Source organism: Sphingobacterium arenae (assembly GCF_014692505.1).
Taxonomy (GTDB): Bacteria; Bacteroidota; Bacteroidia; order Sphingobacteriales; family Sphingobacteriaceae; genus Sphingobacterium; species Sphingobacterium arenae.
Genome location: NZ_JACNYK010000008.1, coordinates 57,672 through 109,397, shown reverse-complemented (window position 1 = coordinate 109,397; position 51,726 = coordinate 57,672). Strand labels below are relative to the sequence as shown.

43 protein-coding genes and 1 rRNA gene (1 of these 44 cut by a window edge) are annotated in these 51,726 nt (G+C 44.1%); 25 read left to right on the top strand and 19 right to left on the bottom strand.

Annotated elements, in window-relative coordinates; translation table 11 throughout:
- Positions 1 to 83 (top strand): 5S ribosomal RNA (gene rrf / locus H8B17_RS20930); the annotation flags it as partial.
- A gap of 45 nt (positions 84 to 128) precedes the next feature.
- Here rrf and H8B17_RS19775 read toward each other — a convergent pair.
- Positions 129 to 512, bottom strand: a complete 384-nt coding sequence (locus tag H8B17_RS19775) for an SRPBCC domain-containing protein (protein ID WP_190310966.1) — start codon at positions 510 to 512, stop codon at positions 129 to 131.
- Between the two features lie 166 nt (positions 513 to 678).
- Here H8B17_RS19775 and H8B17_RS19770 point away from each other — a divergent pair, with 166 nt between their 5' ends.
- Positions 679 to 2,046, top strand: a complete 1,368-nt coding sequence (locus H8B17_RS19770) for a methyltransferase RsmF C-terminal domain-like protein (RefSeq protein WP_190310965.1) — start codon at positions 679 to 681, stop codon at positions 2,044 to 2,046.
- Here H8B17_RS19770 and coaBC read toward each other — a convergent pair.
- The 3 genes from coaBC to H8B17_RS19755 form a co-directional block, all read right to left on the bottom strand.
- Complete coding sequence (coaBC, locus tag H8B17_RS19765) at positions 2,033 to 3,244, bottom strand: bifunctional phosphopantothenoylcysteine decarboxylase/phosphopantothenate--cysteine ligase CoaBC (RefSeq protein WP_190310964.1); 1,212 nt, start codon at positions 3,242 to 3,244, stop codon at positions 2,033 to 2,035. The two genes, H8B17_RS19770 and coaBC, sit on opposite strands and share 14 nt — an antisense overlap.
- Before the next feature lie 11 nt (positions 3,245 to 3,255).
- Positions 3,256 to 3,585 carry a DNA-directed RNA polymerase subunit omega gene (locus tag H8B17_RS19760; RefSeq protein WP_190310963.1) on the bottom strand — a complete coding sequence of 110 codons (330 nt, stop codon included), beginning with the start codon at positions 3,583 to 3,585 and terminating at the stop codon, positions 3,256 to 3,258.
- Positions 3,586 to 3,673: 88 nt separating this feature from the next.
- Complete coding sequence (locus H8B17_RS19755; protein ID WP_190310962.1) at positions 3,674 to 4,597, bottom strand: outer membrane protein assembly factor BamD; 924 nt, start codon at positions 4,595 to 4,597, stop codon at positions 3,674 to 3,676.
- A gap of 229 nt (positions 4,598 to 4,826) precedes the next feature.
- Between H8B17_RS19755 and H8B17_RS19750 the strand changes: the two genes are divergently transcribed.
- Together H8B17_RS19750 and H8B17_RS19745 are read left to right on the top strand one after the other, a co-directional pair.
- Complete coding sequence (locus tag H8B17_RS19750) at positions 4,827 to 5,096, top strand: NifU family protein (protein WP_190310961.1); 270 nt, start codon at positions 4,827 to 4,829, stop codon at positions 5,094 to 5,096.
- A 61-nt stretch (positions 5,097 to 5,157) separates the two neighbouring features.
- The gene (locus H8B17_RS19745) at positions 5,158 to 5,811 is read left to right on the top strand and encodes a peptidase associated/transthyretin-like domain-containing protein (protein ID WP_190310960.1); all 654 of its coding nucleotides are present in this window, start codon (positions 5,158 to 5,160) and stop codon (positions 5,809 to 5,811) included.
- Between the two features lies 1 nt (position 5,812).
- On the opposite strand, the gene H8B17_RS19740 is transcribed toward H8B17_RS19745, so the two are convergent.
- From H8B17_RS19740 to polA, 11 genes are all read right to left on the bottom strand, one after another.
- Entirely contained in the window at positions 5,813 to 7,054 is a 1,242-nt protein-coding gene (locus H8B17_RS19740; protein WP_190310959.1) for an FtsX-like permease family protein, read from the bottom strand.
- A 4-nt stretch (positions 7,055 to 7,058) separates the two neighbouring features.
- Positions 7,059 to 7,700, bottom strand: coding sequence for an MBL fold metallo-hydrolase (locus tag H8B17_RS19735; RefSeq protein WP_190310958.1), 642 nt, complete (start codon positions 7,698 to 7,700; stop codon positions 7,059 to 7,061).
- Between the two features lie 24 nt (positions 7,701 to 7,724).
- The gene (locus tag H8B17_RS19730; RefSeq protein ID WP_190310957.1) at positions 7,725 to 8,474 is read right to left on the bottom strand and encodes a shikimate dehydrogenase family protein; all 750 of its coding nucleotides are present in this window, start codon (positions 8,472 to 8,474) and stop codon (positions 7,725 to 7,727) included.
- On the bottom strand, positions 8,471 to 9,880 hold the full coding sequence (locus H8B17_RS19725; RefSeq protein WP_190310956.1) for a tetratricopeptide repeat protein: 1,410 nt from the start codon (positions 9,878 to 9,880) through the stop codon (positions 8,471 to 8,473). The genes H8B17_RS19730 and H8B17_RS19725 overlap by 4 nt, the downstream gene beginning before the upstream one ends.
- Before the next feature lie 197 nt (positions 9,881 to 10,077).
- The gene (locus H8B17_RS19720) at positions 10,078 to 11,463 is read right to left on the bottom strand and encodes an OmpA family protein (protein WP_190310955.1); all 1,386 of its coding nucleotides are present in this window, start codon (positions 11,461 to 11,463) and stop codon (positions 10,078 to 10,080) included.
- Between the two features lie 246 nt (positions 11,464 to 11,709).
- Positions 11,710 to 12,720: an inorganic phosphate transporter gene (locus tag H8B17_RS19715; protein ID WP_190310972.1), complete on the bottom strand. Its 1,011-nt coding sequence runs from the start codon at positions 12,718 to 12,720 to the stop codon at positions 11,710 to 11,712.
- 33 nt (positions 12,721 to 12,753) lie between these two features.
- Positions 12,754 to 13,401 (bottom strand): DUF47 domain-containing protein, encoded by a 648-nt coding sequence (locus H8B17_RS19710; RefSeq protein WP_190310954.1) that lies wholly within the window; start codon positions 13,399 to 13,401, stop codon positions 12,754 to 12,756.
- Between the two features lie 71 nt (positions 13,402 to 13,472).
- The gene (locus tag H8B17_RS19705; protein WP_190310953.1) at positions 13,473 to 14,507 is read right to left on the bottom strand and encodes a sensor histidine kinase; all 1,035 of its coding nucleotides are present in this window, start codon (positions 14,505 to 14,507) and stop codon (positions 13,473 to 13,475) included.
- A complete protein-coding gene (locus H8B17_RS19700; RefSeq protein ID WP_190310952.1) occupies positions 14,504 to 15,157 on the bottom strand; it encodes a phosphatidylserine decarboxylase family protein in 654 nt (217 codons plus the stop codon). The genes H8B17_RS19705 and H8B17_RS19700 overlap by 4 nt, the downstream gene beginning before the upstream one ends.
- 50 nt (positions 15,158 to 15,207) lie before the next feature.
- Positions 15,208 to 16,326 (bottom strand): toxin-antitoxin system YwqK family antitoxin, encoded by a 1,119-nt coding sequence (locus H8B17_RS19695; protein ID WP_190310951.1) that lies wholly within the window; start codon positions 16,324 to 16,326, stop codon positions 15,208 to 15,210.
- Positions 16,327 to 16,330: 4 nt separating this feature from the next.
- Entirely contained in the window at positions 16,331 to 19,132 is a 2,802-nt protein-coding gene (polA, locus tag H8B17_RS19690) for a DNA polymerase I (RefSeq protein WP_190310971.1), read from the bottom strand.
- 492 nt (positions 19,133 to 19,624) lie between these two features.
- Here polA and rsgA point away from each other — a divergent pair, with 492 nt between their 5' ends.
- From rsgA to rfbA, 13 genes are all read left to right on the top strand, one after another.
- Positions 19,625 to 20,545: a ribosome small subunit-dependent GTPase A gene (rsgA, locus tag H8B17_RS19685; protein ID WP_190310950.1), complete on the top strand. Its 921-nt coding sequence runs from the start codon at positions 19,625 to 19,627 to the stop codon at positions 20,543 to 20,545.
- A 107-nt stretch (positions 20,546 to 20,652) separates the two neighbouring features.
- Positions 20,653 to 22,443, top strand: a complete 1,791-nt coding sequence (locus tag H8B17_RS19680) for an AsmA family protein (RefSeq protein WP_190310949.1) — start codon at positions 20,653 to 20,655, stop codon at positions 22,441 to 22,443.
- Between the two features lie 36 nt (positions 22,444 to 22,479).
- A complete protein-coding gene (locus H8B17_RS19675; RefSeq protein WP_223816695.1) occupies positions 22,480 to 24,258 on the top strand; it encodes a TrkH family potassium uptake protein in 1,779 nt (592 codons plus the stop codon).
- Entirely contained in the window at positions 24,258 to 24,944 is a 687-nt protein-coding gene (locus H8B17_RS19670; protein ID WP_190310948.1) for a potassium channel family protein, read from the top strand. The genes H8B17_RS19675 and H8B17_RS19670 overlap by 1 nt, the downstream gene beginning before the upstream one ends.
- Positions 24,945 to 25,016: 72 nt before the next feature.
- On the top strand, positions 25,017 to 27,485 hold the full coding sequence (locus tag H8B17_RS19665) for a YfhO family protein (RefSeq protein WP_190310947.1): 2,469 nt from the start codon (positions 25,017 to 25,019) through the stop codon (positions 27,483 to 27,485).
- A 41-nt stretch (positions 27,486 to 27,526) separates the two neighbouring features.
- Positions 27,527 to 28,807 (top strand): replication-associated recombination protein A, encoded by a 1,281-nt coding sequence (locus H8B17_RS19660; RefSeq protein WP_190310946.1) that lies wholly within the window; start codon positions 27,527 to 27,529, stop codon positions 28,805 to 28,807.
- Positions 28,808 to 29,365: 558 nt separating this feature from the next.
- Positions 29,366 to 29,914, top strand: a complete 549-nt coding sequence (locus H8B17_RS19655) for a 3'-5' exonuclease (RefSeq protein ID WP_190310945.1) — start codon at positions 29,366 to 29,368, stop codon at positions 29,912 to 29,914.
- 5 nt (positions 29,915 to 29,919) lie between these two features.
- Positions 29,920 to 30,912, top strand: a complete 993-nt coding sequence (locus tag H8B17_RS19650; protein WP_190310944.1) for a mannose-1-phosphate guanylyltransferase — start codon at positions 29,920 to 29,922, stop codon at positions 30,910 to 30,912.
- 140 nt (positions 30,913 to 31,052) lie between these two features.
- Positions 31,053 to 31,832, top strand: a complete 780-nt coding sequence (locus H8B17_RS19645) for a tyrosine-protein phosphatase (RefSeq protein WP_190310943.1) — start codon at positions 31,053 to 31,055, stop codon at positions 31,830 to 31,832.
- A gap of 429 nt (positions 31,833 to 32,261) precedes the next feature.
- On the top strand, positions 32,262 to 33,314 hold the full coding sequence (gene rfbB, locus H8B17_RS19640) for a dTDP-glucose 4,6-dehydratase (RefSeq protein WP_190310942.1): 1,053 nt from the start codon (positions 32,262 to 32,264) through the stop codon (positions 33,312 to 33,314).
- Positions 33,315 to 33,332: 18 nt separating this feature from the next.
- On the top strand, positions 33,333 to 33,869 hold the full coding sequence (gene rfbC, locus H8B17_RS19635; RefSeq protein WP_190310941.1) for a dTDP-4-dehydrorhamnose 3,5-epimerase: 537 nt from the start codon (positions 33,333 to 33,335) through the stop codon (positions 33,867 to 33,869).
- Entirely contained in the window at positions 33,857 to 34,828 is a 972-nt protein-coding gene (rfbD, locus tag H8B17_RS19630) for a dTDP-4-dehydrorhamnose reductase (RefSeq protein ID WP_223816694.1), read from the top strand. The genes rfbC and rfbD overlap by 13 nt, the downstream gene beginning before the upstream one ends.
- 18 nt (positions 34,829 to 34,846) lie before the next feature.
- Positions 34,847 to 35,713 (top strand): glucose-1-phosphate thymidylyltransferase RfbA, encoded by an 867-nt coding sequence (gene rfbA, locus H8B17_RS19625; RefSeq protein ID WP_190310940.1) that lies wholly within the window; start codon positions 34,847 to 34,849, stop codon positions 35,711 to 35,713.
- A 51-nt stretch (positions 35,714 to 35,764) separates the two neighbouring features.
- On the opposite strand, the gene H8B17_RS19620 is transcribed toward rfbA, so the two are convergent.
- The 4 genes from H8B17_RS19620 to H8B17_RS19605 form a co-directional block, all read right to left on the bottom strand.
- Entirely contained in the window at positions 35,765 to 37,444 is a 1,680-nt protein-coding gene (locus H8B17_RS19620; protein ID WP_190310939.1) for a RagB/SusD family nutrient uptake outer membrane protein, read from the bottom strand.
- Between the two features lie 9 nt (positions 37,445 to 37,453).
- On the bottom strand, positions 37,454 to 40,801 hold the full coding sequence (locus tag H8B17_RS19615; protein WP_190310938.1) for a TonB-dependent receptor: 3,348 nt from the start codon (positions 40,799 to 40,801) through the stop codon (positions 37,454 to 37,456).
- Positions 40,802 to 40,867: 66 nt separating this feature from the next.
- Positions 40,868 to 42,097, bottom strand: a complete 1,230-nt coding sequence (locus tag H8B17_RS19610; RefSeq protein WP_190310937.1) for a FecR family protein — start codon at positions 42,095 to 42,097, stop codon at positions 40,868 to 40,870.
- 55 nt (positions 42,098 to 42,152) lie between these two features.
- The gene (locus tag H8B17_RS19605; RefSeq protein WP_190310936.1) at positions 42,153 to 42,725 is read right to left on the bottom strand and encodes an RNA polymerase sigma factor; all 573 of its coding nucleotides are present in this window, start codon (positions 42,723 to 42,725) and stop codon (positions 42,153 to 42,155) included.
- Positions 42,726 to 42,955: 230 nt separating this feature from the next.
- Here H8B17_RS19605 and H8B17_RS19600 point away from each other — a divergent pair, with 230 nt between their 5' ends.
- From H8B17_RS19600 to H8B17_RS19565, 8 genes are all read left to right on the top strand, one after another.
- Complete coding sequence (locus H8B17_RS19600; RefSeq protein ID WP_380934554.1) at positions 42,956 to 44,788, top strand: acyltransferase family protein; 1,833 nt, start codon at positions 42,956 to 42,958, stop codon at positions 44,786 to 44,788.
- A gap of 52 nt (positions 44,789 to 44,840) precedes the next feature.
- A complete protein-coding gene (locus H8B17_RS19595; RefSeq protein WP_190310934.1) occupies positions 44,841 to 45,014 on the top strand; it encodes a hypothetical protein in 174 nt (57 codons plus the stop codon).
- A 539-nt stretch (positions 45,015 to 45,553) separates the two neighbouring features.
- On the top strand, positions 45,554 to 46,930 hold the full coding sequence (locus tag H8B17_RS19590) for an exopolysaccharide biosynthesis polyprenyl glycosylphosphotransferase (protein ID WP_190310933.1): 1,377 nt from the start codon (positions 45,554 to 45,556) through the stop codon (positions 46,928 to 46,930).
- A gap of 34 nt (positions 46,931 to 46,964) precedes the next feature.
- Positions 46,965 to 47,702: a hypothetical protein gene (locus tag H8B17_RS19585; RefSeq protein WP_190310932.1), complete on the top strand. Its 738-nt coding sequence runs from the start codon at positions 46,965 to 46,967 to the stop codon at positions 47,700 to 47,702.
- 25 nt (positions 47,703 to 47,727) lie between these two features.
- On the top strand, positions 47,728 to 49,347 hold the full coding sequence (locus tag H8B17_RS19580) for a hypothetical protein (RefSeq protein ID WP_190310931.1): 1,620 nt from the start codon (positions 47,728 to 47,730) through the stop codon (positions 49,345 to 49,347).
- A 124-nt stretch (positions 49,348 to 49,471) separates the two neighbouring features.
- Positions 49,472 to 50,221, top strand: coding sequence for a tyrosine-protein phosphatase (locus H8B17_RS19575; RefSeq protein ID WP_190310930.1), 750 nt, complete (start codon positions 49,472 to 49,474; stop codon positions 50,219 to 50,221).
- Positions 50,222 to 50,274: 53 nt separating this feature from the next.
- Positions 50,275 to 51,081 (top strand): polysaccharide biosynthesis/export family protein, encoded by an 807-nt coding sequence (locus tag H8B17_RS19570; RefSeq protein WP_223816693.1) that lies wholly within the window; start codon positions 50,275 to 50,277, stop codon positions 51,079 to 51,081.
- Between the two features lie 41 nt (positions 51,082 to 51,122).
- On the top strand, positions 51,123 to 51,726 hold the beginning of the coding sequence (locus tag H8B17_RS19565; protein ID WP_190310929.1) for a GumC family protein. It continues 1,784 nt past the right edge of the window; the window shows 604 of its 2,388 coding nt (coding positions 1-604); its start codon is at positions 51,123 to 51,125; its stop codon lies beyond the right edge, outside the window.

Below are 51,726 nucleotides of genomic sequence, written 5' to 3'. Positions count from 1 at the left end.
CTTCCCATTCCGAACAGAGCAGTCAAGCCCGCCAGAGCCGATGGTACTGCCGTAACAGGTGGGAGAGTAGGTCGGTGCCGATCTTTATACAGAGCCCCTGCAGCATATGCAGGGGCTTTTTTTATGGGTCAGTCTTCCTCATAAAACTCTATAAGCGATGCCATATAGGTGTCGTTCCAGCCTGCTACAATATCATCAAAAGCTTCATCCGGAATATGGGTATGCTCTAACTCAAAAGAAGTGCCTTTTTTATGCTCATGCAGTTTTATCGTGACGATAGAATCCTCCTCCTGATCCCCAAAGTACCATTGCTGGACAATTTTTTTATAAGGATGAAGATGTATGAATTTTCCGGTAATAGCTCCATCCCACATAGAAAATTCTCCACCTTCACGTGGATCCACCCTCACCTCATCTCCGGTCCACAGCCGAATCGTAATTTCTGTTGTTAACGCTCTATAAACATCCTCGGGAGGCGCAGCGACGATATAATACTTTTTGAAATTCTTCATGTATATTAATTTAACTATTCTATAATGATCTGTTTTGTGATTATTTGCTGATTGTGGTAAATTTACAGAGAAATATTTACGTTATGGTAATGATCAAACATTGATGCAGATAACTGAGCTTGTGAACTCAGGAAATAATTATTTAGATATGAAAAGCGGTTAAACGATGAGTAATTTTTTACCGAATGAACTTATTAAAAGATTGAATGAACAAGAAGGGTTTGATTCTGAAGCTTTCAATACTATACATGAACAAGGAGACAAGATTACCTCCGTTCGCTTGAATCCCTTAAAGCAAACAACGATACCATTTGAAAATGCAAGCCCTGTTCCTTGGTGTGATACAGGTTATTATCTTACACATCGACCAGTTTTCACGCTAGATCCGCTTTACCACGCCGGATGCTATTATGTACAAGAAGCATCTTCCATGTTTATAGCACACATCTTAAAGGAAATTGGGCTGGAGAACAGTGTTACAAGGGCACTAGATCTTTGTGCTGCACCGGGCGGTAAGTCGACCTTATTAACGAGTTACTTAGGAAGCGAAAGCTTATTAGTGTCCAACGAGGTAATCAAATCGCGAGCAAACATCCTGACGGGTAATATCGTTCATTGGGGTGTTTCGAACGTCGTTGTCACAAACAATGATCCGTCTACATTTAAGCGCTTACCGGGGTACTTTGACTTATTATTGGTTGACGCTCCATGCTCGGGTTCTGGAATGTTTCGTAGAGACCAAGAAACAATAGACGAATGGTCGCTGGCCAATGTAAAACTATGTAGTGACAGGCAAAAAAGAATTCTTGCAGAATCCTTAAGCGCACTGGCTACAGATGGATACCTCCTATATTCTACTTGTTCCTATTCTAGGGAGGAGAACGAAGATATAGTAGATTGGATACAGACCACATTTTCTTTTGAATCTATTCGGATTACCTTTGATTCCGATTGGGGTATTGAGGAGACACGGTCAGCCGAGCACCAGGCTTTCGGATATCGCTTTTATCCGCATAAAGTGAAAGGAGAAGGTTTTTATATTGCTGTATTGAGAAAAAAAGAAGATCAGTCAACATTTAATAAAAAAAAAATAAAGACAGAAAAAAATGACGCTCCGTTACGCGTAGTGGCAGATTGGACAAATCAGCAGGCGGATCACGTGCCGTTTATGCATAGTGGTCATATCCATATTTTTCCCAAAAGGTATGAGGAAGAGTTAAGATGGTTACAACAAGTTCTATATATTAAACAAGCCGGAACGGATATGGGAAAATGGACGGGCACGGAACTGTTACCATCACACGATTTGGCCTGTAGTATACACATAAGAAGCGACTTGCCTGCGCAGGAAGTGACGGAGGATGTAGCACGTCAATTTCTACGGAAGAGAAGTTTAGCGAGAGAAGATTTCGAAGCAGTAAATTCCGGTTGGTGTTTGGTGCGATATCATGGAATAAATTTGGGCTGGGTTAAAGTATTGGCGAATAGGATCAATAATTATTATCCCAAAGAAGTGCGAATTATGAATTTATAGCCACTTGATGGAAGTTAATAATAGCGGCTATATCATTGGCTACCTCTTTTTTACTTTTTAACCCAAACTCCTTGATCTCACCAGATCTATCAATAATGGTGACTTTATTCGTATCTCCAGCAAAACCAGCACCTTCGTCCTGCATAGAGTTTAATACGATATAATCCAAATTCTTGCGTTTCAGTTTATCTTGTGCATTTTGCAGTGCGTTTTCCGTTTCCAGCGCAAACCCGACCAAGGTCTGTTTATCGGTTTTTCGTTTACCTAATGTTGCCAGAATATCGGTCGTCTTTTTCAAGGTTATTTCAATATTTGTGTCGCTTTTCTTTATTTTTTGGATCGCGGTCTCTACGGGAGTATAGTCGGCCACAGCAGCACTCATTACGATGATGTCAGACTTCTCAAAATAGATGGAGCAAGCCTCCAGCATTTCCTGTGCTGACGTGACGTCATGGCGATTAACCTCTGGAGGCGTTGGAAGTTGGGTAGGGCCGCTCACGAGCGTTACGGTCGCACCCATGGATTGTAAAGCGGATGCAATGGCGTAACCCATTTTTCCACTAGAATGATTTCCTATAAAACGTACAGGGTCAATTGCTTCATGCGTTGGGCCAGCACTTACAAGTACGTTCTTCCCTTTCAGAGGAGAAGAATTGTGAAAGAACTGTTGAATCCGTTGCTGTATTTCTTCAGGTTCAGCAAGTCTTCCCTCACCTATTAAACCGCTTGCGAGCTCACCATTTCCCGGTGCAATCAAGATATTTCCAAAACTTAGAAGACGTTTAACGTTTCCCTGTGTAGTAGGATGCAGCCACATGTCCAGATCCATTGCCGGAGCGAACATGACCGGACACTTGGCAGAGAGGTAAGTAGCTAATAGCAGATTATCACATGTTCCGTGGGCCATCTTGCTTAAAGTATTGGCGGTAGCCGGCGCAATAAGTAATAAATCAGCACGGAGGCCTAATTCTACATGATTATTCCAAGTCTCTGTATGCCGGTTAATATAATCAGAGAGGACAGGGTGTTTAGATAGCGTTGCTAAAGTTAGTGGCGTAATAAATTCTCTGGCATCAGGTGTCATTATAACCTGTACGTTGGCATTTTCTTTAACCAGAAGGCGGATAAGGGAAGCAACTTTATATGCGGCAATACCGCCGCATACACCAATTACTATATTTTTGCCCTTTAATGACATCCCTAAACAGGCTATTCTTGCTCTTTGGCAGGATTTCTAAAGTAGACTTTGTCGTTTAAAAACTCGTCTATCGCCACGAGAGAAGGCTTAGGCATACGTTCGTAATGTTTAGAGATCTCGATTTGCTCGCGATTTTCGAATACCTCCTCTAAATTGTCGGTAGTCGTCGCGAATTCTGCCAATTTGCCATTTAATTCTTCTTTCACATCTACGGAAATTTGGTTGGCCCGTTTTGCAATGACAACGATAGATTCGTAAATGTTCTCCGTGCCTTTGTCTAATTCTCTCAAATCACGTGTTATTGTTGATGAAGGAATAGAAGTGTTTTTATGCTGACTCATTGTTAAAATGTATTATAAAATTTCAAACTTAAATAAACTCATATATTTGTTCTCTCTTTGCCATTATCGGCTATTTTATCGAGGAACGTTATTGTACTACCGACGTGCTCTCTTGTAAAGCAGCCTCTTCTTTTGCAATACCTAATTCACGCTCATGCTCTTCACGCATTTTGTTAATTTCGTCCATACGTCTAACGACATAGGCAATTTGCTTTTCGGCGTTGGATCGTAAATCATCCGCTTCCTTTTTGAATTTACTCTGTGGATAGCTCTCTACAAAGGATTGGTAATAATCAAGTGCCTCATTATACCGTGCCTCCTGTCTATAGGGCATACTGTTTTGTGCAAACAGATATTGTGATTTCAAAATCAAAAACTCGATTTCTTCGGCATATCGCGTATCCGGATATTGTCTCAGCATGCTTTCAAAAGCAATTACGGCCGCACGATAATCATCTGGTTGACCCATGTCATAATATAATTTTGCGTTAGCAAAGGCCTTTTGTTCCAGTTTATCGCGTAAGTTTTGTATCAACTGCCCCGCTTCTTCTGTCCGATCTCCCTCTGGATACAGATTGATAAATAACTGCAACTCATCGATAGCTTTCCGTGTATTCTCCTGATCAAGAGACGGGCGAGGAGAATCGACATAAAAGCAATAAGCTGCCATAAAGCGGCACTCTTCTGCACGAGCGCTGTTAGGGTACGTCGTCGAGAAATTCTTGAAATGATACCTAGCCGAGGTGTAATCTCTTAAACGATAGGCGGTATAAGCCGTGTAATAATAGAGGTCCTCAGCCTCTGCTTGCCCACGGTACTTATTTTGTAAGTCTTCGAAAAGAATAATAGCTTTACTATACTTTTTCTTTTCATAGAGCTTGACAGCTTCTTGGTATTTCATAGCAATGTTGTTGCTGGCGCGAAGCTTTTCAAACTTGCTTTTGCAACCGACAGCTAGTACGATCAGCAACAAGCCTGCCCATAAGGAAAAAATACGTCTATTTAAAAACATTTCACAAAGATACGTCAAATTCAGATAAGATTCAATTAAATTTTAGGGACGCAATATAATCCAATTTTATAGCTAAACCTACTTAGACAAAGGTGTTTAACATTCTTTAACCGCATTTTCGCAGACTGTCAATGAAATGTTGAATTCTTACGGATTATTGTTGATAAACACGATAATTTTAATAAATTGCCTATCTTTACAACATAAACAAAAGGGGTTAAGAACAGAAATGACATTACAAGAGCGCGTAGAACAGGCATTGGATACCATCCGTCCTTATTTGGAAACGGATGGCGGGAACGTCGTTGTAGAAGAAATCACTCCAGACAATGTCGTTAAATTGAAGCTGTTGGGAACTTGTGCAAGTTGTTCCATGAGTATCATGACCTTCAAGGCGGGTTTGGAACAAGCGATAAAGAAATCCGTTCCAGAAATTACAAGCGTCGAAGCGATAAATTTGACCGACATGAACGATCCCAATGCCATTAGTCCAATGTAAAAATTAGGTGGTTAACAAAAATTAACAGCCTTCGTGGACGAAGATTGTATAAATTTGAAACATGGCGGGAAGATTTTATTCTGTACTTATATTGATGTTCTTTCTTTCGCTTTCGTGGACGAAGGCATTAGCGCAAGAACGGAAAATCATACAATTCAGCGGACTGATCAGTTCGGTGGGGGGTGGGCTTCCTGTGCCTTTTGTTACAGTAACAAATGCCAGTTATAACAATCAGGTACACGCCGCTAATAATGAAGGTTTTTTTTCTTTCGTTGCGCACGTAGGTGATACCATTCGATTTACTTCCGTTGGATTCGAACCTGTGGATTTCGTTATACCCGAAACAGCTTCCGATAAGTTTACCGCGAAAATCAATATGAAAAGCTTGGTCATTGAGCTGCCTGCTGTTATGCCTTTTCCTTGGGCAAGTATAGAAGAATTTAACATGGCATTTATGGCGTTGGATGTCAGCGACGACAATATATCCCGCATCCGAAATAGTCTTTCGCCAGATGCCCTGGCCGCATTGTCACAGGTCGTACCAAGAAGCGCGGAAGAAATTCAAACATTTAACTCCTTGCAGCGCCATATCAATATGTCCAATAAAGCCGTAAATCAACGTTTTGCCAATCCATTGTTTAGTCCGTTTGCATGGGGTTCTTTTATAAATTCTATTGTTAAAGGCGACTATAGTAGAAAGCGTCTAGAATATTAAATTAATCAAGCGGTCGGAGACCGGCATCCCTTTCCAATTCCCGTACACTTAGCCGGGACGATATAAAAGACACCAGCAAGGCCACGACCATCACTGTAGCAAACACCAATACGAAATCCATTACACGTATGTCGACCGGGTAGATATCCAATATTGGGCTCACCCCTTCACCCGTACGGATAATGCCAAACTTGTCTTGTAGCAAACAGAATATAAATCCGACACCAATCCCTATCAATCCCCCGATAAAAGCAATCATTACCCCCTCGAGAAAAAATATCCGTTGAATGAGGGATTTATCTGCCCCGAGGCTGGCCAATATGGTCATATCCTGTTTCTTGTCAATAACCAGCATCGTTAACGAACCAATAATATTAAATATAGCGATAATGCCAATCACGGTCAGAATAAAAAAGACAATCCATTTTTCGGAACGCACAGTTTTATATAATAGCGGATTTTGTTGCTCCCGATTTTTGACAATAAAGTCCTTGCCGAGGCTTCGCTGTATTTCTTTTTGAAAGTGGGCTACTCTACTGGAATCTTTTGTATAAATCTCAACAGCGGAAACATATTCGTGCTCGTTAAGGAGATCTTTGGCGAACGCAAGGGGGGTAATAATCAGATCATTGAATCCCGGTTCATAATGAAGCACGCCGACAGGAGCAAGCTGACGGACGTTTATATCATCCATAGGATTAATGCTTGTTCCCGAGGCACCCTTTCGTGGAGAAAAAAGATGAATATGGTTTTCATCTCCATCAATAGCGACCCGGAGATTCGTTTGTATTTGTGCGCCAAGTAATGCCCGGGGTATGCTATCTCGGGCGATGTCTAAACTCCCCGCATATAACATGCCTCGATGATCGACTTTAAGAAGGCTCTGCGGCTCTATGCCCTTGATTTGTGCCACAAATTGCTGATTATCGTACTGAACGAGCACTTTGTCTTCTAATATCTCCGAATAACTCTGTACCTCCTGGTTTTTGCGCAAGTCACCAAAAACCGGCTGTGTTGCGTCGAACACCTTACCCGCCGCGGGTTCTATCCGAAGCTCAGGTGCAAATGTGCTGTATAGCGATAAGATGAGGTTCTCCATGCCATTGTAAAACGATAGGACGATGACCAATGCCGCACTGCTCACCAGCACCCCGATGACGCTAATGGCCGATATAATATTGATCGCGTTAACAGACTTTTTAGAGAATAAATACCGTTTCGCAAAAAAGAGAGATAGCTTCATTTTTTTATTCCCGAACAAATGGGTTCGTTTGTTTTTCAAATCCTATGGTCGTCGAAGGGCCATGGCCAGGGTAAACCACGGTTTCATCGGGCAACGTATACATTTTCTGTCGGATATTATGAAGTAGCTGTTGGTGGTCACCCCCGGGCAAATCAGTCCGCCCTATACTGTTTCGAAAAAGCACGTCTCCACCGATCACGAAACCCTCCTCTGCAGCATAGAAACACAAATGTGCCGGCGAATGGCCAGGAAGAAACAAGAGACGAAGACTTTGTGTGCCAATGGTGATGGTTTCTCCCTCTTCTAAGAAAGTTTCCGGAATCGGCGAGGTTTCATACCGAAATCCATACATAGGAGCCATGTTTTGTACCGCCACGAGAACAGGAACCTCCCCTTCATGAAACTGAGGAACTAATCCATAAGTCTCATAAATAAAACGATTTCCTAATACATGATCTATATGACAATGCGTATTGTATAGCGCGATGGGTTTTAACCTATTTTGCTCTATATAGGAAACCAGTGTTGTCTCTTCTGCATGGTTGGACATACCTGGATCAAAAATGGCGCATAAGCCACCATCATCGTATACAATATACGTGTTTTCCTGAAAAGCATTAAATATAAAAGAATGGACATGTAACATACCAACAAAAATAGATATTAATCGCTAGTCTTCTTGATTCCAGATCTCCCAGTTTTTTTCAGCCTGAAGAATAAGCATCTCTAGACCATTTTTTATAGTGGCTCCCTGCTTTTTGCCTTTTTGTAAGAAAGCCGTTTCTTCCGGATTATAGATCAAATCGTATAGTAGATGTTCCGAACCGATCCCCTCGTATGGTATGTCGGGAGCATCTTCGATATGGGGGAATGTACCTACCGGAGAACAGTTGATGAGTAACTTATGCGAAGCGATTATGTTTTCCGTCAGCTCGCTATAGGTAAGATCACCATTGCTCTTATTTCGGCTAACCGTCTTGAAGGGGATACCCAGTTTATTCAATACGAAAAGCACCGCTTGTGCGGCCCCCCCATTCCCAAAGATCAACGCACTTGTATGCTGGCGTTGTAAAAGTGGTCGTAACGACTGTTCAAAACCGAAAGCATCAGTATTAAATCCCTTGAGATAAGGTTTCCCTCCCTGCCAACGTATCTGTACACAATTAACAGCATTGATCTCCGCTGCCTCCGGCGAAAACTCATTTAGAAAACGCATCACATTCCGTTTATGCGGAATCGTTACGTTGAAACCATAGAAAGCCAGGTCACGTTCAAATAGCTGTGGGAAGGAAGAAATATCTTCCACAGGATAGAGGTCATAGTGAAAGTCGGTAATATTTTCGCGCGCAAACTTTTCCAGATAGAATTTTTTTGAAAACGAATGCCCAAGAGGATAGCCAATTAATCCGAGTTTCTTCATGAGTTATTTTTATACTTGTTGATGATATCGACAATAATCTTATTTCCCTGTAATTGCGGAAGATAATCGAACAAAATGTGAAATTTATCCGGATTCGTCGCTAATCCTAGTTCCAGAAAGTTTAAAGCCTCATTGTATTTCCCCTGCGCGAACAGATACGCGACCAACCTGTAATAGAGTTCTGACGCATCCGGGTTTTTCTTGATCGCATCAGCGATGACGTCGACTGCCTCATCATATTTACCTTGTTCAAAATAAATAGAAGAAAAGTCTAGCCACGCCTCCACGTCCGTGGGACTAAGCTGTACCACTTTATTATACGCAAATTCGGACTCTTCGAATTGCTTTAATTTATAGCGGGCATCGGCAATGGCAAACCAGTAATCCGGATTGCTATCTTCCAATTCCAACGCCTTTTTGTAAAAATGAAGCGACTCAAAATATCGATCATCAAAATCCAGCGTCACGCCGATTCCAAACCATGCATCCGCCAAAAGCGGATCAAGTTTAACCGCCTTTTTATAATTTTCGCGCGCTTCATCCATTTGCTCAAGCTTCTCATAACATTCGCCTATAGCACAATAGACATCCGCCGTAGGACGCTCGTATTCAAAAGTCTGTTTATAAACACCGATGGCATCTGTATATTTCTGTATGTTGACCAACACATTTCCCTTATTAAAATACGCAGGAACAAAGGTTTCGTTGATTAGAATAGCATAATCATACGCATCGATGGCATCTTCAAGGTTATCCAGTCTTTCATATACCAAGCCTAGGTTGAACCAGGCTGCATAAGCGTACGGATCGGCATCAATATACGATTTATAGAAGGCCACACACTCCTCCGGTCTATCAACAATTTCATAGCAGAACGCCAATGCATGGAGCGCATCGTCGTTTTCCATGTTCGCCTCCAGCGATTTCTTTAGGTAAACGATAGCTTTTTCATAGTCCCCCTTGATCTGGTATAGTTCTGCGATCTGAAAATAAGCCTCAGCAGAATCCTCTCCCAATTCAATAGCATATAGAAAAAGCTGTTCGCCCTCATCCACATCGCCCTGCAATAAGGCGATATTTCCTTTTAAAAGAAACGCCTCTCCACTATTAGGTTCCAGGATTGTCGCTTTGTCCAACTCTTCTGAAGCCTTGTCCAATTGCCCTGTCCGCACATAAAGCTGCGCTTTCTTAAGTAGGAATGCAGATTCATAAGGATGCTGATTTTTGGCATATTCTGCCACTTGGAGAGCCTTAACAGGATCTTCTTTATCGGTGTAGTACTCTATGATACTTTCAAAAGCCTTCGCATCAAAGAAATATTGATCTTCATTGCGGAGCATCTCCTCATATCGATCTACAGATAACTTTTGTTCTTCGGGCGAGCCAAATTCGAAATCTTCTTCCATATCACTCCTTTCGTTTTCTAATAAGTACCGTAGAAGAAATTTATGAAGAAAATGTGATAACTAATGATTTTATTTTCCACATTTTCACATACAGCACTGCAAAGATAGCGTAAATTATTGATAATAAACAGGAAAGCCGACCCTGTATAAGGATCGGCTTTCATTATTGATATTTCTTTGTTAAAAGAAAGAAATACTTATTTTACTTTGATTTCAACACGACGGTTCTGAATACGACCTTCTTCAGTTGAGTTAGAAGCAACAGGGTTGTCTTCACCGTAACCAGTTGCTGTAACACTTGAAGCAGATACACCAGCGTTAACTAGGTATTGTTTAACTGCGTTCGCACGGTCATTAGATAAGTTCATGTTGTAAGCTTCAGTACCTTCAGCAGAAGCGTAACCATCAAGGTTTACAGAAGAGTTGTTATCACGTACTTCTTTTGCCAACTTATCTAAAGTTGAATAAGATTCCGTTTTCAATACAGAGCTATCAAACTCAAATTGAATAGGAGCGTAGTAGTCACCTTGTGTAGCATTGTTCTGAACTACAGGCTCAGGGAATTTGATAGGACAACCTGAACCATCAACTGGAGTACCAGCAGGTGTGTCAGGACATTTGTCGAATTTATCAGATACACCGTCACCATCAGAGTCTTTGCTCAATTGATCAACAGTACCTTCCAATGTAGATACACGTTGTTTCAAAGCTTCCACTTCGTTACGCAAAGAAGGATCTTTCAACTCGTCGTACAATGTAGCAACAGGGTTTGTGAAAGTCAAGTTCTCTTTGTCACGTGAACCTAGCGTGAATTCTAAACCACCGTAAACATTAGCAAATTTACCTTTGTAGTCTGTTCTAGCAGGACCGTATAACAAATTGTCGTCAGTGAAGTTCATCGTGTAACCTAAGTTCAAGGCAACAACTTCAGATAATTTGAATTTAACACCTAAACCAACCGGAACAAAACCAGTTAAACGGTTGTCTCTATCACCAGCTTTCTCACGATCTCCAAAGATTTCCTCACCCCATTTTCCTTCGTTGTTGTACACTTCACCACCACCAAAATCGTTGTTAGCAAATTGTACTGGGTTATGTGCCATAACACCCAAACCTACTTTCGCGTAGAAGTTAACTGCATTTTCTCTTCTTAAGAAGTCAATTGTTCCTAATTGGAAAACACCGTTCAAACTAGCTGCCCAGTTAACGTCCGTTTGTGCAGACTGTGCACCACGAGAGTTTTCAATAGCAGGACCAGAAAGGTTGTGGTTGTATGTTTTAATTTTACCACGGTTACCTTCTAATTCCAAACCGAATAAGTTAGAGAATTGTTTACGTACAGTTAAACCGTAGTATTCACCAACTTTGTTTTGGAAATAACCCACTTTCTGACCGAACGCGTTAGATCCACCAACAAGTACATTAGGTGTAGTAATACCACCTTGTACACCGATAGACCAGGTTCTGTATTGTGATCTTCCACCAAATACAGTTGGAGTTTGCGCTTGTGCGTGCTCAGCAAAGCCTAATGCGGCTACTAAAGACGCTGCAACAGCTGTTTTTTTAATTGTAGAATAGTTCATACTCTTGTTTTTAAGGTTATTAAAAATTTTAAATTGTTTCCCTTTTTTAAATTTAACATAACATTAACAAGAACGATGCCAAAAAATCGACTGTGTTAAAATTTTATGTTTGCCGTGCAAATTTGCCGTTCTACAACGAATTTGCTCGCGTAAAAGTATAGATATTATTTAGAATACCCAAACTTTTCTATTTTTTTTATCCGATTATCAATAAAAGGTTACATTTTGTAGTTAAAACCTTACGCGCTATAGGATAAAATGGATAATAGCAAGGGTTATCCCGCCTAATATTGCACTTACCGGAATGGTCAATATCCATGCCCATAATAGACTAATCGTGACTCCCCAGCGTACCGCGGATACCCGTTTCACTACGCCAACGCCGATAATAGAACCCGTAATCGTATGCGTAGTAGATACCGGAATCCCGAAATGTTCCGTGATACCTAGTGTAGCTGCACCCGCCGTTTCCGCAGCAACACCTTCCAGTGGCGTTACTTTGGTAATCTTCGTTCCCATTGTTTTTACGATTTTCCAGCCCCCACTCATTGTTCCCGCGGCAATTGCAGCATAACAGGAAAGTGGTACCCAAGCCGGCATAGCTTCGAAATCCGGGATAACCTGCTCCGCGATCAAAGCCGTGGCGATAATCCCCATGACCTTTTGGGCGTCATTTCCGCCGTGCGCGAAACTTAACCCTGCCGATGATATCAACTGTCCTACTTTAAACCACTTTTCTGCGGTCGAAGGCCGGGCTTTCTTGGCGATATTCATGATGATCAGCGTAATGATGACGGAAATAATCATACCTATTACGGGGGCCAGTACAATAAACGAGGCTATTTTTAAAATGGCCGCCTGGTTAACAGCCGTAACAGGATTGCCCCCTAAGAACCAAGCATAAGCCATTCCAGAGCCAGCAAACCCACCGATCAAGGTGTGTGATGAACTAGAAGGAATACCGTAATACCAAGTAAAAAGATTCCAGGAAATAGCCGCTACCAGTCCTGCAAATATAACTTCTAATGTAATATATTCTTCGAGGACTGTTTTCGCAATGGTATTGGCTACTTTATGATCCGTGAAATAGAAATATGCGGCAAAATTCCAGATAGCTGCCCATAGAACAGCCATAAAAGGGGTTAATACTTTAGTTGATACAACCGTTGCAATGGAGTTGGCTGCATCATGGAAACCATTGATATAGTCGAATGCAATAGCCAGAATGACCACGACGATCAATAAGGTGGAAATCATCATAATATGTTATGCTTTCTTCATGCCCAAATATTAGGCATTTTTAACTAATATACTTTCTAATACGTTTGCTACGTCTTCACATTTGTCCGTTGCGTCTTCCATAGCAGAAAGCACCTCTTTTGTTTTAATCAATGTAATCGCATCCTTTTCGTACTCAAAAAGTTCGCTAACAGCCCTATCGAAGATATAATCTGCCTTATTTTCTACGCTATTAATGCGTACGCAAGAATCCGTGATGTTGCGAATGTTTTTAAGATCTCTAAGCTCATTAAGCGCTTTTGCAACGTGGTCAGTCGCTTCCAGGATCAAGTCTGCAATTTCTTTCATTGCCTGACTAGGTGTTTCCACTTTATACAATTCCATCCGATTAGATGCCCCCTGTATAAAATCGGCCACATCATCCAACGAGCTGGCTAGTGAGTGTATATCTTCACGATCAAACGGTGTGATGAAATTTTTGCCTAATTCTAGATGGATTTGATGGGTAATATCGTCCCCCTTATGCTCAAGGTCTTCGATTTTTTTGTTCAGTGCAGCGCGTTTAGTTAAATCAGTGGTGTAAACAGATTCTTGTAGTGCCTTTGCCATTTCGATAAGGTTTGCGCCGGCTTGTTCAAACAAAGGAAAAAACTTCTTATCCTTTGGAACGAAATACTGAAAAATGCTATTTAAAGACATAGTGTTTGAATTTATGCAAAATTATGAATGAAATGTTAAGTTAATGTTAAGTTTAAAAAGTTTATCGTTTATTAACTGTGCTTGGGTTGTTCCAGTGTAAATCCGAAAGTCGTGCCAATACCTTCTGTGCTCCGTACATTAACATTTTGTTCATGCGCCTCTATAATATGCTTGACAATGGCTAAACCTATTCCCGAGCCACCCACCTCACGCGACCGGCTTGCATCCGTCCGAAAAAAACGTTCAAACACCCGGGGGAGGTTCTTTTCATCGATTCCCACCCCATTGTCCGTTACTTCAATCAGCACTTGTTCGAAGAGCGAAAAAATCGAAATAGTGGTTGTTCCCCCTCTTTTACCATATTTAATCGAATTGTCCAGTAAATTGATGAGAACCTGCTGAATGCGCTTCCGGTCTCCGTTAACGTGGATGGGATGGTGTAGTTTACCCGTATATCGAATGCGGATCTCATGCTGCTCGGCCTTTCCTTCCAAATCTTCTATACATTCCTTAATCAATGTAACGATATCAAAATTTTCTAATGTGAGGGAAATAATGCCCATCTCCAATTTTGATATTTCGTCCAGATCTTGGATCAAATAACTCAGACGATCTAGGTTACGTGCCGCCTTTTCCAAAAAGTTTTTCGCCATGTCCGGATTGTCGTCAATTAACCCATCCTGCAACGTTTCTACATAACCCTGTGTCGCGAATAAGGGCGTTTTAAACTCATGTGAAATGTTGGAAAGAAATTCTTTGCGAAATTTGGCCTGTTCTCTTAGCTTGTCCAATTCCGATATCCGTTGCTTGGCCCAATCGTGTACTTCTCTTTCCGCATCACGGATAGGATCGTCCGTTATCTGTTCACCCAAGGCATCCTTAAGACCTTTATCTAGTTTTAGATTACGGATAAGTTTGTACACATTCCGAATCCTTTTATAGATGAATCGTTCGAATAAATTGAGTAAGACGAAATAGCAAACAATGGAGGTCACAATAAAAATGAAAGCCGCTATGGAGGGGCTTCCCCGATGAAAATAGTCCGTGGCAGCTAGGAGGAGTCCGATGCTGCTGGATATGAGGAGAGTAAAGATACTCAGATTCATATTTTAGCGATAACCGTCTTTCCGCCCACGACCTTGTCGCCGATATTCACCAATACGTCCGTGCCTAAAGGCAAAAATAAATCCACACGCGAACCAAATTTGATAAAGCCAAACTCTGCGCCCTGTGTTACAGTATCTTGCTCTTTCACATACCAAACGATACGTCGAGCCATCGCCCCGGCAATCTGGCGAAAAAGAACCTCTACATTCGAGCGGTTTTTTACAACAAGGGTTGTTCTTTCATTGTCTGTTGACGATTTTGGATGCCAGGCCACCAAAAATTTCCCCGGATGGTACTTAAAATAAGATACGATTCCGCTGATTGGGTTGCGGTTGACGTGCACATTGATAGGCGACATAAAAATAGATACCTGTATCCGCCTATCCTTAAAGTACTCCGTTTCCTCGGTTTCTTCAATAACCACCACTTTTCCATCTGCTGGGCAAAGAACGATTTGCTCGTCTGGCGTAACCCGTTTGATCGGGCTTCGAAAAAATTGGAGAATGGCAATCAATAGGAATGCCGAAAGGGCGTATAAAAACCATTTGAAGTAAACAGATGCATCATAATAATCCGCCAGTGCATTGACGACGAAAACAAACAGTATCACGATTGCCAAACTCGTATATCCTTCTTTATGGAATCTCATCTCGTATTGGGTAAACTTTTTACAAATATAGGATACTTCGGCGATATCAGCTAAGGTTGTTTTTCTCTTTCAATCCGAAAGCTATGAAAATGAAACTGCCCTGCATCATTAATGCTCAGGTTGCCATATACCGTTAAAGTATCCATTATACCATTTCCCGCTTTGTCCAACGAAGGAAAGTAGAACGGAATTTCTGGAAGAACCATTTCTACATAGCGGTTTAGCTCTTTGGTCATTAGCGAGTCTTTGAGGGTAAAATCTGTTGGATTTCCTTCCTCATCCAATGACACTTCATAGCTGAACTTATCCTCGATGTTTGTCAATGTCGGACTGCTTCGGAGCATAGCACTAAATTTTTCCGATAAATAGGTGTTGAACCCACTATGGTCATCAAACGTACAGGGTTTAGAAAGCAACCGTTCGGCGGTATAAAAATAAGGTGTCGGCAGGAGTGCCATGGGCGTATAGTACCGCGCGTCCAAAAACAAGTCATAGCCATTTTCCAATACCCCCCTATCGTCAAAGATCTCTTCCGTATATAATATTTTCTTCTCTTGGTGATCCACCAGGTGAGACGTCCAATAGCCCCGCGGCAAACCATTTCTTACACGACCCTTTCGCTCAAAAAAAGGGTAGCCATATTCATTATAAAAGGCAAAAGGCATGCGGAACATATAATTTCCGTTGCCTTCCTTAATCTGTTGCTTTCCTCTTCTGTCCCAATAACTCATTATGCGACCCGTCGCCTGGTCGTAATTAACGGTAATCATAGGTTTTCCATCCGGATAATAATACTTCCAATCCCCTATAGGGCGACCCTGTTCAAAAGTGACCTCCCATTTTAGAGTCCCATCCGGATGATAAGCCTTAAACGGCCCTTCCTTTACGCCCGCATTATGATAACCCGTGAGTACCACCGTTCCATTGCGGTCAAAATCCCGAAAATCTGCGTGGAATACGTTCTTATCCACCAGAAATTGCGATACGCGTTCGATTGATTTAAACGAACAATCCTTGTCTACCAAGTAATAGTAGTCATCAAAATAGAACCTGACGAGACCCATGGGAGCCTTTTCAAGCAAAGTCATTTTTCCACTCGTGTCCGGTTGTTGTCCACTCGTGAAGAACGTGATACATAATAAGAAAAGAAATAACCCAGTTCGTTGCATATCTTTAATGAGCTTCCAGCCAATTGTTTCCCGCGCCCGTTTCTACTTCAATCGGTACCTGCAATTCGATCGCATTTTTCATACGCTCGCTGATGATGGCAGATAGCTGCTCCACTTCTGCTTCAGGTACGTCAAATACCAGCTCATCATGTACCTGCATAATCATTTTGCTCGTTAATCCATTTTCCACCAAATCCTGCTGGATATTGATCATGGCAATTTTGATTAAGTCTGCCGCAGAACCCTGTATAGGCGCGTTAATCGCATTTCGTTCCGCAAAGCCGCGTACAGTCATGTTTGCCGAGTTGATATCTCTTAAATAACGTCGGCGTTTTAAAATAGTTTCTACATAGCCGTGCTCTTTCGCAAACTCGATTGCTTTTCGCATATATTCTTGAATACCCGTGTATTGGGAGAAATATTGGTCGATAATCGCAGCCGCATCTTTTCGGGGAATGCTAAGGCTTTGTGAAAGGCCAAAAGCAGACTGCCCATATATAATCCCAAAGTTAACCGCCTTGGCATTTCTACGCTGATCCGCAGTCACCTCTTCCAACGGTATTCCATATACACGCGCTGCGGTGGCGCGGTGGATGTCATGTCCCGCTTCGAACGCATCCAACATGTTTTTGTCCTCACTGAGCGAGGCCATCAAGCGCAGTTCAATTTGCGAGTAATCGGCCGATACAAGGACATTCCCCTCCTTTCGTGGAATGAAAGCCTTCCGGACCTCCCGCCCCCTTTCCGTGCGAATCGGAATATTCTGCAGGTTTGGATTGGTCGAGCTCAACCTTCCCGTGGCTGCCACCGCTTGGTTGTACGAGGTATGGATTAATCCGGTTTCGGGATGAATAAGCCCCGGTAGCGCATCGACGTAGGTCGACTTCAACTTTTGCAATTGGCGGAAATCCAAAATATCCTGTACGATGTCCGATTTATGCGCTAGGGCAAGCAGCACGTCCTCGCCGGTTTTGTATTGACCCGTTTTGGTCTTCTTGGCCTTCGGGTCGAGGTATAACTTGTCAAAAAGTACTTCGCCCAACTGTTTGGGTGAGGCAATGTTAAATTGCACCCCCGCCTTTTCGTAAATTTGCTTTTCCAGTCGTTTAATATCCTCCTCGAGTGCGACGGAAAACGTCTTTAAGGTATCCACGTCAATTTTCACCCCATTTTTTTCGACTTCTGCCAAAACATAGATGAGAGGAAACTCTACTTCCTCGGCAAGACGAAGCGTATGTGTTTCTTCTAGTAACGGTCTCAATACCTCGTGCAGTTGCCACGTAATGTCTGCATCTTCACCCGCATATTCCACTACCTTTTCAACTTCCACATCCCGCATGTTCGCCTGTTTTTTACCTCTGGGTCCGATAAGTTCCGTAATCGAAATCGGCGTGTATCCTAAATAATTCTCGGCCAGAATATCCATGTTATGGCGCGTATCCGGATCAATGAGATAGTGTGCTATCATGGTGTCAAATAGAGGGCCCTGTACACGTATACCATAGCGGGATAGAAGCAGGATATCATATTTTAGATTCTGTCCTACTTTTTCAATGCGCGTATCTTCAAATACCGTTTTAAAAATATCAACGATAGCCTGCGCCTCCGAGCGATCTGCCGGCGTAGGCACGTAATACGCTTTTCCTTTTTCGAAAGCAAAAGAAAACCCGACGATATCCGCCGCTAACGCATCGATCGAGGTGGTTTCCGTATCGAAGCAAAATTTTGATAATGTGGCCAATTGCCCGGCAAGTTGCCTTTGTTGCTCTTCGGTATCTACTAAAATATATTCATGTGGCGTGTTATGGACGTTCATTCCTGCCACCAATGGTTCCGTCGGAGCGACGGCAGACGTTACCGTCAGTTCAGACGCAGAGGTGGCAAACAAATCCATTTGACCAGATGGATTTTTGGCAGCACTTTCTATCACATTATATTCCTCGCCAAAAACCCGTTTGCCGAGTGTGCGAAACTCCAATTCTGCAAAAAGCGGCTCCAACGACGTCCGGTCAGGTTCCTCTATTTCCAGCTGACTCTCCTCGAGTTCTACGGGTACATCGAGCAAGATCGTCGCCAGTTTTTTGGAGATCAATCCCTGTTCGGCAAAGTTTTCTACATTTTCCCGTTGTTTTCCTTTCAGCTCATGGCTATGTTCGATCAGTGCTTCTACAGAACCATATTGCTGAACGAGTTTCTTAGCCGTTTTTTCTCCTATACCTGGGATGCCCGGGATGTTATCTACCGCGTCTCCCCAAAGGCCCAAGATGTCGATCACCTGGGATACGTCTGCTATTTCCCATTTTTCCAAAATTTCGGAAACACCCAAAACTTCAGCACCATTGCCCATTCGGGCCGGTTTATAAATAAAGATGTTCTCCGAGACCAACTGGCCAAAATCTTTATCCGGCGTCATACAATACACGGTAAAGCCTGCTGTTTCTGCTTTTTTTGCGAGCGTCCCAATAATATCATCCGCTTCATAACCATCTTTCGTTATAATCGGAATATTGAACCCCTCAATAAGACGAAAAATATACGGGATCGATTTTGCTAAGTCTTCCGGCATGGCTTCTCGTTGCGCCTTGTAAGCCTCAAACTCTAAGTGTCGGTTGGTGGGAGCCTCTGTATCGAATACAACCGCCATATGCGTTGGGTTCTGGTTCTTCAAAACCTCCAATAACGTATTTGTGAAGCCCATAATAGCGCCGGTATTCAACCCATAGGAAGTTAAGCGCGGTACTTTGTTCAACGCAAAATACGCTCTGTATATCAAGGCCATGCCGTCTAGCAGAAATAATTTTTTCACCATCTAACAAATATAGCTTTCTTCTTCTTTTTTTACCTTAAAAAAAGAAGCAAAAAAAGTCGTCGCTTCGGATATTTGAAATAATGGATCGTGCAAAGTGGAAATTTCTACATACTTCAAATATCCGGATGCGACCTTTAAACGTTAATAGGAGATCGTGCAAATGTATAGCGTGTTAACTCTTCATTATAGAATTCTTTTAGTTTCGAAAGCACCTCATGAACCGGGATAGCGCTAACAAGGATCAAGATGAATAGGATCAAGATAAATAAGGATAAACAAAGATGCGAGATAACACGAATGTAGACACCCACGTTAAAAATAGCATGATGTTTGAGCAAAGCGAGTTTCATGCTGTTTAGGAGTAGCCAATGGAAAATAGCAAAACCATATTTAGTCTTGACCTTTTTTGCTTCGTTTTTTGTGTCAAGACAAAAAATGAAGAAAGAATAGCTACTTTTGCTTTATGGCATCTAAACATATTTTATAATTATGCGTGGCTTGGTAACGAAATCGACCGGAAGTTGGTATTTGGTGGAGGATGAAGCGGGCAAGCGCGTACAATGCCGTATCAAGGGGAAATTCCGTACCCAAGGAATTAAAACCACCAATCCCGTTGCCGTAGGGGACTGGGTACATTATGAATACGAGCCAGATCAGGACAGCGCAGTTATCACGGCCTTGGAGCCGCGTAGAAACTACATCATCCGCCGCTCTATTAATCTCTCGAAGCAAGCCCAAGTTATCGGTGCAAACCTCGATCAAGCTCTGCTGGTTGTTACGTTGGCATCTCCGCCCACCTCTTTGGGTTTTATAGACCGTTTTTTAGTCACTGCCGAAGCCTATGATATTCCCGCAATTTTAGTCTTCAACAAGCTGGATCTCTTTTCCGATGAAGGCATAGATATCTTGACAGATTACATGACGATCTACGAACAGATCGGTTATTCCTGTTATGCCGTCTCCGCCCAGAAAAAGACGAATATCGAGAACATACGTCAGTTGTTAAAAGATAAGATTACATTAGTATCCGGTCATTCCGGTGTGGGAAAATCAACCCTCATTAATGCTATAGAACCCACTGTCGAATTAAAAACGGGCAAAATATCAGACTGGTCTGATAAGGGGAAACACACCACCACTTTTGCCGAAATGATTGATCTGTCCTTCGGTGGAAAGCTGATCGACACCCCCGGTATAAAGGAGCTGGGCATTGTTGATATTGAAAAAGCCGAATTAGCCCATTTTTTTCCAGAGATGCGTGCCCGTTTAAATGCCTGTCGTTTTCATAATTGTAGGCATATCAATGAGCCCGGCTGTGTGGTGGTCGAAGCTGTGGAAAGTGGCGAAATCGAATCGTCTCGTTACGAAAGTTATTTAAGTATATATCATAACCAAGATACCAGGAACTAAAAAGTAAAACAAAACATTCATAGGGATTAAGTTGTTGTTAAAGGAGAGTTAGCGCGTATAATTTAAGAACCACATATGAAATATCTACGATTGCAAACCGTTTATATATGAAATCAATTTGGAAATGGGTCATCGGCATTCTCGTATTGATTGTCGTTGCGTTGGCGGGAATATCTTGGTATTTCTCCCGTAACTGGAAACCTTTAGTGGAACAGCAATTGAAAGAACTCGTTAAAAGTTCTACCGATAGCCTATACCAATTGCATTATGACGATCTGGACATGACCATCGCTCTAGGAAATCTCACCTTAAAAAATGCTGTTTTAAGAGCCGATACGCTGGTGTACGCCCAGATGGAGGCCGCTAAGCTTGCACCAGACAACCTGTATGATATCGAAATTAAAGAGCTGAAAGTAAAGCGTTTTGGTATCCTGGATATACTCCGAAATCGAGAACTGAATATCAAATCCATTGATTTGACGGAGCCGCGTATCCGATTGAAGAATACATACCACGCTTATAACGACACCATTTCTGCCGAGAAACCAAAAAAAAGCTTATACGAAAGTATCAAAGGAGTGTTCAAGGAAGTGAATATCGGACGCATTGATATAGCAAATGCCGCATTCAATTATAGCAAGCTGGGGGAAGACGGCGAATCGACAGACTTTGGTCTGGATAGTCTCCAAATCCGTGTGGAAGATATTTTGATCGACGAAAATGCCCAGTCCGATACATCCCGGCTCTATTATACCAAGCGGATTGAAGCCTTTATACCGGGCTTCGAATATGCATTTTCGAATGGATTTTACACCGCTAATTTCGAAGCGTTGCAAATCAACACCGAAACAAAAACCCTCTTGTTAACCCAAGTAGACTACAAACCCGCTCTATCCAAAGCCGCTTTCTATAAAAAACACCGTAAAAACGTAACACGCACCGATTTACATTTTGATACATTGTACATCGAACAGTTAGACTTTAAAAGGTTGATTGAAAAACAGCAAACAGTGGCCGAGCGTATATACGTGAACAACGGGCATGCCAAATTGTATGGCGACAAGCGATACCCGAAACAACCGGTTAACCAAATAGGCCAGGCACCTCATCAGAAGTTGATGCGGGTAAAGCAAATGATCCGGATAGATACCATTTTCGTGAAAAATATTGATGTCGTTTATGGTGAAATGAGTGGTAAGTATTCCCGAGAGGGGGAGATCAGCTTTGATGACGCAACCGGAACACTAACCAATGTCACCAACGATACACTTGCTTTAGCGAAAGACAAATACATGCTGGCCGATTTATCTGCCCGCGTTATGAACAAAGGAAATCTGCACGCCAAGTTTCGTTTTGATATGTTGAGCAAAACCGGCGAGCATAGTTATACGGGTACCCTGGGGCGTATGAATGCCCCCGATTTCAACCGTGTTTTATACCCCCTGCTGAACGTGGAAATCGCTTCCGGGAATATTCGCGGTATTCGTTTCCATATCACCGGTACCGACTATCGCAGCCGCGGCGAATTCCGGTTCGATTACGATAACCTAAAAATCGATTTAAAAGCCGATCCCGATAAACCGCGAAAGAAGAGTTCGCTGAAGATCGCATCATTTTTGGTGAACAAAATGATTATTAACGACAGTAACCCCGATGCGAATGAAAAATACCATGTCGGAAAAGTAAATCACAAACGCGTTCCCGAGCATACATTTTTCAAGAACCTGTGGGAAAGTTTACTCGATGGTATCAAACAAACGGCAGGTATCAGTGCAGAACGCGAACAAAAATGGAAAGAGCGGGCAGAAATCGCACAACATGTCGTTGAGCAAACGAAAGAATCCTCCCAGGAAACAAAAGGATTTTTTAAGCGTTTGTTCAAAAAGAAAGAAGAATAGACCAGCACGGGAGCAAGAAAGAGAAGAATATCAGGCATGGCTGCAATCATCGGGTTTTTAAAATTTTTACTAAAATATAGGCATAAATTGGTGGATCGTACGATGTTCTACCTGAGCATGGTGTGCGCCGTCATGACCCTCACCCACATCGGCTACATTACCGACAAGCAGGTGGTCGAAACGTCCGAAAACACCGTCATTGGGATGTTTTACTTCCTCTTCATCCTCGGCACACTCCGTACCGTAGCCGCCGTCCTCGCCCAACGGACGATCAATGTGTCCCATATTTCCGGCTTGGTGTTATTTGCATACTTCCTGCTCATTAGTCTTTCCCGACTGGCAGGCTGGGCATACTTTGCCAAAATGGAATGGGTTTATCTCGGAATAGCACTGGTATTCCTGTCCGAATTATCCCGGAACAGCCTCTTTTTCGATAACTTCTATTTCAACCCCACGATCCTATTCGTCATCAGTTTTCTCGCGCTCATCCTTCTGGGAACGGTGCTGTTGATGTTGCCTCGCACCACGCTTCTCGCGCCGTTGAGTTTCGTCGACGCCCTGTTTATGGCTACTAGCGCCGTATGCATTACCGGGCTCACCGTCACCGATATTTCGACCAACTTTTCCCTATTCGGACAAAGCGTCGTCATGTTGCTCATCCAGATCGGCGGCCTGGGTATCATGACCTTCACCGGGTTTTTCGGATACTTTTTCTCCGGCGGATTTTCCTATAAAAACCAACTGATGTTTGGCGAAATATTAGGAGAGAATAAGCTGAATTCCGTCATTTCTACCCTGCTGACGATTATCTTTATTACGCTCTTCTTCGAGCTGATCGGGGGTATCTTTATTTTCTTTTCGCTGGATGCCCGCTCGTTTGAATCCGTGAGCGACCGCATATTTTTCGCTGCATTTCACGCCATTTCCTCGTTCTGTAATGCCGGGTTCACGATATTACCTGACGGGATCGGGCGAGATACCTATCGATTCAATTATGCCTTTCAGATAACCATAGCTTGCTCCTTTATATTAGGCGGATTGGGTTTCGGTACGGTATATAATTTCTACACCTTCCTGCGGCAGAAAGCCAAGCAGTTGGTACACCGGTTATTCCTTCGCCAGCCCTATATCCACAAGCCGCGGGCATTTACATTTAATACACGGTTTATTCTATGGTGCAATGCGATCGTATTACTGATAGCCACCCTATCGTATTACCTCTTGGAGCGTAACCATACCTTGGCAGATGAGTCGTCTTTTATTGGCGACTGGGTCACCTCTTTTTTGATGGCAAACTCTGCCCGATCAGCCGGATTTGATAGTGTGAACGTCAATTTTGTCGCCGGTCCCACGTTGATCATGATGGTAACGTTGATGTGGATGGGCGCATCGCCCGGTTCTACCGGAGGTGGCGTGAAGGTCACTACGGTCGCCCTCGCTGTCTTAAATATCATTGCTTTGGCCCGAGGCAAGGAATCTATCGAAATTTACAAACGCCGGATAGCGGCAGAATCTATCAACAAGGCATTTGCCATTATTGTCCTTTCGGTGCTCACCATCACGCTGAGCTTTGTATTGCTGAACTTTACCGACCCCGAGCAAAAAATGAAAGCCCTCTTATTCGAAATCGTTTCTGCCTATTCCACTTGCGGGCTGAGCTTGGGTATCACGCCCTCCCTATCCGCAACAGGCAAGATTATTGTAGCTATTACGATGTTTGTCGGCCGGGTAGGTACCTTAACTTTGTTGGTGGCCTTTATCAAGAACACCAAAAACAAAAGCTATATTTATCCCACAGAAAAGATTTTATTTTAATGAAGTATATCGTTTTAGGACTCGGACATTTTGGAAAATCGCTGGCCGTGCATCTAACGGAATTGGGCCACGAAGTGATTGCGGTAGATAAAAAATTGGCCATTGTCGAACAACTCAAAGACCGGATCACCCATACCGTCTGTATGGATACAACCGATCGAGAAGCCATGACTTCTCTGCCACTCAAAGATTCCCAAGCAGTCATTGTCGCTATCGGCGAAGATGAAGGAGCTTCCCTCCTTACCACGGCTTTGCTTAAACAGCTTAATGTCAAGCGAATCATTGGTCGGGTGGTTTCCGATCTACAGAAAACAGTGCTCGAAGCCATGCAAATTAGCGATTATATCATGCCTGAAGAAGAAGCCGCCGAGCGGTTAGCCATGCGGCTAGACAATGTTGATATTATCGACTCGTTCAAAATATCCGATCGTTATAGCATTGTGGAAACACGTGTTCCTTCCAAATACGTGGGGATGACCCTGAAGGAAGCCGATCTCACCAACCAATACAAAGTGATCGTCCTCACCACCGTCAAGACCTACGAGGAGAAGGTAGGAGGGAAGGTCACCGTTCGTAACGAAGCATCCGGTATTGCCGGATCCGAGACCAAACTGTCCGAAGGAGACCTGCTGGTGCTGTTCGGTGAGCTGTCCGACATTCAACGTTTAATACAAAAAACCGATTAATAGCCCGCGGATTCCAATTATTTATATATTTTTGACGTTGATACAAAAGCAATTTAGAGATATTACAAACATATGAAGCAGTGGTTTAAGGAGAATGCAACGCACTTTATCATTATCGCGATATGTATCGCCTTGGTGTTCTTTTATTTTTCGCCAATTTTTGGTGGTAAAACGTTGGTTCAGTCCGATGTTGTTCAAGCAGCAGGTAGTCAAAAAGAGCTTTTTGACTATAAGGAAAAAGACGGGCATGCACCAAACTGGACCAACGCCATGTTTGGTGGTATGCCCACCTATCAGATATGGTACGAACATGCCAACAATATAACTTCTTATATCAATAGAGGTATCAGCCGAGTTTTTCCAGCCCCTACCGATATCGTGCTGATCTACCTTTTGGGTGGTTATTTCCTGTTTTCCGTACTACGTGTCAAGCCATGGCTGGCCGCTGTCGGTGCTGTAGCCTTGGCATTTACATCCTACAATTTTATTTATATTGAAGCTGGCCATCTCAATAAAGCCTACGCCATTGCCTATTTGGCACCGATTATCGGCGCGCTATTATTATGTTATCGTGGAAGCAGGCTATGGGGTCCCGTTCTGCTCACCCTGTTTCTCGCGCTAGAGATCCGGGCAAACCACATCCAGATGACATACTATCTGTTCCTTGCCCTGTTGGTTCTGGTTGGGTTCGAACTCTATCACGCCATTCGGAATAAGCAGTGGAAGCCGTTTTTGCAAGCCTCGGCTTTACAGCTTGGCGCAGTAGTCCTGGCTGTATTGGTGAACGCCTCCGTCTTGTTTCCTACCTACGAGTATAGCCAGCTCACCATTCGTGGCAAGGCCAACATTCAGAAAGTAGACGATAGTGGCGGCAAATCAGCCGGTCTTGATAAGCAATACGCCTACGAGTGGAGCCAGGGCGTAGGTGAAAATATCACATTCTTGATCCCCAATGCCTATGGTGGTCGTAGCGGAGGTGTGTTAGACGGTAAGTCAGAAGTTACCAAAACCATGGTTGACCTCGGTATCCCGGAGGCACAAGCCGCACAGTTCGCTGGTCAGCTACCCACTTACTGGGGAGAAAAGATGTTTACCTCGGGGCCTTGGTATTTCGGGGCTGCGATCATATTTCTGTTCATTCTAGGGTTGGTTATTGTTAAGGATCGCCTCAAATGGTGGATTCTTACCGCGACTATCCTCACGATCCTGCTGGCGTTCGGACGTCATTTTCCGTTGGTTTCCGATTTGTTTTTCGACTATTTCCCGATGTATAATAAGTTTAGGGCGGTCGAATCTATTCTCGTCATTCCGGCAATCCTGATCCCGCTGTTGGCCATCCTGGCCGTAAATGAGCTTTTTACCCGCGCCGATCAAATTCCACAACTAGACAAAAAAGTGCTCTACACCTTTATTGGCGTAGGCGGGGTATGTCTGGTGATAGCCCTCATGCCAAGCCTGTTTTTGGACTTCCGGAATAGCCAACATCAACAGTTGATCTCCTCGTTAGAACAGGCATTTGGTGATAAGAATGCGGCCGGACAGGTGGCTAGCGCATTGGTCAAAGACCGCGCTTCATTGGCGTCCGCAGATGCCTACCGATCTTTCTTCATTGTCCTGGTCATGTTCGGGCTGGTGTGGTTCTATCTCAAGAAGAAAATAAGCGTACCGTTGTTTATCGGTGTTTTAGGCGTGGTTATCCTGGCCGATCTCTGGTCGGTAGATAAACGTTATCTGAACGATGATTCCTTCGTCGATGAGCGAGCTTCCAACACGCGGATCCCCGAACGGGAAGTTGATCAGCTGATCCGGATGGATAAAGATTTGAGCTACCGTGTCATTGACTTAACGACCAATCCGTTTTCCGACGCCCGAGCATCCTTCTATCACAAAAGCCTGGGCGGATACCATGCCGCCAAGCTGATGCGGTTTCAAGAAGTGTTAGAACATCAGTTCAATGGCGCTATGAACGAAGATGTGTTGGATATGTTCAACGTACGGTATCTGATTACGAAAAACCCTGAAAACGGAGCCGAACAAATTAAGCGCCGGAGTACAGCCGCCGGAAACGCCTGGTTTGTAGACCGCGTTACCTTCGTCAATAGCAACGCCCAAGAGATGCAAGCGATCGGCAGCTTTGATCCGCAAAAAGAGGCTTTTGTACACGAGGAGTTTAAAAACAAGCTGAATATCTCGCGTGTGGGGAAATCTGAAAACGCAGAAATCAAACTCGTGTCCTACCATCCGGATACCTTGCAATACGAATACACCTCGCCTACAGACGCGTTCGCTGTTTTTTCGGAAGTGTTTTACGAGAAAGGCTGGAAAGCCTATATCGATGGCGAAGAAGTTCCGATTATCCGGGCAGACTATATACTTCGCGCTTTGCAAGTCCCTGGCGGGAACCATACCATTTCGTTTGTTTTTGCGCCTAAAACTGTGGAGATTAGCAATTTAATTTCGTTGATAGCCTCTATTATATTGGTCATCGGGCTTGGTCTTGCCGTCTGGCGAGGAACGCGAAAAGTAAAAAATACCGCTTAAGAACGGCTAGAGGTAACTAAAAAAATTAGTATGTTTGCTTTATGGCAACATCGATACCTTTAGCAGAACGGATGCGCCCCAAAGGCCTTGCCGATTATATTGGACAAAGACACATCATTGGCGAAGGTGCGGTCCTTCGCAACGCTGTGGAGCAGAAAAATATACCCTCCATGATCTTTTGGGGGCCGCCCGGCGTCGGTAAGACCAGCCTAGCTTTGCTCATTGCGCGCGAGCTGGGACGCCCTTTTTTTTCGTTAAGCGCCATCCAGTCTGGGGTGAAAGATATCCGGGAAGTGATTGATAAAGCCGATAAATTATACCAGTTCAATCAAGAACAACCTATCCTCTTTATCGACGAGATTCATCGGTTTTCCAAATCACAACAAGACTCCTTGTTGGGCGCAGTCGAGCGCGGATTGGTAACGCTCATCGGAGCCACTACCGAAAACCCCTCCTTCGAAGTGATTTCCGCTTTGCTTTCCCGTTGTCAAGTGTACGTGTTGGAGCACCTCTCTGAGCAGGAGTTAACGGCCATCTTAGAACAGGCTATCGCACAGGACGCTTACCTGCAGGAGCATCCCGTAGAGATAGAAGAGTACGAAGCTTTGTTCCGGTTATCCGGTGGAGACGCCCGCAAGCTACTGAACGTATTCGAATTGGTTGTACACGCTGCCCATGTGCAAAAGCAACCCGTTACCAACGCGTTTGTGCTTAAACAAGTTCAGCAGAATATGGCCTTGTACGATAAAACCGGCGAACAACACTACGATATTATTTCCGCTTTTATTAAATCTATTCGCGGAAGTGATCCCAACGCAGCGGTTTATTGGCTGGCACGCATGGTAGAAGGCGGCGAAGACCCTTCCTTTATCGCACGACGTCTACTTATCCTGGCGTCTGAAGATATCGGCAATGCGAATCCGAATGCACTGTTGTTGGCCAATAACTGCTTTCAGGCGGTCAATGTTATCGGCTGGCCGGAATCCCGTATTATTTTAGCACAGACCGTAACCTATCTGGCGTCGTCGGCTAAGAGCAATGCCGCCTATGAAGCCATCGGCAAAGCCCAAGCGCTCGTGCGGCAAACAGGCGATCTTCCCGTGCCCTTACACCTGCGCAACGCTCCCACGAAGCTGATGAAGGAACTGGATTACGGTACAAAATACAAATATGCACACAGCTACCCCGGCAACTTTGTCGAACAAGAGTTCTTTCCGGATAAAATCAGCGGCACCGTACTCTACGATCCCGGAAACAACGCTGCAGAGAATAAGATAAGGGAGTCGCTGCGGAGCAAATGGCGAGAGCGTTATCATTATTAATTTTTTTATGTTCTTTTCCCCGTGAAAAGAACCAAACCGAACGAAGTGAGCTCATGGATGCCAAAATAAACACTTATCCATAAACCTCGTCGCTTCAGATATTTGAGATAGTGGATAGTACTAAGGATGGATTTCTGTAGCCCTCAAATATCCGGATGCCACACCAAAGGTTAATAGGGGATTGTGCAATAACTGCATGACACCAATAGACTTTGGAAGTTTTTCGAAAAGTTTTTAGGGTTATAACCCGATCAAGTAGCGTGCCGAAAGCGACTCTTAATTGCCCAGCGATTCCGCGTGTTAAAACGACCTCGCATTGTTCCGCGGCCAGCTTTACGTAGGCTATTCCGTATAGAACAGAATGTTGTCCGAACGCAGTGAGTTCCATTCTGTTCAGGAATAGACAAGTAAAGGTAGCGGAACCATGCAAGTCTTGACTTTTTTTGCTTCGTTTTTTGTGTCAAGACAAAAAATGAAGGGAAGATTTTTGTCAAGAAAAAAAGAAAAAGAGAATAGGTATCTTTGTAAACATTACAATAAATAATAATATAAAAAAGAATGACCTTTACGGCAATAGATTTTGAACTCGCTACAGCAGCTTATACCAGTGTATGCGCCGTTGGTATTGTAAAGGTGGAAAAGGGAAAGATTGTGGATCAATTCCATAGCCTGGTGCGTCCCCCAAAAAACCAATACATGTGGCAGACGACCCGCGTACACGGCATTAAACCCAAAGATACCCTCGCCGCCCCTACTTTCTTAGAACTTTTTCCCACGATCGAAAATTACCTCAAAGGTAGCCGAATGGTAGCACACAACGAGAAATTCGATAGAGAGGTGCTTATCAAGACGATGAAGATGTACGAACTGGACTATAAGATGCTGCAACTATCGCCTATTTGGGAGTGCACGAGTGAAATTTATCGAAAAAAAGGATTTAAGCGTACCAAGCTAAGCATCTGTTGCCACATTATGGGTATTGAGCTGCACCATCACGACCCCCTTTCGGATGCGATGGCGAGCGCACAACTTTATCTTAAGCGCGATGAAATCACAAACGCTTTAATAGAAAAACATTTTCAAACAGAAGAACAAACCAAAGCATAGCCATTATGGGAAAAATAATAAACGTAATCTTATCTGGTGGAGTAGGCTCCCGGTTATGGCCTCTTTCGCGTAAATCGAAACCCAAGCAGTATTTGCCTATTTTTAACGAAAAATCCTTATTTAAACTAACGATTGAGCGAAATCAAGCCATCTGCGAGCATGTCGTTTTGGTAGGCTCCGTACAAAATATCGACCTCGCGAAAGAAGACTTGAAAGCCGTATCTCACGATATTATCGTGGAAACTGTACCCCGGAATACCGCTGCGGCGATCGCTTTTGCCGCCTTATCGCGCCAACCAGATGATATCCTGATTGTCACCCCTTCCGACCACCTGATTGAGGGAGACGAACAGTACTTGCAAGCCATCAAGCGTGGGATTGAATTTGCTAAAGAAGGAGGTCTTGTCACCTTTGGTATAAACCCTACCCGACCAGAAACCGGGTACGGATATATAGAATCCGAGGGCAATGATGTGCTATCCTTCCGGGAGAAACCCAACTATGAAACAGCAAAAGATTTCCTAAAAAGTGGAAATTTCTTGTGGAATTCCGGCATCTTCTGCTTTAAAGCATCCGCCTACCTACAGGAATTGGAACGCTTCGATCCGAAGGTATATACCGCCGCCAAAGTAGCTTTTGACACGATGAGAGAGGGTGTATTAGATGCCGAATTGTCGCTTAAGATACCCTCAAAGAGTGTGGATTACGCCATTATGGAGCGAAGCGACAGTATTAAAGTTGTTCCCTCCTTCTTTCAGTGGTCCGATATGGGGTCTTTTGACTCCCTATACCATTATCTTATTTCGAAAGGACACCCGAAAGATGAACAGGGAAATATCGTTATCGGCGAAAACAAAAAACACATTGTTTTTCTCGGCCTACAAAACTGCATAGTCGTCAATACAGCAGATGCTGTTTTAATTATGGATAAGGCTTTTGCGCAAGACGTAAAACACGTTTATGAGCTATTAGAAAAAGAAAATTCTCCGTTGATTTAAAAAAAATTAATTAATAGTAGCGTTTAAACCACATTAATCGTTTGATTTTTGTAATATTGGCTGTATTATTGTAATGTCTTAACATATAAATAGTAAAGAGAGACGTTCACCGGGGAATTGTGAAAACAAAATTATTAACTATGTCTTTTTGGAAAAACTTATTTAAACGAAGTACAAATCAAAATGAATCTATTGGAAAATTAGCATGGATCGGGGTTGATATGCATAACCATATCTTGCCTGGTATCGATGACGGTAGCGAAAGCATAGAGCAATCGTTGAAACTTATTCAGGGCCTAAGAGAGCTGGGAATTAAAAAGTCAATATCTACACCGCATATCATGCACGGTGTACACGACAACACACCCGCCACGATCCAAGATGCCCACGCTAAGCTGAAGCAGGCCATTACCGATAATGGGATAAAGTTCGATCTCCAGTATGCTGCAGAGTATATGATTGACGATCAATTGGAAGAATTGGTTCACAGCGGAGCCCTCTGTGCCTTACCCAATAGACATATCCTGATCGAAATGTCCTATTTAGCAGAATCCAAAGCACTGTTCCAGACCATTAAAGACATTCAAGAAAAAGGATACCAACCCATTTTAGCCCATCCCGAACGCTATAATTATTATCACCAGAATTTTAAAGTATACAAAGAAATTAAAGATGCAGGTTGTTTATTACAACTTAACCTGCTGTCCATCTCCCGCTATTACGGAGAACCCGTTAAATCGATTGCACTCACGTTGATAAAATCCGGCATGTATGATTTAGTAGGCACGGATATGCACCACGACAAACACCTCCATGCCCTGAAAATAGTCGCCTCGAAATACGACACGTTCGATTTATTGAAAGATAACCCGATAAAAAACGCAACGATCTTCGACGATAGTCAAAAATTAGCTATTTAGTTCTTTTTTTAGAAAAAAGGAACCAAAAAATCGTCGCTTCGGATATTTGAGAGGAATGGATAGTACTAAGGATAAATTTCTACATACCTCAAATATCCGGATGCGACATCATCTGTTAATTGAGGACAATACAATGCATAGTTTCAAATTGGGGAAGAGATATAGTCTTTGATTTGGAGGATAGTGCATGGCGTCAATAAAGCGATTAATATTGCCCAGCGATTACACGTATTAAAACGACCTCGTCTTTTTTTGTGGTCATCTTGATGATGGCTATTCCGTTAAAAACAGAATGTTGTCTGAACGAAGTGAGTTGCATTCTGTTTAGGAATAGGCAAATCAAGATAGCAAAAACAGACAAGTCTTGACTTTTTTTGCTTCGTTTTTTGTGTCAAGACAAAAAATGAAGAAAAAAACTATCTTTGAATCATGAACAAAACCATTTTCATTACAGGCGGGGCCGGTTTCATCGGTTCCCATGTCGTTCGTGAATTTGTAAACAAATATCCCGATTATCATATCGTCAATGTGGATGCACTGACCTATGCCGGTAATCTGGAAAATCTACGAGATGTGGAGCGCAAGTCCAATTACAGCTTTGTTAAACAAGATATTCGAGATGCAGCGGGTGTATCGGCACTATTCGAAAAACATCAGCCTGATGGTGTCATCCATTTGGCTGCCGAGTCCCACGTAGATCGATCCATTGTAGCGCCGACTGATTTTGTATTGACGAATGTGCTCGGTACAGTGAATCTTTTGAACGCCGCACGTGAAACTTGGAAAGACAAGCCCGAAGGCAAGCGTTTCCATCATGTGTCTACCGACGAAGTGTATGGTACGTTGGGTGAAACCGGCCTGTTTACGGAAGACACACCCTATGATCCACATTCACCATACTCCGCATCAAAAGCATCTTCAGACCATTTTGTACGCGCTTATCAAGATACCTACGACCTGCCTGTGGTCATTACCAACTGCTCCAACAACTATGGGCCGAATCACTTCCCGGAAAAACTCATCCCCCTCTGTATTCTTAACGTTTTGAACGAGAAGCCGCTGCCTATATACGGTGATGGAAAATATACCCGCGATTGGCTATTTGTGGTCGATCATGCGCGCGCTATAGATTTGGTATTCCACCAAGGAAAAAATGGAGAGTCGTACAATATTGGTGGTTTCAACGAATGGCAAAATATTGATCTCGTTAAAGAGCTTTGCAAGCAAATGGATGAAAAACTAGGCCGTGCGTCCGGAACAGCAGAAAAATTGATTACCTATGTAAAAGACCGTCCGGGGCACGATCTACGTTACGCCATAGATGCCACCAAAATCAATACGGAATTAGGTTATACACCATCCGTTACATTTGAAGAAGGACTTTCCCATACGATCGATTGGTTCCTGAACAACCGGCAGTGGTTAGAAAATGTGGCCTCTGGCGATTATCAGCACTATTATGAAGAGCAATACGGTGAATAGGAAGTAAAAAATTTTTGAATGAACATAACAGAAACAAAACTCAAGGGCTGCTTTATTATCGAGCCCCGGAAGCTCGGAGACAGTAGAGGGTATTTCTTCGAAAGCTATAATGAACAAGCTTTCCACAAGCAGACAGGAACAGCGACGCGGTTTGTCCAGGATAACCAATCTTTCTCTACCAAAGGTGTGCTTCGCGGTTTGCACGCCCAGCGGGGAGAATATGCCCAAGCCAAGTTAGTCCGCGTATTGCAGGGATGCGTGCTCGATGTCATTGTCGATGCCCGTCCAGACTCAGCAACGTTCGGACAATACGAAGCGGTTGAACTCTCCGAAGAAAACAACCTGCAAGTATTTATTCCCAGAGGCTTTTTGCACGGCTTTGTCGTCCTTTCCGATACCGCTACGTTTTTTTATAAATGCGATAATTTCTATCAAAAAGATGCCGAGTGGGGCGTGCGCTACGATGATCCCACATTGGCTATCGATTGGCAGCTTCCGCAAGAAGAGCTGATCATATCCGATAAAGATAAGATACTACCTTTTTGGGAGAAGTAAGCCAAGAAGTAAACCACAGTATTCCGCAAAAAGCCATGCAAGACAATCAAGAAACAACGCATACCGAATCACGAACAACGCGTCATAGACCGCGAATCCTCATCACAGGCTCTAATGGACAGCTAGGCTCCGAGCTAAAAAAACTATTGAGAAACGAAGAAGCCTTCGAAACGTTCTTTTTGGACAGAAAACAACTTCCTTTAGAACAAACGCTGATTATCCACGACATTTTGGGGATGTATGAACCCGATATCATTATCCACGCAGCAGCCTATACCGCGGTGGATAAAGCAGAAAGCGAACCGGAACTTGCCCATGCCATAAACCATTTGGCAACAGAAGAAATAGCCCAATATTGCCGTTTGCACGGTGCAAAACTGCTCGCGATTTCTACCGACTACGTTTTTGACGGCCATTCGAGTGAACCCCTAACGGAAGATGCTGCCACCGCCCCACTGAACGTTTACGGCCTTACAAAATGGAAAGGAGAACAAGCAATACAAAAATGGGCGCCCGAAAGCATTATTATACGTACCGCTTGGGTCTATTCCACGTATGGTAATAACTTTGTCAAAACGATGATTCGCCTCCTTCAAGAACGAGAAGAATTATCTGTCGTTCATGACCAGATCGGTTCGCCCACCTACGCCAGGGATCTGGCGAAAGCCATCGTAGATATCCTGAAAGCCGGCGAGTGGCATCCGGGTATTTATCACTATTCCAACGAAGGCCAGCTCTCCTGGTACGATTTTGCCATCACCATTCGAGACTTGATTGGCGCAACCTGCCAAATAACGCCCATTCTCACCTCGCAATATCCTACACCCGCCAAGCGCCCAGCCTATTCCTTGTTGGATAAAAGTAAGATAAAGCGTACTTTTAATGTTCAAGTACCGTTTTGGCTGGACAGCTTAACCGAGATGATTGCGTTAGAAAACCAAGAAGTTTCTGACAACTGAAAAATAAAAAAGAAATAGATGAAAGGTATTATATTGGCCGGAGGTTCCGGTACGCGTTTACACCCATTAACATTAGCCGTATCCAAGCAACTCATGCCCGTATACGATAAGCCGATGATCTATTATCCACTTTCCACGCTGATGTTGGCTGGCATTAACGACATTCTGCTTATCTCTACACCACAAGATCTGCCGAACTTCCAAAAGCTTTTGGGAGACGGTTCTCAGATTGGCTGCCGGATTTCTTATAAAGAACAGCCGAGTCCCGACGGTCTGGCGCAGGCGTTCCTGTTAGGAGAGGAGTTTATCGGAATGGATAAGGTCGCCCTTATTCTGGGAGACAATATCTTCTATGGATCAGGCATGTCCAAATTACTACAAAGCTGCTCTGATCCAAACGGCGGTGTCGTATTCGCCTATCCGGTACACGATCCAGAACGGTATGGTGTAGTAGAATTTGACGAGAACAAAAATGTGATATCCATTGCGGAGAAGCCGAGTGCACCCAAATCAAATTATGCCGTTCCGGGACTCTACTTCTACGATAACGATGTGATTGGAATCGCGAAAAATATAAAGCCCTCTGAACGAGGCGAGTTGGAAATAACCGACATCAATAAAGAATATCTCCGCCGCGGAAAGTTAAAAGTGGGCGTATTCGATCGCGGAACAGCTTGGTTGGATACCGGGACGATAAAATCACTGATGCAGGCAGGGCAATTTATCCAAGTGATCGAAGAACGACAAGGGATGAAAATCGGCGCGATTGAAGAGGTTGCCTACCGGATGGGTTATATCGATAAAGGGCAACTGCTGCAACTTGCCGAACCCTTGGTAAAATCCGGATATGGAGAATACCTAAAACGCATCGCAAAAGGAAGATAAAAAAAACGGTACCTCAAAGATACCGTTTTTATATTCCTCAGATGATGACTATTATTCCCACCCAGGGTTTTGTGACAAATTTGGATTTCGTTCCCTTTGCACCTGTGGAACCGGCCAAAGGTAGTTTTTAGGCGCCTCAAACCTTCTGTTCCATTGGACAACCAGAAAGCCTTCCGCATTTTTCCGATAGGTTGAAGAGCTCAGGGCTGGAAACCAAGAAGCTTTTACGCCTTCGATATCCTGACCAAGGCGCTCGCCTTCTTTCCATCTTCTTACATCAAAATAGCGATGACCTTCCAACACCAATTCAACGCGACGCTCTCTGCGAATCTCTTCGCGGACATCCATACCATGCTCGGCCAAAAAAGCAAGGTCCATTCTGGTCATGCCCACCCGGTCACGGAGGAGGTTAATCGATATATCGAGGTCATCTTGCGTTAGCTTGCCCTGTTCAAAACGAGCCTCCGCATACGTAAGCAACACTTCAGCGTAGCGGATATGATGAATATCGTTGTCATCTCGGTTGTAATTAGGGACAGCGCTTGGTTCCACATATTTCTTATAATAGTAACCCGTTGTTGTTACCGATCCCCGGCCATCTTGGCTAAATTTAGGCACCATGTAGATGGTTGGGTCAGGGTTTTCCGCCACCGGTCTGCCATCGTAGCGTCCACCCCAAGTATCACCCGGTACGAGGATGGTTTGCGTCATACGCGGATCCCTGTTTTTGAACACATCTGCATACGTCTCGTCCTCATAAAGGGGTGACTTATCGATCGGCAATCCGTCGCTACATAGATAGGATTCTACTAAAGATCGTGTAGGCACGAAGCGGGCAAATTGATCCGGCACCTGGATTTCCCGGCTTAGGTTATGCATAATAATATCCATTTTGTGCATGCGCGCAAAGATGGTTTCTTTGTTTCGTCCTTCTGCCAGTTTACCGTTCCTTGTAAACAGGTCATAGTAGGAGGTTTCCGGGTCACCGGTGCTATATAACGAATAGATGCCCATATCCATGACGGCCTTTGCAGCCTCTTCGGCTACGTCAAAACGCCCATAAGTAAGCGCAATTCTAGCTTTTAGGGCTAAAGCCGTACCTTTGTTTACCCGCCCGAGGTTATCGCCTGTAGGAATGGCTTCTGGCAATAGCTCTGCAGCCATATCCAGTTCGCTCAATAGGAAGTCGATCACCTCGCTCTGTGGTGTGCGTTCACCATACACCTCTGGATCGTCCAGTTCTAATGGCACAGTGATCAAAGGCACATCACCGAAAAACGAAGTCATGAAACTATAGTTTAGCACACGTATCACACGTACCTCTGCCGCTAATCGCTCTTTAGCACCCGGCTCCGTTTCCTCCGCATCGTGGTAGTTCTCCAAGAATGCGTTACATTCCCGTACATCACGGAACATGTTACGCCATTCGTTATTTACGGTGGGTTGCGTGATGGGGAATACACCTGAGCCGATGTCTTTGTACTCATGGGTTTGGGGCCACATGGTATTTTCCCCCATATTTTCCATATCCACGAAGTTTTTGGCCTTTACACGCGAGTAGATGGCGGTTGCCGCCATTTCTAACTGTTCCTGCGTTTGCCAGAACGTCTCGTCAATGACTTCATCTTGGGGGTATCGATCCAAAAAATCGCTGCAGCTACTCATCGTTCCTAAACCTACCAGCAACAGGGCTAGGTTAACGTTTTTTCTATATTTTTTATGAAAGATCATGATTGCCAGTTATTTAAGATTTAAATTGAGACCTACTATAAACGTTTTCACTTGCGGATAATACCCGCCCGTATTACCTACCGGCACTTCCGGGTCATATCCGTAGAAGAAATTTGTTTTTGTAAATAAGTTATCACCCGATACATAGAGCCTTAGTTTACTGACGCGCATCTTCTCCAGCCAAGGCGTTGGGAATGTATAGCCCAATTGGACATTTTTCAATCTTAGATACGATGCGTCCTCGATCCATTTAGATGACATGCGGGTGTTATGTGTCCGTAAGTATACAAAACGTGGATACGAAGCATCGGTATTATCTGGCGTCCAGCGATCCAGATGTACTTCCTGCGGCATAGCGCTGTTATTAATAAACGGGTGTCTCGCCGACCCACCCAAGTATCCATCAGCTTTTCCTACGCCTTGCAAGAAGAAGCTAAAATCAAACCCTTTATAGGCTAGATCGCCCCGGAAGCCGTAGGTGTAGCGCGGGATATCGCTTCCTAGAATATGTCTGTCGTTCAGTACGGTGATTTCCGTTGCATTAGGGTCAGTTGGTTTATAGATCAAATCGCCAGGGGCGACAAGATCTCCGCTTTGAAAAGGGAATTTTGGAATATATTCTCCATCAACAATATCGAAATCTGACTCCTGTGCGATACGGTCGGCTATAAAACCATAAAATGCTCCTATGGGATATCCCACCAACCGTACTTGGTCATTCAGCACCTCGCTGCGATCTTCCAAATGCGTGACTTTGTTTCTTACGTCCGAGAGATTGAAGTTAGCTCCGTAGCGTACCTCGCCGATATTGTCCTGCCAACCCAGAACGACCTCCCAACCTTTATTTTGTATCGAACCCGAGTTGTATGCAGGATAGTTCGTTCCCACACCAATGACGTCAGGAAGAAGTCGTGCCAATAAAATATCATTGGTATTGTTGATAAAGTAATCGGCCGTTATATTTAATCTATTGGATAAGAATGCGAGATCAAGGCCGATATTTGTTTTTTCCGACGATTCCCACGTCAGCTCGGGATTAGGAATATAACTCTGGCGAAAGCCTACCTGCTCTTGATCGCCGATGGGGTTGTTTGAGGTCACGCCAGAGGGTGCCAACGTCAACAAATAAGGAAAATCGCGTACCTTATCGTTATTAGGATCCATTATTTTATCGTTCCCCTGCGTACCATAAGAGAACCGGATTTTTCCCATATTCCAGAAACTCTTCAACTCTTCAAAGAAACTCTCTTCACTGAATACCCATCCTGCGGAGAAAGAACCGAACCAGTTCCAACGTACATCCGGGTGAAATCTCGAGGATCCGTCGTACCGGAAGTTACCTTCTAAGAGATACTTGCTCTGATAATCATAGTTCACCCTCCCGAAGAAAGACATAAGCGCGTTCTGCCCACTGGAGCTCCCGTTCAATTGGTTTTCCGTTCCGATTTCTAAAGAAGGTAAATCTTGCGAAGCCAGGCGCTGCCTGGAAGCCCAGAAGTCATTCCCTACGGTTTCTTCCAGCGAATAGCCTAACAAACCTGTTAAGTTATGATGCTCTTGAAATGTCTTGGTATAGTTGGCTGTCCCGATAAATGTTTGGTAGGTCTGTGCATAATGTTCCATTTTCATGCTATTCGGGTAGTTGGTTCGATAGATCAACGCATCGTCGTCCGGGCTGAAATAGTTGATTGTTTTGAGCAATGTATTGCGTTTGGAATTATACTTTATCAAGCCGTATTGGCCTTTTAGGTCCAACCCTTCCATCAGGTTGATCGTCGCGGAGATGTTGGCCGTGATTTCCTGCGAAGTGAAGCTATTTGTGCCACCGTCTTGCGCCCAGGCTACTGGATTACTTTGCCCACCATGGTAACCCCAGCTGCCATTGGTAAAACGTACCGGAACCAATGGACGGATAGAGATGGCTGCCGATAGTGGACTTGTTCCCGAAGCCGAACCGTCATAACCGCGGTCCACATATCCAAGATTACCATCGAGCTTGATGCGGTCAAATACCTCGGTGTTCAATCTTATCCGCGCATTATGCCGTCCCGCTTTGAAGTTATCGCCGGTAACGAGACCACCTTCGCCCAGATACCCATAAGAAGCATAGTAACTGGTCTGGTCTTTGCCACCCTGCAAACTGACGTTATAATTTTGTTGTGGTGCGCTTTTTCGATATACCTCGTCGATCCAATTGGTGTTTGCGAAATAATTCGGATCCGATCCGTTACGAGCCATTTCGATCTGCTCTTCGGTATACGTCGGATTTTGTCCGGCGTTAACATTCGCTTCGTTCTGCAGCATCATATAGTCAGGAGAACCGAGGAACTTGGGTAGCGCAGTAGGTGTTTGCCATCCAACATAACTGCTTACATTTATAGAAGGACTACCCGAAGCGCCTTTTTTGGTCGTCACGAGAACAACCCCATTTGCGCCCCGTACCCCATAAATGGAGGCCGCCGCGGCATCTTTCAGTACCGAGATGCTCTCGATATCGTCCGGATTTAAGATATTCATATTACCGCCAGGCACACCATCAATGACAATCAGTGGGTTCGCATCGCCCCAGGTACCCACTCCGCGAATACGGATCTGGGGCGCTTGGTTGCCAGGAGCAGTGTTCAGGCCACGAACCGTCAATCCCGGAACCTGACCTTGCAACCCACGGCCTACATTCGTAATTGGTCTGTTTTCCAGGTCTTCGCCGGAAATCGTGCCCACGGCACCTGTCAGATTTATTTTCTTCTGTGTACCATAACCGACCACGACCACTTCTTCCAGATCCCCGGCGATAGTATTCAGGGTAATCGCAAGTTTGGGTTGCGCATCATATACCAGTTCGCTAGGCGAGTGACCGATATAAGAAGCCACCAAAACATCGCCTTTCTCCAGTCCCGTTAGTTGGAATTCTCCATTCACGTCCGTTTGTGTTTGCAAGGTTTTCCCTCGAACGGCTACCGTGGCGCCAATCAAGGCTTCGCCCTGATCGTTGGTTACCGTTCCCGATACCGATTGCTGCACGATAGGGGCAGATGCGGAAGACATTTTCTTTAATACAATGTTTTTACCGACAATGTTATATACGATATTCGTTCCGTTCAATATCTTGTCCAATGCCTCAGCCAGCGGGACATTTTTCAGTTGAACGCGGTCAATAGATATTCCTTGAATTTCGGACTCTCTGTATACGAAATAGTAATCCATCTGGTTTTCCAGCCTTTTAAGCACATTACTTAAAGGTGTATGGTTTGTTTTGAGGGTAATATGTTGTTGGCCGTAACTACTCGCCAATGCGGTAGAAAACGTAAAGAGCAGTAGTACAGCGATCAGTTTCATCGCTTTTTTTAAATACATCATTTTTTAGATCTAGTGTGTTTTTGTTTTAACTTGTCTTTCATAATGAGGTTATTTTTCTGTTGGTGGTTACATTTTAATCTTTTCTCCATAGGCATGTTCTTTTTGGGGCATCATCATCAAATTGTTATCTTTTAAATTCGTTTCTATTCCTAAATAATAGAGCATTTCCAATACCTGAGAGAGCTTAACATCCCGAGCAATTTTTCCCGTGATCCGTTGGTTGGTTAACCCCTCACCCAGTTGGATACGAATGTTATACCAGCGGCCCAATTGTCGGCCCACGTCGGCAAGGGTTGTGTTTTCAAACAAAAACAACCCGTTTTTCCAGGCGATCATATCCATGATACGATCCTGATCAGATACCATGATCCGTTGAGAGTCTGACGCTACGCCGACTTGATTGGGTTTCAGAACCACACGATCCGAATCCGTTTTCATGGCTAAGCTGCCTTCCACCAATGCCGTTTGCATCGACCTATCTTCCGGATAAGCCCGCACGTTAAATTTCGTTCCCAGTACCTCGATTTCTCCTGCAGCACTTTTTACCGTAAATCGCTTGCCATCTAATTTCGCTACCTCAAAATACACCTCTCCCGTTACGGTTACCTCCCGATGCTGCGTGCCCAAATTGGATAGGAACGTGATACGCGAATCGGCGTTTAGCCAAACTTTCGTCCCGTCGGGCAACGTCATATTGATCTGTCCACCCTTGGGTGTCTTTACAACGTGCTGTATCCCCGGAGCCTCTTTTTGCACCACCTGATAAGAAAGCTGACCGTTGTCGTTAACAAGCTTTACACCGCCCATCTGGATGCTATCTCCAGCTTTGATATGTTGCAAGGACACGGATTCTCCCCCTTCCAATGTCAGTATGGCTTCTTCTTGTGCGGGGTCCACATCGTGTTCCATTTTTTGTAAAACGACGGATGCGACTCCTTCAGGAGCTGCTGGATCATGGTTTAGATAAAGCCAGGCTAAGGTTAGGAGCGCTCCGGCGATAGAGGCGACCAACGCGTAGACGGCCACGACCTTCCGTCGTGTTTTGCTATTTATAACCGGAGCATGTTCGATGATATTTTGGAGCAATGCCGCCGTTTCCATGTCGGAAAAAAACGGAGTCGTATCATCATCCTCTGCTAAGGGTGTATTGTTCCATATGAGGTCGAAAGCTGCCTGGATCTCGTTCTCGTCGCTCTCTTCCAATAGGTGGCGGAGTTGCGACAGCTCCTCTTCTTGGATATCTCCATCCAAATATTTTTGTAGAAAATACGAGATACGATGTGTGTTTTTGTCCATGTCGGCGCTATCTTTATTTATAAAGATGCAGGCGGATCAAAAAAGGGGGTATGGGTTAAGAGAAAAAAAAGAAAAATAAAGAAATAACAACGTCTTTATGTCTTTTCATGTACGTTTGGATGGATTGATTAGCAAGCTGGAGGTATTTTTTTACGGTTTCTCTAGAAATACCGAGGTCGTCGGCAATCTCCGCATATTTTTTACGGTTGTGTCGGCTTAGCAAGTACACTTTTCGTTGCTGCGGTGGCAATTCATCAATGGCGCGATCCAACAGCGCGTATATCGTATTCATATGTTCGTGAGGCACATTATGCACCTCGGGATGCTCTTCTTTCCAAGCTTCCAGTTTTCCTTTTTCGCGAATCCGTGTCCGGATAGCGGTGAGACAACTGTTTTTTGTTACCATAAAAACATACGCCTCCAAATCAGCGATATCAACGAACACGTGGTGTTTTTGCCAAAGCCTGACGAAAACATCCTGAACAATTTCCTTGGTCTGCTCGCGGTCTTTTACGATACGAAAAGCATGCTTCGCAACCCTATCTTGATAGCCATAGTAAAATTCGGCGAAAGCTTTTTGATCACCTTTCGCTATTTGTCGTCGTAGATCATCTCCTCTTCCTTTCATGTTTTTATTCCATCGATACAAAACTAAGCAATCTCATATATTCTTGCGTTTTTTAGCCCATTAACTTTGTATAAACAAATAAAGCAGCATATTCCGCTATGCATTCTTCGAGAACTCATTTAAAATTCGGTTGGTGAATGCAAAGCATTTTATTTAGGTTTGTGTAGAAGAAGCTACGTATTTTTTAAGACCTCAACATGTACACCGGTAATGCGAATTTTCGATATGATATTGCGTTCTTACGCGCCGTAGCCATTTTGTCGGTGGTTCTATATCATCTCGGAATACCCTATTTTGAAGACGGATATATCGGTGTCGACATCTTTTTCGTGTTATCGGGCTATCTCATGACCAAGATTATTTTGGTACGGCTGAATCAAGGCACTTTCCGGCTGGTCGATTTTTACCGTCGCCGGTTGATTCGGATCCTGCCCGCTTTACTGATATTGATTATATTTTTTTATATCCTCCTGTATTTTGTGTTAGGTATAAAACTGTACGATTTTAGTCGATTTGCCCTATCCAGTAGCATCTTCGTTTCCAATATTTATTACGAGCTATCATCCGGTTACTTCCAACCCGCCTCTCAGTTAAACTTCCTGCTGCATACCTGGTCGCTATCCATCGAGATGCAATTCTACGTTTTGTATCCCCTGTTGCTTATCGGGTTTCGGTATCTCGCAGGTCGTCGTTCGCCGTACGATCCCTATTTTATTTATGGATTGGGTTTATTATCGCTGTGCTGTATGCTGTATTATGCGCCGCGCGATCAATCGTTCACTTTCTATATGTTCCATACCCGAGCCTGGGAGTTGCTTGCAGGCGGCGTTGTTTTTTTACACGAAAAATCCTGCCTACGGGTATTCTCCCAACGCGTGCGGAACAGTATAGCCCTACTATGCGTCGTCGTATTACTGGTGTCCGTTACGGGCGTGCTTGGGATGCGGTCATCCGGTTGGCCCTCTGCATTTGCCTTGCTTCCCGTCATAGCGACCGGACTGCTGATCGCGGTACAAAGCGATCTCCGGCTATTCCGATTGCCTGGAGTAAAATTTGTTGCGGATATTTCCTATTCTTGGTATTTGTGGCATTGGCCACTTATCGTGCTGGGTACTTACTTTTCGCTATCGGAGCAGTGGTACTATCTTTTGGCTGTATTCGTCCTGTCCTTTATCTTGGGCACATGGTCTTACTATTTTGTAGAAAAAAGTCCATTCCTCCGTTCGCCTAAGTGGTTATCAGCAACAGCAATACTGGTCGTTGTTACGGCATTTTTAGGCACGCAACTCCCCCTTCACAAGCTTTTTGCGAATCCACAAGAGGCAAACCTCGTCGCTTTTCATTACCATTATCCCCGTGAACGTGCCGCCGCGCAGTATGGCTTCGGCGGACCCCATCTATTGTCGCGGTCTACGTTTAACGATTACGATACAACGCGTCTCTTTCAGTTTTCGGACACGCAACCAAATTACCTCCTATTAGGCGATTGTCATGCAGGGATGTTTGCACACACCTTACAGGAGCTAGCGGTTACAAACGATGTCAACCTCTTGCAGGCCACCGGAGACGACGTGTTTCCGGCACCCCACGTGAAACCTATTTTTGCAGGCCCAACGGCCTTGATGCATTACCTGTATGAACACTATCTTCCTACGCATCATGATCGGATTGATAAAGTCATTCTGTCGGCCAATTATGCCGGTTATAGCAAGAGTGAGGTGAAGGGCTATCTCGATTCCATCGAGGCATACTTCACTAAACTGGATATTCCGGTAGTGTATATCGGGCAAACGGAAAGCTATACCGTGGAATATCCCGTTGTGGAAACGTTGCGTTTAAAATTCGGAATCGAACCAGAAAATTATTTGCAGACCTATCGAACGGCCGCAAACGACTACCTGAAAACATCAAAAATAGGTCATAAATATATTGATGTATATCGTCGCCCCACATTAAAAAGTACAGACGGTATCGAAAGCTATATGTATGATGCAGACCACTTTTCTACCTATGGTACCGAGCAGTATCGGGATATTTTGGCAGAAAAAATATTTCTGAGGTAAGCGGTAAACAAACTTTTTAATCCGGTGTTTGTTCTGATAGTAAACGATTGTTATGAAAAGAATTTCGCAGGTTTTATTTTTATCGCTCACCTTGGTTCTGTTTAACAGCTGTGCCGTTATTGAAGGAATCTTCAAAGCCGGCGTTTGGGTCGGTATTCTATTCGTTGTTGCGATTATTGCTGTCGTGATCTGGATTATCTCCAAATTTTTTAAAAATACCCACTAGTGGGTATTTTTTTTCTTCCTAAACCTATGTACGTTTGCAACGTAATTAATTTGTTTAAAGCATATAATCACCCATACGGTGAAAAAGTGGATAAATAAACATTTAATACAAAATTAATACGGTGTAGGCTTGTTTTGTGAAAAAATACCTACATTTGTGAACTACAATCTACAATCTATGCACTTGGGGGCAAACAGTTTTGATTATTAATCGAAAAAATTGTGAAGAGGACTGTTTGCACTTAGGATGAAAAACAAAAAATATTAACTTAAAACAAAACAAAAAAGAGAAAGACTTAATCGGTAACTATTAACCTATAAGACGTACGTATGTCTTGGTGTATCCATGTGGGTATGAGCAGCGTTTTAAAAAATGTTGACGTGGATTTTTTTGCCTGTTATTTATCGTTATAAGATAATAACAGCCCTACTATGTTATTGACTAATCTTTCTGATTTAATGTGGTCCTTTTAAGTGCTATAAATTAATTTAAAGGGTATGCATAGGTATGTTCAAAATCGGGTGCTGGTTTATTTAAAGATGTCGCTGATCTTAACAGACGCGTTGTGCTTAAATATCATTTTTTTGATGGCTTTTTTTGTCGTCACGACAACCGGCTGGGTCAATGCGCAAGAGATCATCTCGAGTAATTACTATTCGCTGTGGATGATGTTTAATCTCGTTGCTATTGTCTCTTCCTTGTATTTTCGCTTATATGAGAATAACACCATAGAGCGTTTGGAACATGTTTTTCGGCAAACATTCCGCACGGTATTAACGATGTTGGTGGCGTTTTCGGTATGTGTGCTCATCGGGCATCATTTTACCGGTGTCTGGTATTTCCTAGCTGCGATTGTCGTGCTGTTAGCTGTGTACGTTGGGCTTTCCCGTTTTGTTCTTACCTACGTCTATACCGTATTACCCAAGCGTTTCCGTTGGAGTAAAAATGTAGCTTTAATCGGTCATAACGATTATCTAGCGGCAGTAGAGGGGAGCTTCGGGCACGATCACGCGTTCTACCACGTGAATACCATCAAGTACTATGATAAAATAGAGCAGCGAAGCAAAGAAGAAAAAGTAGCCCAGTTTCGCCGCTACTTCGAAGAAGTTTCCAAGCTCGGTATACACGATGTGTTTTTGGTGAGTACCCCCGATATCAATACCTATAGCAAGGAGTTGATCATGGCAGCAAACCACGAATGTGTACAGCTAAATTTTGTTCCGGCCGTTACCGCAACACTATCCTATGGCAGCGCCAAGGGAGATGCCGTCCGTGTCGACTTGCCGGTGATACGCGCACACGAAGATTCCCTTTCCACGATGGAAAACCGTGTCAAGAAGCGTATTGTCGATTTATTTATCTCGGGTTTGGTTTTGCTATTTATTCTAAGCTGGATGGTACCGCTCATTGGTTTGCTGATCAAGCTGCAAAGCCCCGGGCCTATTTTCTTTAAGCAGCCGCGCTCGGGACGCAATAACCAAACTTTCGGCTGTTATAAATTCCGGAGCATGGTGGTCAATAAAGATTCCGATAAAGCCCAGGCTTCCAAAGACGACAAGCGTATTACACCTATCGGTAAGTTTTTACGGAAAACCAACCTAGACGAATTTCCGCAGTTTATCAACGTCTTTCTCGGGCAGATGACCGTCGTTGGTCCGCGTCCGCATATGCTTTCCCACACCGAGCATTATAGCAAGCTTATCCAGCATTATATGGTGCGCCATTTTGTCAAGCCCGGTATCACGGGTTGGGCGCAGGTAAACGGTTATCGGGGAGAAACAAAAGACCCAAAATTGATGGCCAAGCGCGTGGAGTTCGATTTAGAATATATTACTAACTGGTCCAGCATGTTGGACTTCAAAATTATTTTCATGACCGCCTTAAACATGTTAAGAGGCGAAAAGAATGCTTATTAATGAATGTTTTTACGCTATAGAATACTATAAAATTATGAAAATCCGATTTACCAAAGTTTTCGTGGTGCTTAGCTGTTGTTTGACGTTGGCTGTACTCTCCAGAGCACAGGCTGGTGAACAGCGAGACAGCATCCCTGCTTCAGCCTACTCCAATGGCTATCCTTATCCTTTCGCACTGGGCGTCCATATGGGAACAACCGGTGTGGGGTTACATTTATACCAGCCGCTCGGGCCCAAGTTTGGCCTGCGTCTCGGTGCCAGTTACATGCCGTTCAGTACGAACATTAGCGGCACCTACAATGACTACGCCACACGTAGCGCAGTAAAGGCAAAATCGGGCAATGTATCGCTCGCTTTCGGCTGGACGCCGTTTGTACAGGGTAGCGGATTTTTCCGGAGCTTCAATGTGCAAGTTGGCGGCGCCTACTTCTGGAAGCTCGATGGCGAGTTGACCACCCGTTTGCGCGATCCCTATAAGTTTGGCGAAATCAACGTACATCCCGATCATGTCGGTACGATTACCACCGATGTAGAATGGAAAAAAACGGTCAATCCCTATGCGGGGATCGGTTGGAGCAATATCGTGATCGATAGCCGCTTCTCGATGCACATCGATTTAGGATGCTACTATCTTTCCAAACCCAGTGTATCGATGCAGGCCACTGGCCTGTTGGAAGAGAACGTGAACAACGCTGCCATCATTGAGCGTAACATAGAGAACTACCGGTATTTACCGCGCTTAGAAGTTGGTTTCAGTTATCGGTTTTGGTAGGGATAAATAAGAAAATAGTACGACTATGAAAATGAAGAAATTAGCGATATATACCTTAATGGTAGCCCTTTTTGGCGGCGTTTCCTCTTGCGAGAACCCGTTGAAGGATTTTAACCTGCAGATCAGTACAGAGGTTATCGAAAATTATGTGACGTTGCGTGTGGTGGATGCCAACAACGCCAACGTACCGGGCGTAACCGTATCACTGACCTCGGGTGATACCCAGGATATTTACAATATGAACGGGTACAAGGATTTTAAACTGACCGATAATCTGCTTGTCCTGGGCGTCGATCCGGCACGCACGCCGACCGCCGATAACCCGATCCGGTTTCGCGTACAATTCAGCGCGCCCGGTTATAACACCCAGACTATTCCTGTAGCCATTACCGATGTTTCGGCCGGTATCCAGACCGTAGTACTCACCAAGCCTACCGAAGTACCTGATGGTGCCGAAGAGGTGGTCGAGAACGTAGATTTGAATCCTGACGGGTCGACCACGGCACCAGCTACGGTCGAGTTACCTTCCGCTACTGGCGACGGCAACATGCAGCTTACCGTTCCTGCCGGTACCCAATTCAAAGATGCCAGCGGCGCGGTCATCACCGGGACCAATGTGCAGATCGTGGTCACGAGTATCGATGCCGATAACGAAGACGCCGTTGTACTTTTGCCGGAAGGTAGCCTACGCGCCGGCGAAGTAGTATTGGACGACGGTGCAACGGCATCGGGTACCTTTAGCGCTGCGGCCGTTGCCGATATCAAGATGTTGGTGAATGGTGTTCAAGTCAGTCAGTTTAGCCAACCATTGGTGGTGAGCATGCCTGTTCCTGCAAACTATGTGAGCCCCATTACCGGGCAACCGCTCGCTGCCGGAACGATCTTCCAGATCTTCAGTAACAGTGGCGATGGCGTATGGCGTTACGAGCAAACCAGCACCGTTACCGGTTCAGCCGCTACGGGCTTCCGCGTCAACTTCCAGATCACCCACTTAACCTTCTATATGGCAGCCGAGTTCGGACAAGCTTGTCCGGCAGCACGCGTGATCAACTTCTCGGGCGATTGGATGACGAACGGTACCACTGCTGCTGTTAAGGTAGAAGCCGTATGGGGTGGAAAAGTTATCGCGAGTGGTGATTATTCGATTAACAATACAAACAACAGCATCAGTCTGATGAATGTGCCGACAACGGGTGTTAAGATCGTCGTACGCAAGGAAGATGGAAACATCTTAGCAGAAGGTGATTTGGCAGGCTGTGGTCAAGCAACTGCGATACAATTGCCAGATCCAAGTGATGCAACAAGTACCACATCTACTTTACAGCTCTATGTACGTTGTCCGGGACAAACCACGGTGGTTACGTTATTACCCACATTCCAAATGTTCTATCGGGAGTCGGGAACGACAGAATTTAAGTATTTAGGATCCGTAAGTAATGGCTTCTTGCGGACGACGCTATTGAAAACTGACGGTACGAAATACGATTTCAAAGCCATCTGGAATGAGCGTGTAAAGATCGTGAACGACCATGCCGTGAGCGAAGACAACACCGCTACGGTTGGTATAGAAACGGGCGATATCATGGGTTCGAAAGCCGGAGCGACCAATCTGGCGATCCTGGCCGAAGAATGTAATAACTTATAAAAGCATAAATAAGAAAATGAAGAGCTCAAGTGTAAGCTTGTGATTGTAGGGAAATACTCCGGCCGGGCGAGCTGGCCGGGTATTTCTATTTACAGGAACGATATTACTTTGGCGGACAACAATCATGTGGACTATTTTTAACCGAAAACGCCGGTACCCTGATCTAGAATGGATGCACGTCGATATGCATTCGCATCTTTTGCCAGGACTTGACGATGGATGTCAGAACCTCCAGCAAAGCGTTGAGCTGATGCACCATCTGGAAGCACTCGGTTTACGAAAGTTCTATTTTACACCGCATATCATACAAGATATGTACCCCAATACAGCAGAAACGATAGGTAATACCTTTGATCGGCTGCGTGAGCAGGAAGGTGTGGCGCAACTGGCTGCGGGTTATGCCGCGGAGTATATGGTAGATAGCGCGTTCGATCAGCAGTTGTCACAAAACCCGAACGGATTACTCTGTTTGCCCGGAGACCATGTCTTGATCGAGATGTCCTATATGGAAGAGAGTAAACTGATCGAAAAAGTCGCTTTCGACCTGCAGATGGAAGGATACATTCCTATTCTAGCACATCCCGAACGGTATCTTTTCTATCAACGCGACCCGAAGAAAATCGAACGCTTTCAGGATATCGGTTGCCTGTTGCAACTCAACCTGTTATCGCTGATGGGCTATTACGGACGCAACGAACGTCGGGTTGCAAAATACCTGCTCGAAAATGGAATGATCGATCTCGTCGGTACCGATGTGCATCATGAGCGGCACGTACACGCCATCGAAGAAGGCATACAGCGAGAAGATATTCGCGCTTACTTTAAACATTGCGCGATCATGAACGACGAACTTTTTAGTGGGGTAACCACATAAAAATGAATACAATAATAAAAATAACTACAATCTACAATCAACAAGTTTAAACAATGAAAAAATTCACTATGCATCCCCCAGTTTTTCGATGGGGATTCTTGCCCCTACTACTGTTGCTGCTATTCAGCAATTGCTCCGTCAAAAAGATCGTCTATTTTAATGATCTACCGGCCGATACTACGCGTATCCTTAAGCAGGCTGCGGCCTTTACGGAGCCGGTGATCCAATCCGATGATATTCTGAGCATCACTATTCAAACCTTAGATCCGACGACCAGCTCGGTAGTAAACCAGTCGGAAGTCATGCAAGCGATCGGTGCCAGCTCAGCGACAAACGTGGGCAGCCAGGTTATTTCCGGTTTTCTGGTCGATAAGAATGGCTATGTGAACATGACCCTACTCGGCAAAGTGCTGGTGGCGGGATTGACCACTTATCAAGCCCGAGAGAAGATTACCAAACTGGCGACACAATATTATAAAGACCCTACGGTGCAGGTACGTTTTGCCAATTTTAAAGTGACGGTATTGGGCGAGGTTACCCGGCCGGCTACCTATACGGTGCCTAACGAGAGAGTAACGGTATTTGATGCGCTGGGCTTAGCTGGTGATATGACCATTTACGGCAAGCGAGAGAATGTATTGCTCATTCGCGACCAAGGCAAAGAGAAAGAATTGGTACGGCTGAATCTGAATGACAGTGAGGTGTTGCAATCACCTTATTTCTACCTACGGCAGAATGATGTGATTTATGTCGAGCCGGGCAAAGGAAAAGCCGCAGCGAATAATGCAGCGCGGACACAGACCTATGCTATCATAGGTTCAATTTTATCGGTGTTAATTATAGCTGTTTCCCGACTATAGATCAGCATTTATCTAAAGTACATAGTGATTTTTTCAAAAAAATGAGTAAAAGAAATATAGATTGGGAAGACGAGTTTGATTTCGAGGAAAAGAAATCCGATAATAAGGAGATCCTACGTTTTATTGGTCGGTTATTATCTAACTGGTATTGGTTTGTATTGTGTGGTTTTTTTGGGCTTTTATTGGCTTTTATCTATTTGCGCTATACCACACCTACCTATAAAATTTACGCTAAATTGTTGGTGTCAGACGATAAAAAAGGCGGTATGTTGGGAGGGGAGTCAGCATTGGCCGATTTGTCGGGTTTAATGGGCGCTAAATCGTCGGTGGACAATGAAGTGGAAATCATTAAAACAGCCGATTTGATGCGGGAAATGGTTTTGGCTGAAAAAGCGTATTTGTCTTTTCATAAAGTAGGTGCTGTGCATAATGTCCCTGTTTTAACCACCCCTTATCAGATAGACTTATTATCGGATGTCGATTCTATTGGTAAAAGCACATCCTTGAATATAATACCCATAAAAGGTGGTACACTAGAATTGAGTAACCGGGATACATCCTTTCAGACCCAGCAAGATATGGCGTTTTTTGTTCCTGATGTTGGCATGCTTAAAATTACGTTGGTCGATTCCACTTTTTCTCAAG

Excerpts from the sequence above, each read along its gene's own strand:
- H8B17_RS19755 (WP_190310962.1), bottom strand. The coding sequence starts at position 4,597 with ATGTTTTTAAATAGACGTATTTTTTCCTTATGGGCAGGCTTGTTGCTG.
- H8B17_RS19730 (WP_190310957.1), bottom strand. The coding sequence starts at position 8,474 with ATGAAGAAACTCGGATTAATTGGCTATCCTCTTGGGCATTCGTTTTCA.
- H8B17_RS19665 (WP_190310947.1), top strand. The coding sequence starts at position 25,017 with ATGAAGCAGTGGTTTAAGGAGAATGCAACGCACTTTATCATTATCGCG.
- H8B17_RS19695 (WP_190310951.1), bottom strand. The coding sequence starts at position 16,326 with ATGCAACGAACTGGGTTATTTCTTTTCTTATTATGTATCACGTTCTTC.
- H8B17_RS19775 (WP_190310966.1), bottom strand. The coding sequence starts at position 512 with ATGAAGAATTTCAAAAAGTATTATATCGTCGCTGCGCCTCCCGAGGAT.
- H8B17_RS19655 (WP_190310945.1), top strand. The coding sequence starts at position 29,366 with ATGACCTTTACGGCAATAGATTTTGAACTCGCTACAGCAGCTTATACC.
- H8B17_RS19605 (WP_190310936.1), bottom strand. The coding sequence starts at position 42,725 with ATGAAAGGAAGAGGAGATGATCTACGACGACAAATAGCGAAAGGTGAT.
- rfbB (WP_190310942.1), top strand. The coding sequence starts at position 32,262 with ATGAACAAAACCATTTTCATTACAGGCGGGGCCGGTTTCATCGGTTCC.
- H8B17_RS19760 (WP_190310963.1), bottom strand. The coding sequence starts at position 3,585 with ATGAGTCAGCATAAAAACACTTCTATTCCTTCATCAACAATAACACGT.
- H8B17_RS19710 (WP_190310954.1), bottom strand. The coding sequence starts at position 13,401 with ATGTCTTTAAATAGCATTTTTCAGTATTTCGTTCCAAAGGATAAGAAG.
- coaBC (WP_190310964.1), bottom strand. The coding sequence starts at position 3,244 with ATGTCATTAAAGGGCAAAAATATAGTAATTGGTGTATGCGGCGGTATT.
- H8B17_RS19725 (WP_190310956.1), bottom strand. The coding sequence starts at position 9,880 with ATGGAAGAAGATTTCGAATTTGGCTCGCCCGAAGAACAAAAGTTATCT.
- H8B17_RS19585 (WP_190310932.1), top strand. The coding sequence starts at position 46,965 with ATGAAAATCCGATTTACCAAAGTTTTCGTGGTGCTTAGCTGTTGTTTG.
- H8B17_RS19570 (WP_223816693.1), top strand. The coding sequence starts at position 50,275 with ATGAAAAAATTCACTATGCATCCCCCAGTTTTTCGATGGGGATTCTTG.
- H8B17_RS19715 (WP_190310972.1), bottom strand. The coding sequence starts at position 12,720 with ATGATTTCCACCTTATTGATCGTCGTGGTCATTCTGGCTATTGCATTC.
- H8B17_RS19770 (WP_190310965.1), top strand. The coding sequence starts at position 679 with ATGAGTAATTTTTTACCGAATGAACTTATTAAAAGATTGAATGAACAA.
- H8B17_RS19670 (WP_190310948.1), top strand. The coding sequence starts at position 24,258 with ATGAAGTATATCGTTTTAGGACTCGGACATTTTGGAAAATCGCTGGCC.
- H8B17_RS19680 (WP_190310949.1), top strand. The coding sequence starts at position 20,653 with ATGAAATCAATTTGGAAATGGGTCATCGGCATTCTCGTATTGATTGTC.
- H8B17_RS19610 (WP_190310937.1), bottom strand. The coding sequence starts at position 42,097 with ATGGACAAAAACACACATCGTATCTCGTATTTTCTACAAAAATATTTG.
- H8B17_RS19650 (WP_190310944.1), top strand. The coding sequence starts at position 29,920 with ATGGGAAAAATAATAAACGTAATCTTATCTGGTGGAGTAGGCTCCCGG.
- H8B17_RS19590 (WP_190310933.1), top strand. The coding sequence starts at position 45,554 with ATGTCGCTGATCTTAACAGACGCGTTGTGCTTAAATATCATTTTTTTG.
- H8B17_RS19720 (WP_190310955.1), bottom strand. The coding sequence starts at position 11,463 with ATGAACTATTCTACAATTAAAAAAACAGCTGTTGCAGCGTCTTTAGTA.
- H8B17_RS19740 (WP_190310959.1), bottom strand. The coding sequence starts at position 7,054 with ATGAAGCTATCTCTCTTTTTTGCGAAACGGTATTTATTCTCTAAAAAG.
- H8B17_RS19700 (WP_190310952.1), bottom strand. The coding sequence starts at position 15,157 with ATGAGATTCCATAAAGAAGGATATACGAGTTTGGCAATCGTGATACTG.
- H8B17_RS19575 (WP_190310930.1), top strand. The coding sequence starts at position 49,472 with ATGTGGACTATTTTTAACCGAAAACGCCGGTACCCTGATCTAGAATGG.
- H8B17_RS19750 (WP_190310961.1), top strand. The coding sequence starts at position 4,827 with ATGACATTACAAGAGCGCGTAGAACAGGCATTGGATACCATCCGTCCT.
- H8B17_RS19705 (WP_190310953.1), bottom strand. The coding sequence starts at position 14,507 with ATGAATCTGAGTATCTTTACTCTCCTCATATCCAGCAGCATCGGACTC.
- H8B17_RS19580 (WP_190310931.1), top strand. The coding sequence starts at position 47,728 with ATGAAAATGAAGAAATTAGCGATATATACCTTAATGGTAGCCCTTTTT.
- H8B17_RS19595 (WP_190310934.1), top strand. The coding sequence starts at position 44,841 with ATGAAAAGAATTTCGCAGGTTTTATTTTTATCGCTCACCTTGGTTCTG.
- rsgA (WP_190310950.1), top strand. The coding sequence starts at position 19,625 with ATGCGTGGCTTGGTAACGAAATCGACCGGAAGTTGGTATTTGGTGGAG.
- H8B17_RS19645 (WP_190310943.1), top strand. The coding sequence starts at position 31,053 with ATGTCTTTTTGGAAAAACTTATTTAAACGAAGTACAAATCAAAATGAA.
- H8B17_RS19735 (WP_190310958.1), bottom strand. The coding sequence starts at position 7,700 with ATGTTACATGTCCATTCTTTTATATTTAATGCTTTTCAGGAAAACACG.
- rfbC (WP_190310941.1), top strand. The coding sequence starts at position 33,333 with ATGAACATAACAGAAACAAAACTCAAGGGCTGCTTTATTATCGAGCCC.
- H8B17_RS19745 (WP_190310960.1), top strand. The coding sequence starts at position 5,158 with ATGGCGGGAAGATTTTATTCTGTACTTATATTGATGTTCTTTCTTTCG.
- H8B17_RS19660 (WP_190310946.1), top strand. The coding sequence starts at position 27,527 with ATGGCAACATCGATACCTTTAGCAGAACGGATGCGCCCCAAAGGCCTT.
- H8B17_RS19620 (WP_190310939.1), bottom strand. The coding sequence starts at position 37,444 with ATGATCTTTCATAAAAAATATAGAAAAAACGTTAACCTAGCCCTGTTG.
- H8B17_RS19675 (WP_223816695.1), top strand. The coding sequence starts at position 22,480 with ATGGCTGCAATCATCGGGTTTTTAAAATTTTTACTAAAATATAGGCAT.
- rfbA (WP_190310940.1), top strand. The coding sequence starts at position 34,847 with ATGAAAGGTATTATATTGGCCGGAGGTTCCGGTACGCGTTTACACCCA.
- H8B17_RS19615 (WP_190310938.1), bottom strand. The coding sequence starts at position 40,801 with ATGATGTATTTAAAAAAAGCGATGAAACTGATCGCTGTACTACTGCTC.